43 protein-coding genes and 6 tRNA genes (1 of these 49 only partly in view) are annotated in these 43,713 nt (G+C 66.1%); 15 read left to right on the top strand and 34 right to left on the bottom strand.

Features of this window, described 5'->3' with window-relative positions; translation table 11 throughout:
- Window positions 1-158 precede the first annotated feature (158 nt).
- The 6 genes from ruvX to E3T55_RS19490 all read right to left on the bottom strand — a co-directional run bounded on the left by ruvX (window position 159) and on the right by E3T55_RS19490 (window position 6,407).
- On the bottom strand, window positions 159-629 hold the full coding sequence (gene ruvX, locus E3T55_RS19515) for a Holliday junction resolvase RuvX (RefSeq protein WP_134521219.1): 471 nt from the start codon (window positions 627-629) through the stop codon (window positions 159-161).
- A 44-nt stretch (window positions 630-673) separates the two neighbouring features.
- Entirely contained in the window at window positions 674-3,328 is a 2,655-nt protein-coding gene (gene alaS, locus E3T55_RS19510; protein WP_134521196.1) for an alanine--tRNA ligase, read from the bottom strand.
- 126 nt (window positions 3,329-3,454) lie between these two features.
- Window positions 3,455-3,658: a hypothetical protein gene (locus E3T55_RS19505; protein ID WP_134521194.1), complete on the bottom strand. Its 204-nt coding sequence runs from the start codon at window positions 3,656-3,658 to the stop codon at window positions 3,455-3,457.
- 44 nt (window positions 3,659-3,702) lie between these two features.
- Window positions 3,703-4,098 carry a DUF948 domain-containing protein gene (locus E3T55_RS19500; protein WP_134521192.1) on the bottom strand — a complete coding sequence of 132 codons (396 nt, stop codon included), beginning with the start codon at window positions 4,096-4,098 and terminating at the stop codon, window positions 3,703-3,705.
- Window positions 4,099-4,226: 128 nt separating this feature from the next.
- On the bottom strand, window positions 4,227-4,856 hold the full coding sequence (gene rpsD, locus E3T55_RS19495) for a 30S ribosomal protein S4 (protein ID WP_134521190.1): 630 nt from the start codon (window positions 4,854-4,856) through the stop codon (window positions 4,227-4,229).
- Window positions 4,857-5,063: 207 nt separating this feature from the next.
- Window positions 5,064-6,407 (bottom strand): replication-associated recombination protein A, encoded by a 1,344-nt coding sequence (locus tag E3T55_RS19490; protein ID WP_134521188.1) that lies wholly within the window; start codon window positions 6,405-6,407, stop codon window positions 5,064-5,066.
- A 92-nt stretch (window positions 6,408-6,499) separates the two neighbouring features.
- Between E3T55_RS19490 and E3T55_RS19485 the strand changes: the two genes are divergently transcribed.
- From E3T55_RS19485 to E3T55_RS19475, 3 genes are all read left to right on the top strand, one after another.
- On the top strand, window positions 6,500-7,282 hold the full coding sequence (locus tag E3T55_RS19485) for a peptidylprolyl isomerase (protein WP_134521186.1): 783 nt from the start codon (window positions 6,500-6,502) through the stop codon (window positions 7,280-7,282).
- Between the two features lie 122 nt (window positions 7,283-7,404).
- The gene (locus E3T55_RS19480; RefSeq protein ID WP_134521185.1) at window positions 7,405-8,637 is read left to right on the top strand and encodes a DUF349 domain-containing protein; all 1,233 of its coding nucleotides are present in this window, start codon (window positions 7,405-7,407) and stop codon (window positions 8,635-8,637) included.
- Between the two features lie 110 nt (window positions 8,638-8,747).
- Window positions 8,748-9,407: a hypothetical protein gene (locus tag E3T55_RS19475; protein ID WP_134521183.1), complete on the top strand. Its 660-nt coding sequence runs from the start codon at window positions 8,748-8,750 to the stop codon at window positions 9,405-9,407.
- On the opposite strand, the gene E3T55_RS19470 is transcribed toward E3T55_RS19475, so the two are convergent.
- From E3T55_RS19470 to E3T55_RS19370, 20 genes are all read right to left on the bottom strand, one after another.
- On the bottom strand, window positions 9,404-11,659 hold the full coding sequence (locus tag E3T55_RS19470) for a RelA/SpoT family protein (RefSeq protein WP_134521181.1): 2,256 nt from the start codon (window positions 11,657-11,659) through the stop codon (window positions 9,404-9,406). The genes E3T55_RS19475 and E3T55_RS19470 overlap by 4 nt on opposite strands.
- Before the next feature lie 125 nt (window positions 11,660-11,784).
- Window positions 11,785-12,810, bottom strand: coding sequence for a protein translocase subunit SecF (secF, locus tag E3T55_RS19465; protein ID WP_134521179.1), 1,026 nt, complete (start codon window positions 12,808-12,810; stop codon window positions 11,785-11,787).
- Window positions 12,810-14,540, bottom strand: coding sequence for a protein translocase subunit SecD (gene secD, locus E3T55_RS19460; protein WP_134521177.1), 1,731 nt, complete (start codon window positions 14,538-14,540; stop codon window positions 12,810-12,812). The genes secF and secD overlap by 1 nt, the downstream gene beginning before the upstream one ends.
- Window positions 14,541-14,672: 132 nt before the next feature.
- Window positions 14,673-15,065 carry a preprotein translocase subunit YajC gene (yajC, locus tag E3T55_RS19455; protein WP_134521176.1) on the bottom strand — a complete coding sequence of 131 codons (393 nt, stop codon included), beginning with the start codon at window positions 15,063-15,065 and terminating at the stop codon, window positions 14,673-14,675.
- A gap of 81 nt (window positions 15,066-15,146) precedes the next feature.
- Window positions 15,147-16,208, bottom strand: coding sequence for a Holliday junction branch migration DNA helicase RuvB (gene ruvB / locus E3T55_RS19450; RefSeq protein ID WP_134521175.1), 1,062 nt, complete (start codon window positions 16,206-16,208; stop codon window positions 15,147-15,149).
- Complete coding sequence (gene ruvA, locus E3T55_RS19445; RefSeq protein ID WP_134521174.1) at window positions 16,205-16,849, bottom strand: Holliday junction branch migration protein RuvA; 645 nt, start codon at window positions 16,847-16,849, stop codon at window positions 16,205-16,207. Before ruvA ends, ruvB begins: the two co-directional genes overlap by 4 nt.
- Window positions 16,846-17,505 carry a crossover junction endodeoxyribonuclease RuvC gene (gene ruvC, locus E3T55_RS19440; protein ID WP_134521173.1) on the bottom strand — a complete coding sequence of 220 codons (660 nt, stop codon included), beginning with the start codon at window positions 17,503-17,505 and terminating at the stop codon, window positions 16,846-16,848. Before ruvC ends, ruvA begins: the two co-directional genes overlap by 4 nt.
- A 5-nt stretch (window positions 17,506-17,510) precedes the next feature.
- Window positions 17,511-18,275 carry a YebC/PmpR family DNA-binding transcriptional regulator gene (locus E3T55_RS19435; protein ID WP_134521172.1) on the bottom strand — a complete coding sequence of 255 codons (765 nt, stop codon included), beginning with the start codon at window positions 18,273-18,275 and terminating at the stop codon, window positions 17,511-17,513.
- 168 nt (window positions 18,276-18,443) lie between these two features.
- Complete coding sequence (locus E3T55_RS19430; RefSeq protein WP_134521171.1) at window positions 18,444-18,986, bottom strand: DUF1697 domain-containing protein; 543 nt, start codon at window positions 18,984-18,986, stop codon at window positions 18,444-18,446.
- 62 nt (window positions 18,987-19,048) lie between these two features.
- Window positions 19,049-19,720: a pyridoxal 5'-phosphate synthase glutaminase subunit PdxT gene (gene pdxT, locus E3T55_RS19425; RefSeq protein ID WP_134521170.1), complete on the bottom strand. Its 672-nt coding sequence runs from the start codon at window positions 19,718-19,720 to the stop codon at window positions 19,049-19,051.
- An 11-nt stretch (window positions 19,721-19,731) separates the two neighbouring features.
- Window positions 19,732-20,634 carry a pyridoxal 5'-phosphate synthase lyase subunit PdxS gene (gene pdxS / locus E3T55_RS19420; RefSeq protein WP_134521169.1) on the bottom strand — a complete coding sequence of 301 codons (903 nt, stop codon included), beginning with the start codon at window positions 20,632-20,634 and terminating at the stop codon, window positions 19,732-19,734.
- A gap of 121 nt (window positions 20,635-20,755) precedes the next feature.
- Window positions 20,756-21,319, bottom strand: a complete 564-nt coding sequence (locus E3T55_RS19415) for an HIT family protein (protein WP_134521217.1) — start codon at window positions 21,317-21,319, stop codon at window positions 20,756-20,758.
- Window positions 21,320-21,343: 24 nt separating this feature from the next.
- Window positions 21,344-23,356: a threonine--tRNA ligase gene (gene thrS, locus E3T55_RS19410; protein WP_241993165.1), complete on the bottom strand. Its 2,013-nt coding sequence runs from the start codon at window positions 23,354-23,356 to the stop codon at window positions 21,344-21,346.
- Between the two features lie 178 nt (window positions 23,357-23,534).
- Window positions 23,535-23,735: a DUF1918 domain-containing protein gene (locus tag E3T55_RS19405; protein WP_134521167.1), complete on the bottom strand. Its 201-nt coding sequence runs from the start codon at window positions 23,733-23,735 to the stop codon at window positions 23,535-23,537.
- Window positions 23,736-23,815: 80 nt separating this feature from the next.
- Window positions 23,816-25,369: an HNH endonuclease signature motif containing protein gene (locus E3T55_RS19400; RefSeq protein WP_166791850.1), complete on the bottom strand. Its 1,554-nt coding sequence runs from the start codon at window positions 25,367-25,369 to the stop codon at window positions 23,816-23,818.
- 284 nt (window positions 25,370-25,653) lie between these two features.
- A tRNA-Val gene (locus tag E3T55_RS19390) sits at window positions 25,654-25,725 on the bottom strand.
- 55 nt (window positions 25,726-25,780) lie between these two features.
- A tRNA-Gly gene (locus tag E3T55_RS19385) sits at window positions 25,781-25,852 on the bottom strand.
- Between the two features lie 164 nt (window positions 25,853-26,016).
- Window positions 26,017-26,091: transfer RNA gene (locus tag E3T55_RS19380), tRNA-Val, on the bottom strand.
- Between the two features lie 34 nt (window positions 26,092-26,125).
- Window positions 26,126-26,199, bottom strand: a tRNA-Cys gene (locus E3T55_RS19375).
- 79 nt (window positions 26,200-26,278) lie between these two features.
- Window positions 26,279-26,350: transfer RNA gene (locus E3T55_RS19370), tRNA-Gly, on the bottom strand.
- A 178-nt stretch (window positions 26,351-26,528) separates the two neighbouring features.
- Here E3T55_RS19370 and E3T55_RS19365 point away from each other — a divergent pair.
- The 6 genes from E3T55_RS19365 (at window position 26,529) to E3T55_RS19340 (ending at window position 30,199) form a co-directional block, all read left to right on the top strand.
- A tRNA-Val gene (locus tag E3T55_RS19365) sits at window positions 26,529-26,604 on the top strand.
- Between the two features lie 110 nt (window positions 26,605-26,714).
- Complete coding sequence (locus E3T55_RS19360) at window positions 26,715-27,407, top strand: TetR/AcrR family transcriptional regulator (protein ID WP_198418612.1); 693 nt, start codon at window positions 26,715-26,717, stop codon at window positions 27,405-27,407.
- Complete coding sequence (locus E3T55_RS19355) at window positions 27,404-28,405, top strand: ABC transporter ATP-binding protein (RefSeq protein WP_134521164.1); 1,002 nt, start codon at window positions 27,404-27,406, stop codon at window positions 28,403-28,405. The genes E3T55_RS19360 and E3T55_RS19355 overlap by 4 nt, the downstream gene beginning before the upstream one ends.
- Window positions 28,402-29,232 carry an ABC transporter permease subunit gene (locus E3T55_RS19350; protein WP_241993163.1) on the top strand — a complete coding sequence of 277 codons (831 nt, stop codon included), beginning with the start codon at window positions 28,402-28,404 and terminating at the stop codon, window positions 29,230-29,232. Before E3T55_RS19355 ends, E3T55_RS19350 begins: the two co-directional genes overlap by 4 nt.
- 80 nt (window positions 29,233-29,312) lie before the next feature.
- On the top strand, window positions 29,313-29,759 hold the full coding sequence (locus tag E3T55_RS19345) for a hypothetical protein (RefSeq protein WP_134521163.1): 447 nt from the start codon (window positions 29,313-29,315) through the stop codon (window positions 29,757-29,759).
- Window positions 29,760-30,031: 272 nt separating this feature from the next.
- Complete coding sequence (locus E3T55_RS19340) at window positions 30,032-30,199, top strand: VOC family protein (protein WP_166791849.1); 168 nt, start codon at window positions 30,032-30,034, stop codon at window positions 30,197-30,199.
- Window positions 30,200-30,447: 248 nt separating this feature from the next.
- On the opposite strand, the gene E3T55_RS19335 is transcribed toward E3T55_RS19340, so the two are convergent.
- Together E3T55_RS19335 and E3T55_RS19330 are read right to left on the bottom strand one after the other, a co-directional pair.
- Window positions 30,448-32,172 carry a DUF5671 domain-containing protein gene (locus E3T55_RS19335; protein ID WP_241993162.1) on the bottom strand — a complete coding sequence of 575 codons (1,725 nt, stop codon included), beginning with the start codon at window positions 32,170-32,172 and terminating at the stop codon, window positions 30,448-30,450.
- A 14-nt stretch (window positions 32,173-32,186) separates the two neighbouring features.
- The gene (locus E3T55_RS19330; RefSeq protein WP_134521162.1) at window positions 32,187-32,645 is read right to left on the bottom strand and encodes an LpqB family beta-propeller domain-containing protein; all 459 of its coding nucleotides are present in this window, start codon (window positions 32,643-32,645) and stop codon (window positions 32,187-32,189) included.
- A 75-nt stretch (window positions 32,646-32,720) separates the two neighbouring features.
- On the opposite strand from E3T55_RS19330, the gene E3T55_RS19325 reads away from it, so the two are divergent.
- From E3T55_RS19325 to E3T55_RS19305, 5 genes are all read left to right on the top strand, one after another.
- Window positions 32,721-33,077: a putative quinol monooxygenase gene (locus E3T55_RS19325; protein WP_241993161.1), complete on the top strand. Its 357-nt coding sequence runs from the start codon at window positions 32,721-32,723 to the stop codon at window positions 33,075-33,077.
- 108 nt (window positions 33,078-33,185) lie between these two features.
- Window positions 33,186-34,559, top strand: a complete 1,374-nt coding sequence (locus E3T55_RS19320; RefSeq protein WP_134521161.1) for a DUF8189 domain-containing protein — start codon at window positions 33,186-33,188, stop codon at window positions 34,557-34,559.
- 60 nt (window positions 34,560-34,619) lie between these two features.
- Window positions 34,620-35,072, top strand: a complete 453-nt coding sequence (locus E3T55_RS19315) for a hypothetical protein (protein ID WP_134521160.1) — start codon at window positions 34,620-34,622, stop codon at window positions 35,070-35,072.
- Window positions 35,073-35,127: 55 nt separating this feature from the next.
- Window positions 35,128-35,853, top strand: a complete 726-nt coding sequence (locus E3T55_RS19310; protein ID WP_134521159.1) for a M50 family metallopeptidase — start codon at window positions 35,128-35,130, stop codon at window positions 35,851-35,853.
- Window positions 35,854-35,878: 25 nt separating this feature from the next.
- Complete coding sequence (locus E3T55_RS19305; RefSeq protein WP_166791848.1) at window positions 35,879-37,120, top strand: low temperature requirement protein A; 1,242 nt, start codon at window positions 35,879-35,881, stop codon at window positions 37,118-37,120.
- 81 nt (window positions 37,121-37,201) lie between these two features.
- Here E3T55_RS19305 and E3T55_RS19300 read toward each other — a convergent pair whose 3' ends face one another.
- Both E3T55_RS19300 and E3T55_RS19295 read right to left on the bottom strand, forming a co-directional pair.
- Entirely contained in the window at window positions 37,202-37,822 is a 621-nt protein-coding gene (locus tag E3T55_RS19300; protein ID WP_134521210.1) for a hypothetical protein, read from the bottom strand.
- A gap of 87 nt (window positions 37,823-37,909) precedes the next feature.
- Window positions 37,910-38,674 carry a YqjF family protein gene (locus tag E3T55_RS19295; RefSeq protein ID WP_134521157.1) on the bottom strand — a complete coding sequence of 255 codons (765 nt, stop codon included), beginning with the start codon at window positions 38,672-38,674 and terminating at the stop codon, window positions 37,910-37,912.
- A 182-nt stretch (window positions 38,675-38,856) separates the two neighbouring features.
- On the opposite strand from E3T55_RS19295, the gene E3T55_RS19290 reads away from it, so the two are divergent.
- Window positions 38,857-39,618 (top strand): GntR family transcriptional regulator, encoded by a 762-nt coding sequence (locus E3T55_RS19290; RefSeq protein ID WP_134521208.1) that lies wholly within the window; start codon window positions 38,857-38,859, stop codon window positions 39,616-39,618.
- Window positions 39,619-39,690: 72 nt separating this feature from the next.
- Here the strand turns inward: E3T55_RS19290 and E3T55_RS19285 are convergent, their stop codons facing one another.
- The 4 genes from E3T55_RS19285 to E3T55_RS19270 form a co-directional block, all read right to left on the bottom strand.
- Entirely contained in the window at window positions 39,691-41,136 is a 1,446-nt protein-coding gene (locus E3T55_RS19285) for a sugar porter family MFS transporter (protein ID WP_134521156.1), read from the bottom strand.
- A gap of 215 nt (window positions 41,137-41,351) precedes the next feature.
- Complete coding sequence (locus E3T55_RS19280; protein WP_134521155.1) at window positions 41,352-42,122, bottom strand: ATP-binding cassette domain-containing protein; 771 nt, start codon at window positions 42,120-42,122, stop codon at window positions 41,352-41,354.
- Window positions 42,119-43,228, bottom strand: coding sequence for an ABC transporter permease (locus E3T55_RS19275; protein ID WP_134521154.1), 1,110 nt, complete (start codon window positions 43,226-43,228; stop codon window positions 42,119-42,121). Before E3T55_RS19275 ends, E3T55_RS19280 begins: the two co-directional genes overlap by 4 nt.
- 130 nt (window positions 43,229-43,358) lie before the next feature.
- Window positions 43,359-43,713, bottom strand: partial view of a substrate-binding domain-containing protein gene (locus E3T55_RS19270; RefSeq protein WP_166791847.1) — the end only. The gene runs 698 nt beyond the window's last position; 355 of the gene's 1,053 nt are visible here — the last part of the coding sequence; its start codon lies off the right edge, out of view; it ends in the stop codon at window positions 43,359-43,361.

Here is a 43,713-nt window from a genome sequence, read left to right as displayed (position 1 = left end):
GGCCGGCGCGCTCTCGGCCGGCGTGCCCTCGGCCGGCGTGCCCTCGGCCGGTACAGCGGCGCGCACGGCGGCCGCCTGTGAGGCGGCTTCGGCGGCGGCTTCGGCGGCGGCGCGCAGACTTCGACGAGACGGCAGCGGCTGGTCGGGGTCAGGCACGTCTACGGCCTCTCGGTCGGGTGCACGAGCGAGCCGGCCGGCTTACCCGTGGCACGCTCGGAGTCGAGCGCGTGTTGCAAAATTATAGTTGCGGCCACCTGATCGACCACTGGACGCTGGGTTCGCGTCGACCGACCCGAGGTTCGCAGCGCCGCCTGAGCCGACACCGTCGAGAGGCGTTCATCGACCAGGCGCACCGGCACCGCCAGCGTGAGCGCGAGAGTCTCGGCGAAGTGCACCGCGTCATCCGTCGACGCCGTCCGGTTGCCCGAGAGGGCGAGCGGCAGTCCCACGATGACCTCCATGGCGTTCAGCTCCGTGACGATCGCGCCGAGGCGGGCGAGATCGGCGGTTCCGACCTTGTCGCGGGCGACCGTCTCGACCGGAGTTGCGAGCAGGGCGTGATTGTCGCTGCGGGCAACTCCGATGCGTACCGTGCCGACGTCGACCCCCACCCGCACGCCGCTGCGCAGAACGTCGGGGGCCTCGCCGGGGGAAGCCGTCTCGCAACCCACGCCTAGCGGCTGACGGCCGCGATAACGGACTGCAGGGCCGTGGGGATGGCGGTCAGATCGGTGCCGCCGCCCTGCGCGAGGTCGTCCTTGCCGCCGCCGCCGCCGCCGAGGATGCCCGACAACTGCTTCGCCAGCGCTCCGGCGCGGTGACCTGCGGCACGGGCCGCAGCGTTCGTCGCCACGATCACGACGGGCTTGTCGGCGACGGTTGCGGCCAGTGCGACGATGGACGGGTCGCTGCCAAGACGTTCTCTCGTCGCGGTGACGAGCATACGCACGTCGTCGGCGCTCGCGAGCACGCCCAGGTCGACGGCGACGACGCTCACGTCACCGGCGCGCTGCACGGTCGCGAGCAGCGCGGGAACCCGGTCGGTCAGGGCGCGGGCCTCAAAGGCCGCGATCTTCTTCTCGGCGGCCTTGAGGCTCGCGAGCAGGTCACCGATGCGCTCGGGCAGCTGCTCCCGCGGAGTCTTCAGATTTGCGGTCAGCTGCGACACGATTGCCCGCTCGACCGCGAGGTCACGGAAGGCTTCGAGACCGACCAGAGATTCGACACGACGGTTCGCGGAACCGACCGACGCCTCACTGACGAGGTTGATCATGCCGATCTCGGCGCTGGAGGCGACGTGGGTTCCGGCGCAGAGCTCGCGCGACCACGGGCCGCCAATGTCGACGACCCGTACGACGTCGCCGTACTTCTCGCCGAACAGGGCCATCGCCCCGAGAGACTTCGCCTCGGCGAGCGGCAGTTCCCGCGTGGTGACCTGCAGGTTGTCGCGGATCGCGTTGTTGGAGATCTCTTCGATCTCGCTGCGCGTGGCCGGCGACAGGGCCTGGTTCCACGAGAAGTCGAGACGAAAGAATCCGGCCTTGTTGTACGAACCGGACTGATGCGCGTTCGGTCCGAGAACCTGGCGCAGGGCCGCGTGCAGAATGTGCGTTCCGGAGTGCGCTTGGCGGGCACCGCGACGCCAGTCGGGGTCGACGACGCTCGTCGCTCGTTCTCCCACCCCGACCTCACCGCTGCGTACCTGAACCTTGTGGCTGATGAGGCCCTTGACGGGCTTCTGCACGTCGAGCACCTCGAGTTCGTAGCCGGCGCCGACGATCAGTCCGGCATCCGCTTCCTGACCGCCGGACTCGGCGTACAGCGACGTTTCCGCGAGAATGACCTCGGCGATGTCGCCGGCCACGGCACGATTCACCGAGCTGCCGTCGACGATGAGGCCGAGGATGACCGATTCGGAGTCGAGCTGCTCGTACCCGGTGAAGACCGTTTCGCCGGCGGCGCGGAAGGCTGCGTAGACCGACAGGTCGGCCAGCAGCGTCTTTTTGGATTTCGCGTCGGCCTTGGCCATGGCGCGCTGCTTGCTCATCAGGGTGTCGAAGGCCTCGCGGTTCACGCTGAGGCCGGCCTCTTCGGCCATTTCGAGGGTGATCTCGATCGGAAACCCGTAGGTGTCGTGCAGCAGGAACGCGGTTTTACCGGGCAGCTCGGTCTTCTGATCATTCTTGGTCTTCGCGACGGCGAGGTCGAGCACGCTGCTTCCGCTGGCGAGGGTGCGCAGAAACGTCTCTTCCTCGGCGTAGGCGGCCTGGCTGATGCGTCCGTAGTCGGCGGCGACCTCGGGGTAGGACGAGGCCATTGCATCGCGGCTGGCCGGCAACAGCTCAGGCAGGGTGGCCACGTCGACGCCGAGCAGGCGCATGGCGCGCACCGAGCGGCGCAGCAGTCGGCGCAAAATGTAGCCGCGGCCCTCGTTTGACGGCATGACGCCGTCGCTCATCAGCATGAGGGAGGAACGCACGTGGTCGGCGACGATGCGCATCCGCACGTCGTCATCGTGGTTGGCGCCGTAGCGACGGCCGGACAGAGCGGATGCCCGGTCAAGCACCGGCCGCACCTGGTCGATTTCGTACATGTTCTCGACGCCCTGCTTGAGAAAGGCGACCCGCTCGAGGCCCATGCCGGTGTCAATGTTCTTGCTCGGCAGGTCACCGAGAATCTTGAAGTCGCTCTTTCCGGTGCTTTCGCCGCGCAGGTACTGCATGAAGACGAGGTTCCAGATTTCGACGTAACGGTCGTCGTCGGTGGCCGGGCCGCCGTCGGCGCCGTAGGCGGGGCCGCGGTCGAAGAAGATCTCCGAGCACGGGCCGGCCGGGCCTGGCTGGCCGGTCGACCAGTAGTTCGATTCCATGCCGAGGCGCTGGATGCGGTTCTCCGGCACGCCGATGGCACGCCAGTAGCGAAAGGCTTCGTCGTCGTCGAGGTAGATGGTGACCCAGAGGTCACTCTCGCGGAAGCCGTAGCCGCCCAGATTCTCGGGGGTCGTGAGCAGCTCCCAGGCGAAGCCGATGGCCTCCTGCTTGAAGTAGTCGCCGAAGCTGAAGTTGCCGTTCATCTGGAAGAACGTGCCGTGACGCGGGGTCTTGCCGACCTCTTCGATGTCATTGGTGCGAATGCACTTCTGCACGCTCGTGGCGCGCTTGTACGGTGCCGGAACCAGCCCGGTCAGGTACGGAACGAACGGGACCATTCCGGCGACCGTGAACAGCAGGGTGGGGTCATCGCTGACGAGCGAGGCCGAGGGGACGACGGTGTGGCCGCGGCCTTCGAAAAAGTCGAGCCAACGCCCGCGAATATCAGCAGTCTGCATGGGGTCCGTCTATTCGGTGGTGCATGAAAGGTGCATAAAACAGTAGAGCCCGGCCGGGGCCGGCCGGCCGTGAGTGCGTGCGTGCGTGCGTGCGATCGTCGGCGTGGGACGCCTCGTGAAGACCGGTTAGCGTTCGGGCGCGTCTTCGGCGATCGCGTCGCGCAGCTCGGCCTCGCGCTGGCGGTAGCCATCGGAGATGGCCTCACCGAATTCCCGGGCCTTGACGTCGAGGTCGTTGAAGAACTGCTTGCCCTGCTTGGTCTGATTGACCTCGTGGGCCACGACAAATCCCACGGCAACGCCAACAACCAGCCAGACGAACTTCTTCATTTAAATGCTCCCAGAGGTAATTGGTACACGACCAGCGTATAGGTCTAGCGCCGACGACGCCGGGTGGCGCGCTCCGCCGCGGGTGCAGCGGCCGGCACTACGGTGCGGAATGCGGCGCGAACACCGGCCGAGAAACCGGCGAGTTTAATCAGTGGTCCGCCCACGGTGGCGGCGAACAGGGCGACCAGCGCTGACACGTTACCGGTGACATCCGCTAGATTGCTCGTGATCGTGTCAACCCGGGCGATTTGCGCGTTGGTCTGCTTGAGCGTTGTCGTGGACTCGGCAATGAGCGGCGTGACGTTGTCGCTTAGGTCACGAATCGCGTGCGTCGTTTCGTCGAAGACGCGGCCTAGTTTGACCAGCGGTATGGCGAGAACGGCGACGAGCACGGCGAACACTCCGGCCGCGATGAGTCCGGCAATATCTCCACCTGACATGAAAACCACTCTCTCGACGTTGGAACTTTCGACTTGGGGAACTAAAAAGGCGGACCACCCGGAGGTGATCCGCCTTTCAGCGTAACTCTTATCTATCGAGCTGCACGGTGTTAGCGAGCTGCACGGTGTTATCGAGCGGCGTAGTACTCCACGACGAGCTGAACTTCACACGTCACGGGGATCTCGATGCGCTTCGGGGCGCGCACGAGGCGGGCCTGAAGCTTGTCGAGCTCAACCTCGAGGTACGGGGGAAGCTTCGGCAGCAGGTCCACGTGTCCGCCGGCGGCGGCAACCTGGAACGGCTCCATGCCCTCGCTGCGAGCCTTCACGTGAATGAGCTGGCCCGGCTTGAGACGGTAGGACGGGCGGTCGACGAGCTCTCCGTCAACGAGGATGTGGCGGTGGGTCACCATCTGGCGAGCCTGCGCGGTGGTGCGGGCGATCGCGGAGCGAACGAGGAGGGCATCGAGACGGGTCTCGAGGATCTCAACGAGGTTCTCACCGGTCAGTCCCTGACGACGACGAGCCTGCTCGAAGGCAATCTTGAGCTGGGCTTCGCGGATGCCGTACTGGGCGCGTAAGCGCTGCTTCTCGCGAAGACGAACGGCATAGTCCGAGTCGGTCTTGCGCTTGGTGCGACCGTGCTCGCCCGGTGCATAGGGGCGCTTTTCGAGGAAGCGAGCTGCCTTCGGGGTCAGGGCGATGCCCAGAGCACGAGACAGACGAGTTTTACTGCGGGTACGTGACTTAGTAGACACGGTTTCCTTTCACTGGGACTCAAACAGGGATACCAGGGCGCGTGCCGCGCGGTGCACAGGTGTGCAGGCACGGGAGTGCGTCATGGGAGATCAGAGGATTGGGTGCCACGGGACGCCCGGCTACAGGGCTTTTCCCCTCCAAGCTGGTGACGGACGCAGCCGCATGCCGAGACCAGTTGTAGGCGAGGACCAGACTAACACACCGGCTCACTCACGCCCGCGAACAATGCGCATGATCTTGGCGAGCCGCGCCGACACCTCACGCTCGTAGCCGTGCTCGGTCGGCACGTAGTACCGCACCGACTTGATCTCATCCGGCGAGTATTGCTGCGTCACCACGCCAATCGGGTCGTTGTGCGGGTACTGGTAGCCCTTGCCGTGGCCCAGCCGCTTCGCTCCGGGGTAGTGGGCGTCGCGCAGGTGTTTGGGCACCCGTCCGGCCTTGCCCGCCCTGACATCGGCGATGGCGGCATCGAGCGCCATATAGGCGGCGTTGGACTTCGGCGCCGTCGCGAGGTGCACGACCGCCTGTGCCATCGGGATGCGCCCCTCCGGCATGCCGATCATCTGTACGGCATCGGCGGCGGCCATCGCAATCACCAGGGACTGCGGATCGGCCATGCCGATATCCTCCGACGCGAGCACGATGATGCGCCGGCAGATGAAGCGCGGGTCCTCACCGGCCTCAATCATGCGGGCCAGGTAGTGCAGGGCTGCATCGACGTCGGAGCCGCGTACCGATTTGATGAAGGCACTGATGACGTCGTAGTGCTCGTCGCCGTTGCGGTCGTAGCGCAGCAGCGCGCGGTCGACCGCGAGGGCGACGATCTCGGTCGTGATGAGGGGCTTGCTCGTGTCCCCCGGCGCGATGGTCGTCGCAGCCGAGACGGATGCTGCCTCGAGCGCCGTCAGCGCCCGCCGGGCATCCCCCGACGCCAGTCGGATGATCGCCGACCGTGCCTCAGGGTCGAGGTCGAACTTGTCGTCGAGGCCGCGGGCATCGGTGACCGCGCGGTCGACGACCACGCCGAGGTCGTCGTCGCTCAGCGTCTCGAGGGTGAGCAGCAACGAGCGGGAGAGCAGCGGTGAAATCACCGAGAAGGAGGGGTTTTCCGTGGTCGCGGCCACAAGAATGATGACGCCGTTCTCGACGCCGGGCAGCAGGGCATCCTGTTGCGCCTTCGAGAAGCGGTGGATCTCGTCGAGAAACAGCACCGTCGACAGGCCGTAGAGATCGCGGCTGGTGCGTGCCTCTTCCATCACCTGTCGCACGTCGCGCACTCCGGCCGACACGGCCGAGAGCTCGACGAAACGGCGGCCGGAGCTGTGCGCGATCGCCTGCGCGAGGGTGGTCTTACCCGTGCCGGGCGGACCCCAGAGAATCACCGAGACCGAGCCGCGCTCCCCCGTTTTGTCGCTCGCGAGGCTGACCAGGGGCGACCCGGGAGTCAGCAGGTGCCGCTGGCCGGCGACCTCATCGAGGGTGGTGGGGCGCATCCGCACGGCGAGGGGGGTCGCGCCCGTGCGCAGACCCGGTTGAGCATCCGACATTCCTCCAGCGTAGACACTGCCACCCGATAAGTTTGTGCGTAGAGTTCTACGAGGTCGTGCGACCCGGCTCGGGCGCCCCAGGAGGATATAACGTGGCACAGAATTACAAGCCGGAGCGTGAAGCGCGCGAAGAACGTGGGCGGGTTCGCGGCTATCAGGCTCGTCGAGCCGTGCACGACAACCAGCTCTCGCGCCGCAAGCGCGACAACATTCTGGCTGGGGCCGGTCTCGTGGTCGTGCTCACCTTGCTCGTCGGCGCCCAGGTCTTCTACTTCTCTGGCGGCCCCGGCACGCCCGCGGCCACCGACTCAGCGACGGATGCCCCCAGCACGGATCCAGCCGAGGCCCGCACCCTGCCCTCCGTCGACGTTGCCGAAAATCGCACATGGACGGGCGCACTGAACCTCAACGACATTCCGCTGGGGATCGAGCTCGACGGCGCTCTGGCCCCGCAGGCGGTCGCGTCGACGATCGCCCTCGCGCAGGACGGTTTCTACGACGGCATCGACTGCCACCGCCTCACGACCGATGGCTTCTTCGTGCTGCAGTGCGGTGACCCCGAGGGCGACGCAACCGGCCCCGGCTACAACTACGGGCCGATTGAGAACGCCCCGGCCGACGACGTGTACCCGGCGGGCACTATCGCAATGGCGCGGGTCGGCAACGACGCGGAAAGCATCGGCAGCCAGTTCTTTCTCGTCTACGACGACACCACCATCCCCTCCGACAGTGCCGGGGGCTATACGGTGGTGGGACGTGTCACGAGCGGACTGGACGAGCTGAAGGCCGGCATCACGGATGCCGGCACCGACGACGGTTCCACCGACGGCGCCCCGGCGGTTGCGACCACCATCACCGCATTTTCCCTCCAGTAGTTTTTTCGTACCATTAGGCGATCAGTTCAGTAATCCGGTAATCCGCGCGCAGGCTTGCAATAGGCTTGAGCGGGTATTAGCCCTCTCAGGGGCACACAAACGAGAACAGCAAGGTGAGGCTCTTGACTACGACAGATCAGCAACCATGGGGTCGCGTAGACGAAACCGGCACGGTATTCGTGCGCGAGGCGTCAGGCGAACGCGCCGTTGGACAGTACCCGGATGCAACTCCGGAAGAAGCACTGGCCTACTTCGAGCGTAAATACAATGAGCTCAACGGTCAGGTCACCCTGCTCGAGCAGCGCGCGAAGGGTGGTGCCCCCGCCGCCGACGTGGCGAAAGCGGTCGCCAATCTCAGCGCGACGGTCGCCACGGCCAACGCCGTCGGCAACCTCGCCGCACTCGTCACCCGCCTCGGAGCCCTCGGCGGTGCCGTCAGCGAACTCACCGAGCAGCAGGGCCTCGAGGCGAAGGCCGCAGCATCCGCTGCCGTGGCCGAACGCGCCGCGATCGTGGAAGAGGCCGAGCGCCTCGCCGCAGAAGACCCCGCCAAGACGCAGTGGAAGCAGACCAGCGCCGCTCTCGACGCCCTGTTCGCCAAGTGGCAGGCACACCAGCACGACGCGCCGCGTATTCCCAAGGGTGAGGCCAACGACCTGTGGAAGCGATTCCGGGCCGCACGCACGATCATCGAGCAGAACCGCAAGGCCTTCTTCGCCGAGCTCGACAGCGCCCACAAGGATGTGCGCACCCGCAAGCAGCACCTCATCGAGCAGGCCGAGGCCCTCGCGGCCAAGGGTGCCGACGGCATTCCCGTCTACCGCAACCTGCTCGAAGAGTGGAAGCTCGCAGGCCGCAGCGGCAAGAAGCAGGACGACGCCATGTGGGCCAAGTTCAAGGCTGCCGGTGACGTACTGTACTCGGCCAAGTCCGAGGTCGACGCCGTCGACGACGAAGAGTACGCGGGCAACCTCGTCCTGAAGCTCGAACTGCTGACCGAGGCCGAAACGCTTCTGACGGCTACCGACCGCGTCGCGGCCCGCGACACTCTCAGCGGCATCCAGCGCAAGTGGGACGCCATCGGCAAGGTTCCGCGCGACCAGGTCAAGACCGTCGACGAGCGGCTGCGCAAGGTCGAAGCGGCCGTGCGCAAGCTCGACGACGACCACTGGATTCGCAACAACCCCGAGACGAAGGCCCGCACCGAGGGCCTCGCCGGCCAGCTGTACGACGCCATCGAGAAGCTCGAGGCGGAACTGGCCGTGGCCCAGGCCGGAAACGACCCGGCCGCCATCACGGAGGCCACAGAAGCACTCGCGGCTCGCAAGGCGTGGCTCAAGGCCATCGGCCTGTAGCGCGGCGTTTTTCAGAACCGCGACTTCTCCACACGAGGCCATTCCCGGCAACTGTCCACAGTTTGCCGGGGATGGCCTCTGTCGTTCGCGCACCGTGCCAAGGTGTTCGCATGAATTCCGACCCGCCCGTGCGTCTTCGCTCCGTTCCGCCGCCGCCGCCGCCGCCGCACGATCTTGCCCTCGCCGAGCTCTGCAGCGCCCGGCTTGACGGGGAGATCTACCTGGTCGGCGACGTGTGGTATCCGATCGACGAGATTGACAGCCCCGCGAGCCGTGCGCGCACCATCAGCAGACTGGTACCGGTCGCGGTCGTGGCCGAACGCTCAAGCGCCGCGTGGATTTTCGGGCTCGCACCTGAGCCGTGCTGCCACGAGTTGCACCTCGACAGCGGTGCCCGCAAACGCGTGCCCCTCTCGCTGCGCGTGCGGGTGCGCGAGGTGCGCGACCCGCTCGCGGAGACCCTCACCATCGGCGGAGTCTGCGTCACGACGCCCCTGCGCACCGCCGTCGACCTCGCGCTCTGCCGCACCAACCCCGCCGGGGATTGCGAAGAAGCCCGGCTGGTCGACCTCTTGGCGGCGCTGTTGCGTTACGGTGGCTACCGCACCGTGCGCGAGGCGCTGCACGGATGCGTTCCCGCTCTCTCCCCGTCCGGCCAGCGGGCGGCCGCTCGGTTCAGAGCAGTGCAGGATCTGTTCGACGATGAGACGCTGCCCGGTCGACGCAGGCCCAGCTCGGCCGTCGCAGATATTACCGAGGAGTGCACCTAGCCGTCGCTGACGCGGTACACGTCGTAGACGGTATCGATGCGCCGCACGGCGTTCAGGATGCGATCGAGGTGCGTCGCATCCCCCATCTCGAAGACGAATCGGCTCAGAGCCAGTCGATCACTCGACGTGTTGACGGTGGCGGACAGAATGTTCACGTGGTGCTCCGATAAGACGCGGGTCACGTCGGAGAGCAAACCGGAGCGGTCGAGCGCCTCGATCTGGATGTGCACGAGGAAGAGACTCTTCGAGGTTGGCGCCCACTCGACGTCGATCATGCGCTCGGGTTCCTTGAGCAGCGACGCCACGTTATGGCACGATGCCTGGTGCACCGAGACGCCCGAACCGCGCGTGATGAAGCCGACGATCTTGTCCCCGGGTACCGGCGTGCAGCAGCGAGCGAGCTTCACGAGAATATCCGGCGCGCCGCGCACGAGTACCCCGGAATCACTGTGCCGCAGGGTCTGGGTATGGCCGCGCGGAGCGACGGGCAGGTCGGTGCTGTCGCCTTCCTCGATGCTTTGCAGCGAGGCGACGACCTTTTCGAGCACCGACTGCGTCGACACGTGGCCCTCGCCGACAGCGGCGTAGAGCGCGGAGACGTCCTCGTACCGCAGCAGCGCCGCCACCTCGGCAAAGGAATCCTGATTCATGAGCTTCTGCAGCGGCAGGTTCTGCTTGCGCATGGCGCGGGCGATGGCATCCCGGCCCTGCTCGATTGCCTCGTCGCGGCGTTCCTTCGTGAACCACTGACGAATCTTGTTGCGCGCCCGCGGGCTGCGCACGAAATTGAGCCAGTCCTTGCTGGGGCCGGAGTCCGGGTTCTTCGAGGTGAAGACCTCGACGACATCTCCGGTGGTGAGCGTGCTCTCGAGCGGCACGAGCCGGCCGTTGACCTTCGACCCCATGGTGCGGTGCCCCACCTCGGTGTGCACCGCGTAGGCGAAGTCGACCGGTGTCGCCCCGGTCGGAAGCCCGATGACGCGCCCCTTCGGGGTGAAGACGTAGACCTCTTTGGCGCCGATCTCATAGCGCAGCGAGTCGAGGAACTCACCAGGGTCGGCGGTTTCGGCCTGCCAGTCACTGATGTGGGCGAGCCAGGCCATGTCGGTGTCGCTCTGCGGCCCCGGTCCGCCGGCACTCTTGCCGTTGACGGCCTCTTTGTACTTCCAGTGTGCGGCTACACCAAACTCGGCGCGCTGGTGCATTTCCTGGGTGCGAATCTGAATCTCGACGGGTCGCCCCTTGGGGCCCATCACGGTCGTGTGAAGGGACTGGTACAGGTTGAACTTGGGGGTGGCGATGTAGTCCTTGAACCGGCCGGGCAGCGGTGTCCAGCGGGCATGAATGGACCCGAGCACGGCGTAGCAGTCCCGCACCGAATTGACGAGCACCCGAATGCCCACGAGGTCGTAGATCTCGTCGAACTCGCGGCCGCGTACGACCATTTTCTGGTAGATGGAGTAGTACTGCTTGGGTCGGCCGGCGACCTTGCCCCGAATGCGTGAGGACTTCAGGTCTTCATTGATGGTGTCGATGATGTTCTGCACGAACTCTTCGCGCTGCGGGGTGCGCTGCTTGACGAGGCTCTCGATCTCGGCGTAGAGCTTGGGGTACAGCACAGCGAAGGAGAGGTCTTCGAGTTCCCACTTGATGGTCTGAATACCAAGGCGGTGTGCAAGCGGCGCGTAGATCTCCAGCGTCTCTGTGGCTTTGCGTACGGCGGATTCGTTGGGAACGAAGCCCCAGGTGCGGGCGTTGTGCAGCCGGTCGGCGAGCTTGATGATGAGTACGCGGATGTCCTTGGACATCGCGACGATCATCTTGCGCACGGTTTCGGCCTGCGTCGAATCGCCGTACTTCACCTTGTCGAGCTTGGTCACGCCGTCAACGAGCATCGCGATCTCGTCACCGAAATCGGCCCGCAACTGGTCGAGGGTGTAGTCGGTGTCTTCGACGGTGTCGTGCAACAGCGCCGCCGACACGGTCTTGGTGCCGATACCGAGGTCCGCGAGAATCTGAGCCACGGCGACCGGATGCGTGATGTAGGGCTCACCGCTGCGGCGCATCTGGCCCTCGTGGGCGCGCTCGGCGACGCTGTAGGCCCGCTCGATGATCGACAGGTCAACCTTGGGGTGGTGCAGCCGCACCGTCTTGATGAGGGTGTCGACGGCGCCGGCCGGCTGAGCACGAGAAAAAATGCGGGGCACGAGGCGGCGCAGAGAAGCGGATGATGGTGTCGTCGTGTCGGTCATCGCTTCACCTCATTTCTCGTGGCGTGTGCTTTTGACCAATTATGCCTGTTTCTCGCACGCGGCCGGTACAGCACCCAATCGGCACCGCACCTGATCGGCACCGCACCTGATTGGAACAGCGCGGCTCAGGCCGTGACGTTGGCCGCCTTCTCGGACTTGGCGGTGACGGCCTCCGCCTGCGTGCGAGCCGCAATGGCACGCTTGTCGCGGCGCTGGATCTCGGGCTCGGCCGTGCGCAGCTGCGAGTACAGCGGTGCGGCGATGAAAATCGTCGAGTACGTACCGACGAGGATTCCGATCAACAGCGCAAGCGAGATGTCGCGCAGGGTTCCGGCGCCGAGCACGAAGGCACCGATGACCAGAATCGAGGCCACCGGCAGGGCGGCGACGACCGAGGTATTGATCGAGCGCACGAGGGTCTGGTTGACCGCAAGGTTGACCGACTCCGCGAAGGTGCGCCGCGATTCCGACCCATCTTCGCCGGTGTTCTCCCGGATCTTGTCGAACACCACAACGGTGTCGTAGAGCGAGTAGCCGAGAATCGTCAGAAAACCGATCACGGCCGCCGGGGTGATTTCGAACCCGGTGATGCCGTAGAAGCCGGCGGTGATCACGAGGTCGTGCAGCAGCGCGACCATGGCCGCGGCGCTCATCTTCCAGGTGCGGAAGTACACGGCCATGACGACGCCGGCGAGCACGAGAAAGACGACCAGGGCGCGCAGCGCCTGACCGGTGATGTCTGCGCCCCACGACGGACCGATGAAGGAGGCGGCGACTTCGGCTTCCGGCACCTCGTAGGCCGCGGCGAGGGCGTTGCGCACGGCACGCGTGTCATCACTCGTCAGCTGGTCGGTCTGCACCCGAATCTCGCTGTCACCGACGGCGGAGATCTTCGGTACCGTCTCGGGAACGACGCTGGCGACGGCCTCGGCCGCGGTGTCCTGGGACGGGTCGGCGATCTCGGTGACGACGAACTCGCTGCCACCGGTGAATTCAATGCCGAAGACGAAGCCGCCCCTGGCGAACGGGCCGAGGGACGCGATCAGGATCAGGCCGGCGGCGATCAGGTACCAGAGCTTGCGTCGACCGACGATGTTGATCGAGCGCTTGCCCGTGTAGAGGTCATTTCCGAACTGCGAGAAGCTGGCCATCAGGAATCCTTCCCGTCGTTCGATCGATCTGTGCTGGTCTTGGTGGACGTGCCGCTGCCGACGAGGTCGGCGGCCTTGCGCTCGGCGATGGTCTGCCGTTTGGCGGCCTCGCGGCTCGACGATGCAGCCTTGACCGGGGAGACGGATGCCGACGGAACGAATTTCGCTCGTCCCCGGTACACCGCCCCGAGGGCACGCGGGTCGAGTCCGCTGAGCGTGTGGCCCTCACGGAAGAAGCGGGTCTTGGCCACAAGCTGCAGCATCGGGTGGGTGAAGAGACTCACCACGAGCAGGTCGACGACGGTCGTCAGGCCCAGGGTGAGCGCGAAGCCGCGCACGTTGCCGACGGCGAGCACGAACAGCACAGCCGCGGCGAGAAAGTTGACGACGTCGGAGGCGATGATGGTACGCAGCGCCCGCTTCCAGCCCGCTTCCACGGCACTCTCGAGGCCGCGTCCGTCACGCAGCTCGTCTCGAACGCGTTCGAAGTAGACGATGAAGGAGTCGGCGGTGATACCGATGGCGACGATCAGACCGGCGACACCGGCAAGCGAGAGCCGGTAGCCCTCCCGCCAGGACAGCAGGGTGATGAGAAAGTACGTGATGACCCCGGCCACGATGAGCGAGGCAACGGTGACGAGGCCGAGCAGGCGGTACTGCGCGAGGGAATACAGCACGACGAGCACGAGGCCGATGAGGCCGGCGATGAGGCCGTTGCGCAGCTGGGTGTCGCCGAGCGTGGCCGAGATGGTGTCCTGGCTCTGCACGGTGAAGCTGATCGGCAGGGCGCCGAACTTGAGCTGGTCGGCGAGGGTCTTCGAGGATTCCTGGGTGAAGTTTCCGCTGATCTGGGGCTTGTTGGTGACGCCCTGCACGACCGGAGCCGTGATGACCTGACCGTCGAGCACGACCGCGAACTGGTTCTGCGGGGACTCGAGTGCGATCAGCCGGCTGGAGATGGCCTGAAAGTCTTCGCCGCCCTGGCCGTTGAACTCGATGTTGACGAGCCATTCGCCGGTGCTGGCGCCGCTCTGGGTGGTTCCGGTGCCGTTGGTGGCGTCGGCGATGGTCTCGCCGCTGACCTCGACCGGCCCGAGGATGTATTTGGCGGAGCCATCGGCCTCGCAGGTGATGAGCGGATCGGCTGCCGGGGCGACGTTACTGGTGTCGATGGCGCTGCAGTCGAAGGCTTCGAACTGGGCGGCGAGAGCCGGCGTGATGTAGTTCAGGTCGCTCGCGTCGGTCGGTTCGACCTCGGGGGTGGTCGACAGGTTCGGGTCGACGCTGGTCGGTGCGGGCGTCGAAACGCCGTCTTCACCGACCGTCGCGCTCGACGGTGCCGACGCGACGAGAACGGGCCGAAACTCGAGCTTGGCGGAGGACTCGATGCGGTTGATCGTCTCGTCGTCGGGGGTACCGGGGATCGAGACGACGATGTTCTGGCCGCCCTGAGTGTTGATCTCCGCTTCGGAGACGCCCGAGGAGTTCACCCGCTGCCGGATGATCGACACGGCCTGGCTGAGCTGTTCGCTCGACACCGTCTGGCCTTCCTCGATCAGGGGCTCGAGGATGATCTGCGTGCCGCCCTCCAGGTCGAGGGCCAGCTTGGGTGTCCACGATCCTTCACCGGTCATCACGCCGACGGCGTTGAATCCGATGAGGGCGACGATGATGACACCGAGCCAGGTCAGGGAACGCCAGGCTTTTCTGCCCGGGGACGACTTAGCCACCTATGAACTCAGCTTTCTATTCGGTGCATGCCGGCCCATTCACACAGGCCAGGGTCCGCGCCAAACGGCGCAGACCCGCTGTTCTACTGCTGCGTATCTACTGCTGCGTATCTACTGCTGCGTGCCTACTGCTTACGCGTCGCTCTTGCCGGGCTTGTCGTCGTCGCCCTTGCGCTGACCGAACTCGGGATCGGTTCCGAAGTCAGCCGGTTCGGGCACAACGAGCGTCTCGGCGCCGTCGACGTCGTCGTCATCGGTCGCAACGATCGGGTCCACGACGCGAGCGATCGTCTGGCGGTGAATCTCGACGATCGTGCCGGGTGCGATCTGCAAGGCAACCTTGTTGGCTTCCTCGTCGATCGACACGATCGTACCGTAGAGGCCGAAGTTGGTCATGACGTCAGCGCCGGGAACCATGGTGGCCTGCAGGGCCTCCTGGTCCTTCTTACGCTTGCGTCCGTTGCGGAACATGAAGAAAACCAGCATCGCCAGCACGGCGAGCATGACAAGTGTCAATCCATCCATAAAGCTAAAAAACCTTCCAATTGCGGCGCTGCTTCACAATCGCTGCGCCGAAGCCTGTGTCTCGGTACGAACCAGCTTGAATTATAGGTCATCAAGGGGCAGACCACCCTGAGAGGTGAGACCCCCCGATGAGCTGAGTCCAAAGTGCCGCCACGCTGCGGGGGTTGCGACCCGACCGCGCGGGGTACGCGTGAGGAAGCCTATCCGCACGAGGAAGGGTTCGACGACCGCTTCGATCGTTTCCGACTCCTCACCGACCGACACCGCAAGGGTGTTGAGTCCGACCGGACCGCCCCCGAACCGCGTCAGAACGATGCGCATAACCTCGCGGTCGAGCCGATCGAGGCCGATCTCATCGACGTCGTAGAGCTCCAGGGCGGCGTGAACGGCCGTCAGATCGGCGTCGCCGCCGTGCACGAGCGCGTAGTCGCGCACACGCCGCAGCAGTCGGTTGGCGATGCGCGGTGTGCCGCGACAGCGCCCGGCAATTTCGGCAAGGGCGCGCTGGCCGATGGGCAGCCCGATCAGGGCGGCGGCACGTTTCAGCACCAGCTCGAGTTCGTTCTCGGCGTAAAATTCGAGGTTGGCGGTGAAGCCGAAACGGTCCCGCAAGGGGTTCGGCAGCATCCCGGAGCGTGTCGTGGCGCCCACGAGGGTGAACGGTGCCAGATCGAGTGGAACGGATGTCGCCCCGGCCCCTTTGCCGACCATGATGTCGATCCGAAAGTCCTCCATGGCGAGGTATAGCATCTCTTCCGCCGAGCGGGCCATACGGTGGATCTCGTCGATGAAGAGCACCTCACCGGGAACGAGTGAGGACAGCACCGCCGCGAGGTCACCGGCATGCTGGATGGCCGGCCCGCTCGCCATGCGCAGGGGCCGGTCGCCCTCGTAGGCGATGATCATGGCCAGGGTGGTCTTGCCGAGCCCGGGCGGGCCGGCGAGCAAAATGTGGTCTGGGGTGCGATTCTGCATCGTCGCCGCGGTCAGCAGCAGCTGCAGCTGCCCACGCACCTTCTGCTGGCCGACGAACTCGGTGAGGCTGCGGGGGCGCAGGGCGCCCTCGAAGGCGAGCTCACCCTCGCTCTCAAGGCTCGGGTTGGTGACTTCGTCTCCGGCCGTGGGTGCCGCCGGTTCGGTCATTCGGCACGTCCCGGTGTCGTCAGGTGCGGACTCGAGACATGCTGCGCCGGTCCGAGGCGGCCGAGCGCGAGCCGCAGGATCGCGGCTACGGATGCTGTCTCGCCCTCCCCCAGGTCGGCGAGCGTCGCATCAACGGTCTCGGACGCCACCCGTTCGGTCCAGCCAAGCCCAATGAGCGCGGCCTGCACCGTCGCGGCGACGGTGCGCGCCGGTGCGGTGCGGGCGGCCGGTGCGGGCGCTGTCACGACGAGCTTGCCGGCCAGAGACAGAACGATGAGCTTGGCGGTCTTCGGACCGATTCCACTCACCTTGCGAAAGACGGCATCATCATCATCGGCTACGGCCTGGGCGATCTGTTGTGGTACCAGAACCCCCAGTACCCCGAGGGCGGACTTCGGGCCGACACCGGTCACGCCGACCAGCAGCTCGAAGACATGGAGCTCCTCGTGGCTGTGAAAGCCGTAGAGGGTAAGCGAGTCCTCACGCACGATCAGCGTGGTCGCCAGGCGTGCCTCCTCGCCGATGCGGCAGCTGAGGGCCGTCGCCGGGGTCACCTGCACCGACAACCCGATACCGCCGACCTCGACCACGACCATCGAACCAAGGGCGGACAGGACGGGGCCACGTATGGAAGAAATCACCGCTTAAGACTACGCGGAGCCACCGACGGTGCGGTGCCCCGCTCCGTTGATCCGCGCACTGTTGATCCACGCTCAGCCGCGCGCCAGGCCTTTTGAGCGGGGGTCAGGGCGGCGGCCGGGCCGGAAGCCGCGATCGACGCCTTCGTGGGCAGGGTGCCGCCTGCGGCCCCGGTGCGCCAGGCATGGCAGATGGCCAGAGCGAGCGCATCCGCTGAGTCGGCCGGCTTGGGAATCTCGCTCAGACCGAGAATGCGGGCGACCATGGTACCGACCTGTTTCTTGTCGGCGGAGCCGTAGCCGGTGATGGCCGCCTTGACCTCGCTCGGCGTGTGCAGCGTCACGGTGAGGCCGCGCTGGGCGGCGAGCAGCAGGGCGACGCCGCTGATCTGCGCGGTGCCCATCACCGTGCGCACGTTGTGCTGGGCGAAGACACGCTCGATGGCGACAAACTGGGGCCGATGGCGGTCGAGCATGTCCTCGATGCCGCGGCTGAGCAGCAACAGGCGCTCTTCGAGCGGCAGATCGGGTGCACTCGTGAGGGTCGCGACGTCGACGAGGGTCGCCGTACGATTGCCGGCCACGTCGACGACGCCCACTCCGCAGCGGGTGAGGCCCGGGTCAATTCCCAACACCCGGACCGCGCCCAGCCGCACCATACCGCTTACTCTGACTCGGCTTCGAGTTCGGCCTGCACCTCGGGCGTGACGTCATAGTTGCTGTAGATGTTCTGCACGTCGTCGAGGTCTTCGAGGGCGTCGATGAGGCGGAACACCTTGCGGGCGGTTTCGGCGTCGACCTCGACCTTGAGGGACGGAACGAACGCGATGTCGGCGGAGTTGTAGTCGATACCGGCGGCCTGCAGGGCCGAACGCGTTGCGACGAGGTCGGCCGCGTCTGAGAAGACCTCGAAGGTGTCGTCTTCGGTCAGCACCTCTTCGGCGCCGGCGTCGAGTACGGCCATCAAAACGTCATCCTCGGTGAGGCCGTCGTGGTGGCCCACGACGACGACGCCCTTGCGGTGAAAGTTGTACGCGACGCTGCCCGGGTCGGCCATGGTGCCGCCATTACGGGCCATGGTGGTGCGCACTTCGGCCGCCGCGCGGTTCTTGTTATCGGTGAGGCACTCGACCATGATCGCCACGCCATGAGCGGCGTAGCCCTCATACATGATGGTCGTGTAGTCGACCTGTTCGCCCGACAGCCCGGCGCCGCGTTTGACCGCACGGTCGATGTTGTCGTTGGGCACCGAGGTCTTCTTGGCCTTCTGGATGGCGTCGACGAGGGTCGGGTTACCCGACAGGTCGGCGCCGCCCATGCGTGCGGCGACCTCGATGTTCTTGATGAGCTTGGCGAAGGCCTTGGCGCGCCGAGAGTCGGTAACCGCCTTCTGGTGTTTCGTGGTGGCCCATTTGGAATGCCCGGACATAATTCTCCCGTTGTGTGCTCGCTGGTACTGATGTGAACCCTGCACTGATGTGAACCCCGTACTGAGGTAAACCCCATACTGAGGTGAACAGTGCCTGTTACGGCTGTCGTTCTCGTCGTTGAAGTCTAGCCCGGGCACGTCCGCGAGCGGCTGACCCAGACCCGCGCGTCACTCCAGCAGGGTGTGCAGGGTATGCAGGTTGCGGGTCGTGGTGGTGGCGCGATACTTCACTTTGCCGCTCTTCTTACTGAAGGCACTCTTGACTCCCACGGCCTTCTTGACCTCCCAGTACAGAACACCGTGGCCGAGCTCGACGCGTTCGTCGGCGGCGTCGAGTTCTCTGGCGTGTCCGGCCAGTTCCGACAGGTGCCCCGGTTCGGAGGAGAACATGACGTACGGGTGCCAGGCCGCGTGCTTCTCGTCGAAGGGGTAGGCGCGCACGACCCGATCGAGGGTCTCGTGGTCAATCAGCACGATCCAGGCCTCATACTCGAAACGCGCCGTGAGCGCCGCCTCGATGCGGGCCTTGAGTGCCGCGAGTTCCTCGTGGTTGGCGAGCGGCTTGTCGATGCTGAAGATCACGTTGCCGCTCGCGAGAACGGTCTTCACGTCGGTGTAACCGAGTCCCGTGAAGGTGTCGGCGAGGTCCGTCATGGTGATCGTGATGCCGTTGACGTTGATGCCGCGAAGCAGGGCGATATAGCGTGTCATCGTTGACTCTTTCCATAACCGCTCGGCGCCGTCCGTTCACTGAAGAACGAACCGGCCGTGCGTTAGCGACGCAAGGCGGCGGCAGCCACCCTGCGTAAAAAGTACTCGTGAAACCGATAGTCCCCGGTGATTTCGGGGTGAAACGAGGTGCCGAGCAGGTTGCCCTGCTCGACGGCGACGCAGCGGCCGTCGGCGAGGCGGGCGAGGGCCGTTGCGGCCGGGCCCACCCTCTCGACGACCGGGGCACGAATGAAGGCGGCGTGCATCGGGGCGCCGCTGAGCACCGCAACCTGCAGGTCGGTCTCAAAGCTCGCCGCCTGCGAACCGAAGGCATTACGACGCACGATAATGTCGAGGCCGCCAATGCTCTGCTGCCCGGCGATGCCGTCGAGCACGGTGTCGGCGAGCATGATCAGGCCGGCGCAGGTGCCGTAGACGGGCAGGCCGTCCTGAACCGCCGCCCGCAGCGGTTCGAACAGGCCGAACATGCGCGCCAGCTTGTCCATGACGCTGGATTCACCGCCCGGAATCACAAGCCCGCCCACGCGGGCGAGCTCCTCGGGGCGACGCACCAGAACGACCTCAGCGCCCAGGGCGCGCAGAACGTCGGCATGTTCACGAAAGTCGCCCTGCAGGGCAAGCACCCCGATCGGGGCGTCACCCTGCCTGGCTGATTCGGTCACAGCACCCGGCACGGCGGGTGCGGGCAGATCGACGAGTACGCTGTCAGGCATCGAGGCGGGTGTTACCAGCCGCGGGTGGCGAGGCGGTGCGGGGCGGGGATGTCGGTGACGTTGATGCCGACCATCGCTTCGCCGAGGCCGCGCGAGACATCCGCGATGATCTTGGCGTCATCGAAGAAGGTGACGGCCTTGACGATCGCCGCGGCACGCTGCTCCGGGTTGCCCGACTTGAAGATGCCGGATCCGACGAAGACTCCGTCGGCGCCGAGCTGCATCATCATCGCGGCGTCGGCCGGGGTGGCCACTCCCCCGGCGGTGAAGAGCACGACGGGCAGCTTGCCGGTCGCCGCGATCTCGGCGACGAGTTCGTACGGCGCCTGCAGCTCCTTCGCGGCGACGTAGAGTTCGTCCTTGCCGAGCGAGGACAGACGGGCGATCTCACCCTTGATGGTACGGATGTGCTTGGTCGCCTCTGAGACGTCGCCGGTGCCGGCCTCACCTTTGGAACGGATCATGGCCGCGCCCTCGGTGATGCGGCGCAGCGCCTCACCCAGGTTGGTCGCGCCGCAGACGAACGGAATGGTGAAGTTCCACTTGTCGATGTGGTTCACGTAGTCGGCGGGGCTCAGCACCTCTGACTCGTCGATGTAGTCCACCTCGAGGGCCTGCAGAATCTGCGCCTCGACGAAGTGACCAATGCGGGCCTTCGCCATGACCGGAATGTTGACCTCGGCGCGGATGCTGTCAATCAGGTCGGGGTCGCTCATTCGCGCAACGCCGCCCTGCGAACGGATGTCGGCCGGCACACGCTCGAGGGCCATGACGGCGACGGCGCCGGCGTCTTCGGCAATGCGGGCCTGCGCTGCGGTGACGACGTCCATGATGACGCCGCCCTTGAGCATTTCGGCGAGTCCGCGCTTGACGCGGCTCGAGCCGACCTGTTCGGGGGAAGTGGTTTCAGTCATGCTGTGATCCTATTCCTTGCTTTGTACTGACACGGGAGCTCGGTGGGCGCGCCCGGAGTTCTGGGTTGAGCTGGCTGGGGCGAGCTGGCTGGGTTGAGCTGGCTGGGGCGAGCTGGCTGGGCTAACGCGCCGGCCAGCCGTTGGCGATGTTGCGGCGTACATCCCCGAGCAACTGCGGAATGGCCTTGGTGCCGGCGATGATGGGAAAGAAGTTCGAGTCGAGGGCCCAGCGCGGCACGATGTGCTGGTGCAGGTGCTCGGCAATTCCCGCGCCGGCGATGCGGCCCTGGTTCATGCCGATGTTGAAACCATCGCAGTGCGAGACCTCGGTCAGCACGCGCATCGCGATCTGCGTGAGCTCGCCGATTTCGGCGATCTCCTCGGGAGTGGCCTGATCGTACGTGGCGACGTGGCGGTACGGGCAGACCAGGACATGGCCGCTGTTGTACGGGAACAGGTTGAGCAGCACGTAGGCGTGCTCGCCGCGGGCCACGATCAGCGCCTTCTCGTCGGTCATCGAGGGGGCGATGCAGAACGGACAGTCGTCGGCGTGCGGCTGTTGGCCGTCTTGGATGTAGACCATGCGGTGCGGGGTCCACAGGCGCTGGAAGGCGTCGGGAACGCCCGCGAACTCGCTCGAGCCTTCGACGACGAGCCCCTCGGCGTCGAGGCCCGATCCACGCAGCCGGTCTTCGGGGTGGGCGGCCACCTAGCGCGCGTCCTGAGTGACGGGAGCAGGCGCATCCGTCGCCTCGATGAGGGCGGCCGGCGAGGTCACCACCTGCGCTCGGGTCTCGATGGCCTCGACGATGCGACGGATGGCCTCGTCAACCGGCACGCCGTTGTCCTGCGTGCCATCGCGAAAGCGGAAGCTGACCGCGTTGTTGGCCTGGTCCTCTTCGCCGACAATGAGCTGGAAGGGCACCTTGGCTTTGGTGTGGGTGCGGATCTTCTTCTGCATGCGGTCGTCGGAGTGGTCGACCTCGGCGCGCACGCCGACCTTCTTGAGGCGCATGATGATGTCGTCGAGAAATGGGCCGTACTGCTCAGACACGGGGATGCCGACGACCTGCACGGGCGAGAGCCAGACCGGGAAGGCCCCGGCGTAGTGCTCGGTGAGCACCGCGAAGAAGCGCTCGACCGAGCCGAACAGCGCGCGGTGAATCATGACCGGGCGCTGGCGGGTGCCGTCGTTGGCGGTGTACTCGAGTTCGAAGCGCTCCGGCAGGTTGAAGTCCAGCTGGATGGTGGACATCTGCCAGGTGCGGCCGAGGGCGTCGCGGGCCTGAACGGAGATCTTGGGGCCGTAGAACGCGGCGCCGCCCGGGTCGGCGACCAGCTCGAGGCCGGAGGCGGTCGCGACCTCTGAGAGGGTCTGGGTGGCTTCCTCCCAGGCCTCGTCGCTGCCGACGAACTTCTTCGGGTCTTTTGTGGAGAGCTCGAGGTAGTAGTCGTTGAGACCGTAGTCGGCGAGCAGGTCGAGCACGAAGTTGAGGGTGCTCGTGAGCTCCTCTTTCATGCCCTCCTTGGTCGTGTAGATGTGAGCGTCGTCCTGGGTCATGCCGCGCACGCGGGTGAGGCCGTGCACCACACCGGACTTCTCATAGCGGTAGACCGAGCCGAACTCGAACAGGCGCAGCGGCAGCTCGCGGTAGCTGCGGCCGCGGGACTTGAAGATGAGGTTGTGGAACGGGCAATTCATGGGCTTGAGGTAGTAGTCGACGCCCTGGCGGGTCACGTGACCGGAGTCGTCACGCTCTTCGTCGAGGTGCATCGGCGGAAACATGCCGTCGGCGTACCAGTCGAGGTGTCCGGAGGTCTCGAAGAGGGTCGACTTGGTGATGTGGGGGGTGTAGACGAAGTCGTAGCCGGCTTCGGTGTGGCGCTGGCGGGAGTAGTTTTCCATCTCCTGACGGATGATGCCGCCCTTGGGGTGGAAGACCGGCAGGCCGGAGCCGATTTCTTCGGGAAAGCTGAACAGGTCGAGTTCGGCGCCGAGCTTGCGGTGGTCGCGCTTGGCGGCCTCCTCCTGCCGGGCCTGGTAGGCGCGCAGGGCGTCTTTCGTGGGCCAGGCGGTGCCGTAGATGCGCTGCAGCTGCGGGTTCTTCTCGGAGCCGCGCCAGTAGGCGGCGGCCAGCCGGGTCAGCGAGAAGCCGTTGCCGATCATGCGGGTATTGGGCAGGTGTGGGCCGCGGCAGAGGTCCTTCCAGACCGTCTCCCCCGTCTTTGGGTCGACGTTGTCGTAGATGGTGAGTTCGGCGCCGCCGACCTCGACCGATTCTTCCTCGGCGGTCGCGCTGTTGTTCGCGTCGATCGCCTCGGTCTGGTCGCCGCCCTCTCCGGGTCCGCCCTTGATACCGATCAGTTCGAGCTTGTAGGGTTCGGCGGCCAGCTCAGCGCGAGCCTCGTCGTGGGTGACGACACGGCGCACGAAACGCTGGCCCTGACGGATGATTCGATCCATCGCCTTTTCGAGCGACTTGATGTCCTCGGGAGTGAACGGGTCGGCCACGTCGAAGTCGTAGTAGAAGCCGTCGGTGACGAACGGGCCGATGCCGAGGCGCGCGGCCGGGTTCACGGTCTGCACGGCCTGGGCCAGCACGTGGGTCGCCGAGTGGCGCAGAATGTTCAATCCGTCGGGCGAATCAATAGTGACCGGCTCCACGACATCCGTTGTCTCGACGGTAGCCGCGAGATCTTTCAGCTCGCCGTTGACGCGCATGGCGACAACAGACCGGTCGGTGAAAAGCGCAAAGCCGTCAGCCACGTGTATAACTCCCTGTTTATTGCGGACTCTCCAACTTTAGCGGCGTGGGAGAGTCGCAACTGCAGGAACGGCTGTGCTACCCGGACTCCTCAGTGCTACCCGGACTCCTCAGTGCTACCCGGACTCCTCAGGCCTACACGGACTCCTCAGCGGAGACATGCTCGATGATGAAGTCCGACCCCGGGTAGACGACGCTGCGGTGACCGTCGTGAAAGCGCACCTCGTAGGGCGGGCCTCCGTCTTCGCCGCGTACGTCCAGAATCTCGCCGTGCCGGTCGGGATTGCCGACCGACTTGCCGCGAATCACTATTCGATCTCCCTGTGTGGCGCGCATGATTTCCTCTCGGGTGCAGAACTCTCGGCAGTCTGTCGACCGCCAAACTACGCCGGGCAGCGGATGCCGCACAAGGGCTTCTAGAAGGGGATGATTTCGTCGGTGGGGATCGGGAGGGCCCAGAGCTCGTCGAGACTGAGTGGCCGGGGTTCGAGCGCCTGCAGGTCGGCCTTGATCTGCGCCTTGGTCTTCGGCCGGATGGGCACCGGGATCGGTGGGTTCATGCGGGCGTCGGGGAAGGTGGGGTAGTGCCGACCGGCGGGGCTGATCCAGTGCAATGCGCCCTTGGAGTCCTGGCTGACTTCCCAGCCTGTTTCGTGCTTGAGCCGATGGCTGTGGCGGCACAACAGGGCGAGATTATTGAGGTTGGTTTCACCGCCGAAAGACCAGTCGTGGGTATGGTCGACATCGTCGTGGGTGGCCGGCTGGGTGCAGCCGAAGAACCGGCAGGTTTGATCGCGAATCTCGACCGCCTTGCGCAGACCGGCCGGTACCTTGTAGCGGTCGCGACCGACGGAGAGCACGACTCCGGTCTCGGGGTGCACGAGCAGGCGGGTGAATCCGGTGGCCGTGCCGGCAAGGCGGCGAGCAGTTTCGGGGTCGATGGGCACGGTGCCGTCGAGGATGCCGGGCTCGTCACTGTGGCCCATCAGGGTCATGACCGGCACGGTGACGTGAACGGTGGCGCGCACCCCGTTGCCAAGGCCGGCGGCGGTGACACCCTCGATGAGCAGGTCGGCGGCGATGTCGGCCCGCAACTGTGCCCGGGTGCGGCCGTCGTCGGCAGAACGAAGCTCCTTTGCCATGCGGGTCAGGCGGTGGAAGATGGCGTGGGCGTCATCGGTGGGCAGGAGCAGGTCGAGAAAGCTCATGCCGTCAAAGGTGTCCTTGAGCCGCACATACCGTTCGGCGACGGCTTTCGTGTGACGTTTGGTGATGGATTCCGGATTCAGGCGTTCCCGTACCCGCACGGCCCGACGCCGCAGCTGCTCAATCGAGAGCCACTCGGCGTCTTTCAGCACGCGCTCCTCGAACTCGCCGAGCAGTGCGTCCGGCAGCACTGCGGACTGGTCGACGGCGACCTGCGCGTGTTCGTAGCTGATGTCGCCGCTGCGCAAGCGGCCAAGCGTCGCGGGCAGATAGTGAACGAGTCGTTCACTCTCGTAGAGCAACGCCCGGGTTTGGTCGTGTGTCTGGCGCAGCAGGGCGCTGACTTCGGAGACCAGGGATTCTTCGGCCACTCGCTGCGGTGTCCACCGCGGGATCTCCCGGCCCGCGGCATCCCGGGCCGGCTCTGTGCCCGGCTCGAGCACGGGGCGGCCGGGGAGCTGCAGGCCGCGCATGTGGATTTGCACTGCGTCGAGTGCCACGGCTCGATCGGCGGCGTCGGCCGCCATGCGCCGGTGCGCCCCCTCGACAACGTCGAGCAGGAGGTTGCACTTCTCCATCCCCGGTACCCAGGCCCGACGGGCTTCCTCGGCGGGATCCGCTGGCGGTTCTCCCGGCAACGGATCGGTCAGGACCGCAGCAGCCAGCGCCGGATCAGCCAGCGCCGGATCAGCCAGCGCCGGATCAGCCAGCGCCGGATCGACCAGTGCCGGGTCGACGAGTGCCGGGTCGACGAGCGCGTGCATCGTTAGTGTGTTCTGGTGATCCCCTGCTGCATCGGGCGGGTGATCGGGGGGAGGCACCGGAGCATCCGGTGCCTCATCTGGCATTTCCCGTGAAATAGTCATAGCACTATTTTCTCATACCGCGCCCCAAAACTCGAGCATAATTCAGGAATGAGCACAAAAAAATCATAGGTGTGTACTAGCAATCCCCTAACAGGCTCGAGCATCGGGCGAGTTTGCACAGCCCGGCAGGGGCACACGAAAGTGGTACAAAAAAACCCCCGCATTACCGGGGGTTTTTGTTGTGGGCGATACTGGGATCGAACCAGCGACCTCTTCCGTGTCAGGGAAGCGCGCTACCGCTGCGCCAATCGCCCAATTGGGCTTTTCTACAATGCTGCAAACTCAGCCAGGGCTGGTTTTCAACATTCGAGCGGATGACGAGATTCGAACTCGCGACCCTCACCTTGGCAAGGTGATGCGCTACCACTGCGCCACATCCGCATGTTTTGTCCGCATCGCTGCGCACTTAGAAGACTCTAGCTGATTTTTCGGACCTCCGTGAACACACGGCGATTTCGACCAGCCCGCGCGGGCCATGCGGCCCCGAATAAACAGCTCATCAGGGGTTAAAAACAAAATGACCCCCGAGTGATCGGGGGCCAGGATGGTGGGCGATACTGGGATCGAACCAGTGACCTCTTCCGTGTCAGGGAAGCGCGCTACCGCTGCGCCAATCGCCCATGCCTCATCGTGCCGCTTGTGTGTCCAGCGAAATGGAGGTGGATACGGGATTCGAACCCGTGTATACGGCTTTGCAGGCCGCTGCCTCGCCTCTCGGCCAATCCACCGCGTGGGTACAGTGCAGAAAAATGTATGAACTGCATAAACAAAGTGGAACCGGCCTCGCGGCCGATTCCATTTTATTCGAGCGGATGACGAGATTCGAACTCGCGACCCTCACCTTGGCAAGGTGATGCGCTACCACTGCGCCACATCCGCACTGCCCGCATCTCTGCGTGCTTTGAAGACTCTAGCCGATGGATACCCGAATAAACAAAACCGAGTCAACACGGCGTGTTGGCCCCGCCTCGGTGCACGAGGTGCCGCTGATCTGGGCTAGTATCAGTAACCGCGGTTGAATTCAGTTCGAAGTCAGCTGCGGCAGAAATGTACTCTTGGGCGATTGGCGCAGCTGGTAGCGCGCTTCCTTCACACGGAAGAGGTCGTGGGTTCAAGTCCCGCATCGCCCACCACAGTTTGAGGCAATACTGACACCCCCGGCTCGCCGGGGGTTTTTTGTATTCCCGGGCAGCGGGAACGGCCGGCCTTGCGCACGACTGAACAGACGTTTAGCATGTTGAACGTGCGTACAACGAAAGTATCTGCCCCGGCCGACCTGACCGCTCAGGCCCGCATTCGGGACGCCGCCATCGGGCATTTCGCGACCGACGGCTTCGACAAGGCGAATTTGCGGGCCATTGCCGCCACGGCCGGAGTCAGCGCCGCGCTCGTTCTGCACCACTTCGGCAGCAAAGACGGGCTGCGCGGGGCCTGCGACGACTACGTGCTCGGCGACCTGATGCGCACCGCCCACGACGAGACCAGCCCCGAAGGGCTGCAGGACGTCATGAGGCGTTACCTGAGCAATGCCGCCGACTACCAGTCGCACCTCGACTACATCGGCCGGGCCATCAAGGAGGACTCCCCCACCGCCCGCCGGTTTGTGGACACCATCGTCGATGAATCGGAAGCCATCGTCATCGCCGGCATTGCGGACGGCAGCATGCGCCCCTGCTCCGACCCCCGAGCCCTCGCGGTGTTCATCGCCATGTCCAGCCTGGCCATGATGACCCTCGGCCCGGTCGTTGCGCGCTCGCTCGGCTTCGACGCGATGGGACCGGCTGTCTTACAACGGATGGCACTGCCCTCGCTCGAGCTGTATACCCACGGCCTCTACACCGACGACTCCTTTCTCGTAGCGACGCGGCAGGCTCTCGCCGCCGTGCAGACCTCCGATTCACCACCGGACATCAGCCGAAAGGAACAACCCTCATGAGCCATGTCGGAACCGCAGAAGCACCGCAGGGGCGAGGAGTGGCATCCGTCGCAGACCCGGACGCGGCGATTGAGGCCGTCGATCTCGTGAAGAAGTTCGGCACCAGCCTCGCCCTGGCCGGGGTGAGTTTCTCGGTGCCCCGTGGCAGCGTGTTCGGTGTGATCGGCCCCAACGGTGCCGGCAAGACCACCACAATGCGCGCGCTGCTCGACATCATTCGGGTGACATCGGGGCGGGCGACCGTGCTCGGCACCGACTCCCGCAATGCCGGCCCCGAACTGCGCCGGCGCATTGGCTATCTGCCGGGGGAACTGATCCTGGAGGGCCGCACGAGCGGGCGCCGATTGCTGAAGCACTACGTCGATATCTCCGGGCCGGTGCCGCGCGGCAAGATCGACGAGCTCGCAGAGCGATTCGGGCTCGACCTCGATCGCCCGGTGCGCAAACTCTCCAAGGGGAACAAGCAGAAGCTCGGCATTGTGCAGGCCTTCATGCACCAGCCAGAACTCCTCGTGCTCGACGAGCCCACGAGCGGGCTCGACCCGCTCATGCAGCAGGAGTTTCTCGGCCTCGTCAGCGAGGCTCGCGAGGCCGGGCAGACCGTGTTTCTCTCGTCGCACGTGATCAGCGAAATTCAACAGGCCGCGGATGTGGTCGCCATTCTGCGCGGCGGCAAGATCGTGACCATCGCGAGCGTGGAGGAGTTGCGGCAGTCCGCCATCCGTCACCTGCGCATGATGGTGACCGGCGTGAGCCCGGCCGAGCTGCGGGCCCTGCTCGCTCCGCTCGATGGAGTCGGAAATCTTGAGTGCACCCGCAACTCGGCCGGGACGACCGAAGCCACGGCAACCCTCGGCGGTGAGATTCGCCCCTTCATCCAGGCGATCTCGACCCTTGCGCTCACCGATCTCGTGCTGGAAGAACCCGATCTGGAAGAGTCCGTGCTGCGGCTGTATACCGTCCCGAACGCTGCCGGCCCGAATGGGGATGTTTCATGACTACCGTCGACCCGACCGCGACCATGCGCCGGGCGCCATTCCCGATCTTCGGCAAGGTCTTCACCGACAGTTGGCGTTCCCTGATCGGCTGGGGTCTGGGCCTCGCCGCCGCATCCGCTCTCTATCTGCCGCTGTTTCCGAGTATGAGCGGCGACGCGGCCATGCAGGACCTGATCAACAGCCTGCCGCCGGAGCTGACCCGCACCATCAATTACGACCAGATCGGCACCGGCGCCGGCTACGCGCAGGCCACCCTGTTCGGCCTGATCGGCTTTCTGCTCATGAGCATCGCGGCGATCAGCTGGGGCGCCTCGGCGCTCGGTGGCGATGAGGAATCCGGGCAGCTCGAGCTCACCCTGGCCCACGGCGTGACGCGGGTCGAGGTAGCCGTGCAACGCTTCCTGGCGATGGCGGTCAAGATTCTCACACTGGCCGGCCTCACGTTTGTGCTGGTCTGGGCGCTTAACGGGCCCTCGGAGCTTGACATCGAGCCGCAGAACCTGTTCGGCACGAGTGTGCTCTTCGGCGGACTGATTCTATTCACCGGAAGCGTCGCGATTCTCTGCGGCGCTCTCACCGGGCGACGGGTCTGGGCAATCGCCGGCGGCGCGGCGGTCGCCGTGATCGGTTATGTCTTCAACGCGATCGGCAATCAGAGCCCCGATCTCGAGTGGCTGCACGCCCTGTCTCCATACAGTTGGGCGTTCGGCGCGAACCCGATGACGAGCGGCGCCGACTGGGGCATGGTCGCCGTCTTCTACGGTCTGTCTCTGCTGCTCGGCGCGGTCACCGCCCTCGTGCTGCGCCAGCGCGACATCGGAGTCTGAGCCCGGCCGACCGCTACGCTCACCTCATGGACACTGAGCTATTCATGGACACCGAGCTATGCATGAACACTGAGCTATGCATGAACACTGAGCTATTCACAGACCCCCCGCGAGCTGCACCCGACCGAGCGGGCAAGCGGATGCTGGCGGTCTGCGCGATTCCCTTCCTCGCGGTGGCGCTGCTCGCCGGGTGCAGCGTCTCCCCCTTCAACGTGCTGACTGATGACCAGCGCACTGAGCTGCGCGACGGCTCGAGCGACTACCAGCAGCAGGTGCTCAGCGACCTCGTCGTCGACGAAGCCGAATACCGCCTGTCGGTCGACGATTGGTACGAGTGTGTCGTCTCGGCCGGCGCCGACCCATCCGAAATCGCGCAGACAGGCAATTCCCTCAGCTTCGACTATTCCATCGAGCGGGCCACAGAATCCCAGGTCAACGCTATTGGGCGGGTGGCCGACGCGTGCCTGTTGGAGTATCACGACGCGATCGGCCGGGTCTGGGTCTCCCAGGGGACAGACCTGAGCTGAACCCGTCGAATTGGAGTGCACGGCATCCGCTGCAGCCCATGTGCCAGTCCACTGTGAGATAGCCGGTCCTGCCCCCGACGCGTTGCGACGCTGCGACGCTGCGACGCCGAACTGTTCGACTGGGCGGATCCGGCTGGAGCCCCGTCGCCGCGGAGATCTCCGCCGTTGACAACTCCTCCTTCATCGAAGCGGGTTCCGTCGCGGGCAGCGGCATCCCCGGCGGAATCGGCGGCCGGCCGGGGTACCCGGCGCGGGCGATCGTCTACGTCTGAGTGCCCAACGTAGAGCAGGCACTGATCACGGCCGAACGCCTCGGCGGCACGCGGGTACTCGGCCCCACGCGCGGCGCGGCAGGCGGCATCGTGGTCGGTCACTTCACCGATCCGGCCGGCAATCTCGTCGGTGTCGCCGGTGTCGCCGATGTCGCCGGCCCCGTCTGAGAGCGGCCGAGGAGCGTCCGTGGCGGGCACCGGACACTCAACCGAACGGCTGCGTCCGTGGCGCACGACCCGCGCAGCGGCGCACCTCCCGCGCAGCGGCGTACCTCCCGCGCAGCCGGTGCTGAAACGGAGTCCCGAGACGAACATCGTGCGCTGCGCGGGTACTGCGCCGCTACGCGGGTGGCGCACCTCCCGCGCAACGGCGCACCTACCGCGCAGCGGCACACGGCCCGGCCGGCGCGGTCGGGTCAGTCGGCGAGCGGGATGACCTCGATGCGCTGTGCCGGGCCGCAGATCACGAGCACCCGGTTGCCCATCACCCCGACCAGCGCCTGAACTAGATCGGGTGCGGCAATGGATGCCTCCCCCGGCCCCGCGACGCGCCACACCGTGACCTGCGCGCCGGTCGCGTCACGCACCGCCGCGACCAGCTCGGCTTCCGGGGCACCGTCACCGGTGGCCGCCCCGATGACGAGCGTGACGCGGGCGATCGTACGGGCGCGGGCAGGGGCATCCGTCGCGAGAACGGCACGGTCGCTGCGCCAGACGCCGAAGTGATAGCCGGCGACGAGGGTCGCCGCTACGAGCACGCCCAGCGGCGCACGCACGCGATCGAGCAGACTGCCTCTGACGACGGGATCGAGCACGAACTCGAACACCTGAAAGCCGATGATGAGCAGCGTGATGATCGCGGCCACGGCGCTCAGACCGAACACGGTGATCAGGTAGACGCGTCGCCCCGCGAAGGCCCGCTCGCGCGGGGCTGCCGGCTCGGTGGGGCGCCAGGTGAACCACCACACCGGCCCACCGATGATCAGCGAGCTCAGGCCGCCGAGCAGCAGCGGGCGAAGATCGCCGCCGACCAACGGCTGCCCGAAGGTGGCCAGGAGAGAATTGACGACAATTCCGATGCCGGATGCGGCGGCCGCCAGACCCGCCGCGCTCGTGACCAAGCGGCCGGCCTGCCGCGTCGCAGGTGTTCGCCGTTCGGCGATGGCCCGGTGGTACACCCAGACGAGCAGGCCGACCAGCGCCGCGGCGAGCGCAGCGGCAGCCGGGTCGAGCAGTTCGGCGAGAGGCTCGACGCGATCGAAGACGAGTCGCAGCAGCAGATACAGCAGTACCCCGAAGCCACCGAGAGCCAGCAGGCTCGCGCCGAGCACTCCGACGAGCACGAGGGCGACGGCCGCGAAGGTGGTGGTGACCCGGCGAGCGCCGAGGCGTGACCAGTACCACCACCAGATAGCGGCGCCCCCCACTGCCCAGACGAGCGCCTTCAGAGTAATGGTCCACCACGGATCACCGACCAAGGTTTGGGCGGACTCCCGCAGGGCAACGTCAAACAGGCCCGAGAGCAGCGTCACCGCGTTGGCCGTGGCGACCACGAGCCCATAGGCGGCGCCGACCACGAGGGACACCGTGATCAGCCGCAGGGGGCTCTTCTCGGGGTGGCGGGCCATGCGCGCGTGCCAGACCCAGACCGCGGCCCAGACCAGCCCGGTGCCGAGTTCGCGGGGCCGCCACTCCCCCTCGACGAGCGACGCGACGGTCGCCAGCAGGGCCGTCGCCGAGGTGATCAGGGCGACAGTCGTCATTCCCGCGAGGTAGAGGCCCCACGTGAGGGCCGCGCGCTCGGCGGCGTCACCGGCCCGCCGCCACACGGCCCACCACAGCACGGCGGCGAGTGGCCCACCGATGAGGGTGAAGGCCAGCGACTGGGCGAGACCGGATGTCCCGTCCCCGGCGAGCGCGTCGACACCGCCCGGAAGGTTGCCGGGAATGGCCTCGAAGAGACGGCCAAGAAGCCCGCCGAGACCGACGGCGCCGATCGTGACGAGCACGAAGAGCAGCACGAAGACGATGAGTCGGCGCACGGTCTGTTGAGCGGAGCCGGGGGCTGGCGGGCTCCCGGCGGTCGCGGCCGGCCCGAAGGGAGTGGGCGGCGGTGCGGGTGGCCCCGCGGGCGGCACCATGCTGGCAGCATTCATCAGTTGCGCGCCGCGTTGGTGCAGACCGCGAGTTCCCAGGGGCTGCCATCGATCAGCCACTCGCCGTCGACGGTCACAAGGTCGAAGGTGCGCTCGCTCTCGAACTCCGAGGAGCCGAACGGGCCATTGCCCTCGTACGTCGTCACGATCGACACCCGCACATCGGCCGAGCTGTCGCGCTCGGTCGTTGACACGAGCACGACCCGCAGGTTGTCGGCCTGCAGATCGGTGAACCGTTCGCAGTCCTCCCGCACCTCGGGGGCGAGATATTCCATCGCCGCCGTCTCGTCGCCGGCGATGACGGCCGCGGAATACCGCTGCACGACGCCCTCCGGCGTGGCGGGGTCGAGGGCCTCCGGCTCCCCCCGGGAGAACACGACCACGAGCGACACAACGACGAGCACGGCGATCACCCCCAGAACGATCAGCAGGGTGCGGTCGGGGCGTGGGGGTTTCATAGTGCTCATCTTGGTGGACCACCCCGCTCCGCGGCTACGCCCCGCGCGGGGTTGCCTGCACCCGGGCACCCGAATATGCTCGCGACACGCTCGCGCGGCTGCCCGGGCGAACGGATGCTGCGCGAGGAGACCCTCATGACCGTGAAATTCGCCCTGCTGGCCCTGCTCGAAGCGAAGCCCGGACGGGAACAGGCCGTCTGGGACTTTCTGCAGGGCGGTCGCGACATTGTGCTCGGCGAGCCCGCGACCGTGACCTGGCATGCCTTTCGGGTCACGGACGCCACCTTCGGCATCTTTGACACCTTCGAGACCGAGGAGGGCCGACAAGCCCACCTCACCGGTGCCATCCCGGCGGCACTGGGTGAATTCGGGCCGACCCTGCTCGCGAAGGATCCCGACATCCGTCTGCTCGAGATCATCGCCGAGAAGTAGCCGGACACGGCAGCGAGTAACGCGCCAGTAACGCGTGCGGGAGCACTGTGGTCGGGTCACCGCAGACGGTGGCGCGCGCCGACCGCGCGCCGAACCTAAGGAGCCTTGATGACCTGGAACAGTTGGTTCAGCCATGGAGCACCGACGGCCGGTTTCACCGGCGGCCCGTCGATCGTGTCTCGCAATAACGCTGTGTGCAACATCTACGTGCGCGGCGGCGACAACGCGCTCTGGCAGAAGGCCTTCTTCAACGGGGCCTGGCACCCGTGGGGCCGCCACAACGACGGCGCCGTGCTCGCGAGCGAACCCGCCCTCGGATCAATGGGCCCGAACCACGAGCACATCTTCGTGCGCGGCACCGACGGCGCCGTCTGGTCCAAGGCCTGGAACGGCGCCGGCGGATGGTCCGGCTGGTTCAGCCACGCGGCCCCCGTCGCCGGCCTGACCGGGGGCCCCGCCATCGTGTCCCGCAACAACACCGTCTGCAACATCTACGTGCGCGGCGGCGACAACGCGCTCTGGCAACGGGCGTTTTTCAATGGCTCCTGGCACCCGTGGGGCCGCCACAACGACGGCGCCGTGCTCGCGAGCGAACCCGCCCTCGGATCAATGGGTGCCAACCACGAGCACGTCTTCGTGCGCGGCACCGACGGCGCCGTCTGGTCCAAGGCCTGGAACGGCGCCGGCGGATGGTCCGGCTGGTTCAGCCACGGCGCCCCCGCCGGCGGAATGATCGGCGGGCCGACCATCGTGAGCCGAAACAGCGGGGTCTGCAACATCTACGTGCGCGGCACCGACAATGCCCTCTGGCAGAAGGCCTACTTCGACGGATCGTGGCACGCCTGGGGCCGCCACGACGATGGTGCCGTGCTCGCGAGCGAGCCCGCACTGGGCTCGATGGGCCCGAGCCACGAGCACGTCTTCGTGCGCGGCACCGACAGCGCCGTGTGGTCAAAGGCGTGGAGCCTGGTGCCGACCGTGATTCTGCACCTCAAGGTGCTCACCAACCCGACCTCGTTCACGGTCGACCAGATGGTGGCGTCGATGCGCGATGTGTACGCGAGCCGGGGCATCAACGTGGCCGTGGGGTCGCGGGAGACGCTCGACCTTCCTCTGCTGACCGACGTTGATGTCAGCACCTGCATCATGGGCACCACGACGGCCGAGCAGAACCAGCTCTTCGCCAACCGCAACGGCGTCGGGGCCAACCACGTCGTGGCCTACTTCGTTCGGTCAACCAATCCGCCGGGCAACGGATGCGCCGCCCACCCGGCCGGACGCCCCGGCTGCGTGGTCTCCTCGACCTCGAGCAGCTGGACCCTCGGCCACGAGATCGGCCACGTGCTGGGGCTGCCGCACGTTTCTCCGTCGGACCGGCTGATGATGGGCAACGGCACCTGGAATATCACCAATCCCCCGCCGGACCTCATCGACACCGAACGCGCCACGATGGACACGAGTCCTCTCACCGTCAATATCTGACAGCGTCAGTACCTGACAGCATCAACAACTGATTTCGCACTCACCCTTCTGGAGGATTTCATGCCCGTAACCATGCGCGACGTGCGTGCCGTGCTCGACCCCGACGAGGTCGACTATTCCGCCGGGGCCCGCCTCGGCCCCGAAGCCTTCGACTATCTGCTCGCACTCGTTCGCGACACCGACCCGGGGCTCGCGGCGAAGGCCGCCTACCTGGCCGGCGTGATTCGGGGCGAACGCTCCGAAGAGGTGGTCGCGGCCGCGGCGGCGAGCGAGGACGCCCTCGTGCGAGTGGCCGCGGCATCCGCTGCGGCCCTGCTGGCCCCGGCCTCGGCCAGCCGGGTGCTGAACGACCTCGTTGTCGACCAGGACTCCGGCGTGCAGAAACTGGCGCTGCGGTCGGTGCCGGCCGATCCATCGCCCGAGCTGCGCAGCCGGGTGCGCGAGGTGTCGGCCGGCGCGGCCGAACCCGGGCTGCGGGCGATGGCCGACAACGTCCTGCGCGGGCTGCATTAGCGGGCGGCCAGACCCGTCGACCGGCTCCGGATGCAGCACCGCCTAGGCTCGGGGCATGGATCTTCTGCTCGACATCTGGGCGCTTCTGAGCGCCCGCACCGAGCCGCTCCCCGTCGCCACCGTCTGGCTGACGATCGCGGCCGCGGCCCTGCTCGTGCTCGTGCCGTTCACTTGGCGCGTGACCCGGCACGTGGTCACGATCGTGCACGAGGGCGGCCATGGACTCGTCGCGGCGCTCTGCGGACGACAGCTCAGCGGCATCCGGCTGCACTCGGACACCTCGGGACTCACCGTCAGCCGAGGCCGCCCGTCCGGGCCGGGAATGATCTTCACCCTGCTCGCCGGGTACACCGCCCCGGCCCTGCTCGGCCTCGGTGCCGCCTGGCTGCTCGGCCTCGGCCATGCTGTGGGTCTGCTCTGGATACTGCTCGCCGCGCTCGCCCTGCTGCTCGTGCAGATCCGCAACTGGTTCGGGCTGTGGTCGGTACTCGTGACCGGGGCCGTAGTGTTCTGCGTGACCTGGTTCGGCTCGAGCGCGGTGCAGAGCGTCTTCGCCCTGCTCGTGACGGCGTTCCTGCTGCTCGGTGCGGTGCGCACCGTCGCCGAACTGCAGGTGACCCGTTCTCGGCGCCGCAGTTCGGGCTCGGATGCCGACCAGCTCGCCCGACTGACCCACATTCCGGGTCTGTTCTGGGTCGTCGTGTTTTTTGCCGTGAGCCTGGCCTGTGCTGCGCTCGGCGCTCAGTTGCTCGGCCTCTACTGCGTGGTGCGCTGCGCATAGCCCCCGGCCGGGGCACAATGAGGGCGTGACTACCCACGGCGCGCCCCGACCGTTTGACGCCGGTTACGGCATCCGACGCAATCTGCTGCGATCGGATGCCTCGGAGCGGGCCGATCGCGTCACCTACATCGAGCTGTTCTTCGACCTGATCTTTGTCTTCGCCCTGACGCAGCTCTCGCGCTACCTGTACGAGAACCAGTCCTGGGTTGGGGCGCTCGAATCCGCCGTGCTCGTGCTCGCCCTGTGGTGGGTCTGGGTGTACACGACCTGGGTGACCAACTGGCTCGACCCCGCACAGCTCACCGTGCGCGGCGTCGTCATCGGTCTGGCCCTCGTCGGGCTCGTCGTGAGCACGTCGATCTACGAGTCTTTCGGCGACCGCGGAATCGTCTTCGCGGTCGCCTACGTCGTGCTGCAACTCGGCCGTACGGCATTCATGCTCATGGCCGTCGCTCGGCATGACCGAGAGCTGCACCGCACGTTCGTGCGGATCCTGGTCTGGCTCGTCGTGGCCGGGGCGCTCTGGATCGTCGGAGCCCTGCTGCCGCTCGAGTATCGCCTGCCGCTCTGGCTTGCCGCCCTCGCACTTGAGTACGTCTCGGCGAGTCTCGGATTTCGGGTGCCGGGCCTCGGCCGCTCCGGCGTCGAAAGCTGGGATCTGTCGGGACCGCACATCGCCGAGCGCAGCGCGCTCTTCGTGATCATCGCGCTCGGCGAGTCGTTCCTCGTCACCGGATTCGCCTTCGTGGCTCAGGAATCGTCACTGTTCGGGGTACTGGGGCTGCTGCTCGCGTTCCTGAGCGGGCTGTCGATGTGGTGGCTGTACTTCGACCACAGCGAACGAGCCGGCGCGAAGGCTCTGGAACGTTCCGCCGAACCGGGCCGCATCGCGCGCGTCGCCTATACCTACGTACACGCGGTGATCATCGCGGGTATTGTGCTGTGCTCCGTCGCCGACAAGGAGATTCTGGAGCATCCGGCCGACGCGATGACCCTCTCGACGGCCGTCATCGTCGCGGGTGGCCCCTTTCTCTACATCGTGGGCATGTTCCTGTTTCGGTTGCGGGTGACCGGCGAGGTGCTCAGGTCCTACCTCGTGGGCCTGGCACTGTTGGCCCTCGTCTTCACCATCGCTGTGCTCGGTGAACCGACCGTGATCTCCCCGCTCGGCCTCGGTGCCCTCAGCGTGGGCTCACTCGTGATCGTCGCCGCCTGGGAGACCGTGGTGCGGGTGCGCCGCGGCACGACGGATGCCGACGCCGGCTAACAGGAGCCGCGAAAGCGGGTGAATCGTCGGCAGGACCTTCTCAAACCGACGATTCACCCGCTTTCGCGAGAAGGCGCGGGGCTAGAAGTCGAAGCCTCCGCCGAAATCGCCGCCACCGAAATCGCCGCCGCCTCCTCCGAAGTCACCACCCGCGTCACCGCCCGCGTCACCACCGGTGTCAGAACCGGCGTCGCTGCCGGCGTCACCCTCGGCGGCGGCATCCGTTTGACCGGCGTCCATCGGCAGAAAGGCGCTCACGAGCGCCGAGCCGATCACGAACCCGGCAATGGTACCGAGCATGGAGCCGCCGATCATGCCGGCCATGCCCATTCCGCGCTGGCCGCCCTGGCCGCCTTGGTCGCCGCCAAAGGACCGAGTCAGCGTGCCGGGCTCTCGCAACTCTGCCCGGGTGGCCGCCTTCGCGAGGGAGGCGGGCTGCGCGTCTGCCGGGCGCTCACTCGGCTCGACGGTCTCGGTCAGCTGACGAAAGAGCAGGTCGCGCTGCTCGTCCGTGAGTTTGCTGAAGGCCTCGGTGTGCACCTGCTCGATGGTTTCGGGTGGGGCCGTGCGCAGCAGGTACTGGTAGCGCTCAACGGCGATCTCGTCCTCGCTGCGCTGGGGCGCCCGCTGCGCCGACTCGCGGCGAGAGGGGGTGTCGGGTGACTGTTCTTTGCGGCCGAGAATGAAATCGAGAAAGCCCATCATGTTCTCCTGTGTGCTCGTGGTGGGAAATCAGTCCATTAACGATCCCAGCCCATTCTGAATGAACGCTGGGCTTTTCCTGTTCCGTCAGGCGCCGCCGGAGGTGCCGAACCAGGTCGTGACCCCGGGTGAGTACAGCACCGAATCCGGCTGCCGGTCCACCAGCCCGTCAAACCCCGCGACCGCCAGCAGGGTGTCATCGAGGTGCACCAGCTCGGCGGTGAACAGCTGCCACGGCTCGTGGTGGTTACGCAGATGCACCAGACGTCCGCGGATGCTCGTGAACAACGCCCAGCGGGCCGTCAGAAAATCGGCGAGCGGGTCCCCGACGACGGGGACCGTGCTGGACCTCACCATGATCGTGGTGTGTGCCGCCGCGGCACCGTGGCGCACCGAGGTATAACTCAGGAGCGGCGCATACAGCTCGGGTGAGCTCGGCTGTTGCGGGTAGGCGAGGCGCGTGCGCGACCACATATAGGGCAGACGAAACAGCGCGCGGGCCGCCAGCACCGCGGCGAGTCGGCTCGCCTCGAGCGAAACAAAGACGACGCCGCGGCGCCCCTGGGCGTCGACGGCATAGAGGCGCACGTTGACCTCGACGAAATTGCCGAAGTACGGAACCGGCGGGCTGCCGAAGACCGTCGCCCGGTCAAGCACGAACGGAATCAGGCCGACCCAGCTCGAGCCGTCGAAGACGTCGGGACGCAGCCCCGCCGGCAGCAGTGGCGCGACGTCTGCCGCGTCGACGCGCCAATGGATAAAGACCAGATTAGACCAGCGCTGGCTGGCCGAGGCCCGGCCCGCCAGGGCGGGCGCGATGGCGCTAATGGGCCGGGCAGCGGCATCCGTCATATTTCTCCGGAATCGGGTGGAGCGTGGTGAGTATGCCCAGAATACTCCGGCCGAATACTGCGGCCGAATACTGCGGCCGAATACTCGGCCGGCCTTTCCTGGCCGTGACCAAGTTGAGATGATAATGTCATAACAACTTGCCATAGAGTGGCCGGTGTAAGGGAAGGGCGTGCGAGATGGCGATGGACAAGCAGGAGACGATTCTGCCTAATGGCCTGTTCATGGATCTCGAACGGTCCGGCCCGATCCCACTGTACTTTCAGGTTTCCCAGCGCATCGAGAAGGCGATTCTGAGCGGCGAACTGCCCGCCGGCAGCCGCCTGGAAAACGAGGTGGCCCTGGGCGAGCGCCTGGGCCTCAGCCGCCCGACCGTGCGCCGCGCCATTCAGGAAATCGTCGACAAGGGACTGCTGGTGCGCCGACGCGGCATCGGCACCCAGGTCGTGCACGGCCAGGTCACCCGCAAGGTCGAGCTGACGAGTCTCTACGACGACCTCACCAACACCCAGAAGGTGCCCTCCACGACCCTGCTCGTGCTCGAGACGGTCGCCGCCGATGCGTCGATCGGCGAAAAACTCGCCGTGGCCGAGGGCAGCCCCACCCTGCACCTGCGCCGGGTGCGCCTCGCCGACGACGTGCCGGTGGCCGTGATGGAGAACTGGCTGCCCGAGGAATTCATCGGCATCGAGCCCGACGACCTCGTGCAGCACGGTCTCTACCAGGTGCTGCGGTCCCGCGGGGTGACGATGCGCGTGGCCCGCCAGCGCATCGGCGCCCGCAAGTCGACGGCCGAGGAGTCAGCGCTTCTCGACATCGATAAGAACTCCGCCCTGCTCACGATGGACCGCACCGCGTTCGACAACTCGGGCCGGGCCGTGGAGTTCGGCCACCACTGCTACCGGCCCGACCTCTACTCCTTCGAAGTCACCCTCGTCGAGAAGTAGCGCCCGGGTACGACACAGCCGCCGGGCACATCGGGCCCGGCGGCTGTGTCGTACCCGGTGCGTCTCGGTCGGCTATACGCGCGAGTACTTGCGGCGGAACTGCTCCTCGAGGTCTTCGAGGGTGCGGCCACGGGTCTCGGGCGCCGCCGTGATCATGAACAGAACGCCCAGGGCACAGACGGCCGCGAACAGCAGGAAGGTTCCGAAGCCCATCGCGGCGATGAGCGACGGGAATGCGAGCGAAATCAGCGCGTTGGTGAGCCACAGCACCAGTACCGTCAGCCCGATCATGCGACCGCGCATCTTGAGCGGGAAGATCTCGGCGATCATCAGCCAGACGACCGGCCCGATCGTCGCCTGAACGATGCCGATGAAGAGCAGGATGCCCGTCAGCAGCAGCCACGGGCGTGCCGGGTTGTCTTCAGGCAGCCACAGGCCGACCGAACCCACGAACAGGTGACCGACGGTGGTGCCGACGAAACCGACGATGAGCAGCGTTCGGCGATTGATCTTGTTGATGAAGGTCAGGGCCAGGCTCATCGCGCCGACGGCCATGACGCCGTTGAAGACGTTGAACGTGATCGCGGTCTCCCCGAAACCGGCCTCTTCGAGCACCTGGGTGCCGTAATACATCATGGAGTTGATGCCGGTCAGCTGCTGGTAGGCGGCCAGTCCGATGCCGACGAAGAGCAGGTGACGAATCCACGGTGTGCGGAAGATCTCCGCGTACGTGCCCGCCTTTTCCTGCTGGCCGATGGTGGCGAGGGCACGCACCTCGTCCATTTCGGCCTCCGCACGTTCGACCGAGCGGATGGTGCGCAACACGGCGAGCGCCTCATGGTCGCGCCCCTGAGCGATGAGCCAGCGCGGGCTTTCGGGCATCCGCAGCATGCCGAAGAAGAGAAAGACGGCCGGCACCACGGCAACGGCGAGCATGTAGCGCCAGGCGTTCTCGTCTTCGCCGAACACGTTGGCGATGATCGCGTTGATCAGGAAGGCGAGAAACTGTCCGGTCACGATCATGAGTTCGTTGCGGGAGACCAGGCCGCCGCGCTTTTCGAACGGTGCGACCTCGGCCAGGTAGACCGGCACCGTGACGGATGCCCCGCCGACGGCGAGCCCCAGAAGAAAACGGAAGGCCAGCAGGGTAGCATAGTCCGGGGCGATGACGCAGCCGCCGGCGCCGACGAAGAAGAGCACGGCGAGCAGGATGATGTTCTTGCGGCGACCCATCGAGTCCGACAGCCGCCCGCCCAGGAACGCTCCGACGGCTGCACCGATCAGCAGGGTGAAGGTAATGAGCCCTTCCTGCACGGCGTTCAGGCCGTCGGGGGCGAGTGCCCCCGGAGCGATCATGAGGGACAGCGCGCCGTTCAAGACGCCGGTGTCATAGCCGAACAGCAGACCGCCGAATGTCGCCACCACGGCGACGAGGCCTATTCGCTTGTTGTAGGCACCGTTCCCCAAGGGGGGAAGGGTGATGTTGACCGTACTCGTAATGGGTGAACCGTTGGACACGGGGGCCTTTCAGATTTCGCACACGACACTGTGCTCTCGGTGATCTGACCACCGAACGGGATCAGATCACAGAAACGGGAAATGTTAGGACAAACTTGTGTAAAGACAAACTATCAAACTATTTCCGTGTCGCGAGCCACTCACGCCGAGCAGGCTGACAGACCAACAGGGGCGACCCGGGTCAAAGACCCGAGTCGCCCCTTGTGACCAGCTGCTTAGAACTTGCCTTCTCGGAACCGTTGCAGGCCGACGGCTCCCTCGACGACCGCGGCGGTGAGCTCCTCGACGCTCGTGTCTTCGCGGCGGGAGTCCATGATCTTCTTGCCGTGGTTCATCACGATGTGACGATCACAGACCTGATACGCGTGGTGCAGGTTGTGGGTGACGAGAACCGAGCTGACGCCCTCGCCCTTCAACTGCGTGAGGTAGCCCAGCAGCGCCTCGGTGGCCCGCACGGCGAGGGCCGAGGTCGGCTCGTCGAGAATGAGCAGACTGCGCTTGAAGTGCACGGCCCGGGCGATGGCGACCGCCTGGGCCTGACCGCCAGAGAGCGAGCTCACGAGCTGCTTGGGGCTCTTGATGCCCTCGATGGTGACGACGCTGTCGAGCACCTCGGCGGCGACGGCATCCATTTCTTTCATCTTCATGAAACCCAGCCGGTTCGTGACCTCGCGGCCCATGAAGATGTTGCGGGTGATCGTCATCTGGGGCACCAGTGCGGAGTCCTGGAAGATGGTTTCCACGCCCAGCCGCTCGGTGACCTCGCGGTTCATCTTGTCGATCTTCTGACCGTCCCAGAAGAAGTCCCCGGCGGTCGAATCGACCACGCCCGACATAATCTTGACCAGCGTGGACTTTCCCGCGCCGTTGTCGCCGAGAAGTCCGACGACCTCGCCCTGACCGATTTCAAACGAGACGTCTTTCAGCACGGTGTTGGGGCCGTACTTCTTGGAGACACCCTCGATGCGAAGAAGTGCGTTACTCATCGCGCTTTCCCTTCCATGAGCTTGTTGAAGATTGCCGCGATGACGATGGTGACACCGACGAACAGGGTGATGTAGAAGCCGGGCGCCTTGGCCAGCAACAGGCCGTTGCGGATGAGCTCGATGAGGGCGGCTCCGACGATGATGCCGATCACGCTGCCGCGTCCGCCGGTGAGCGAGGTTCCACCCACCACGGCCGCAGCGATGGCGAAGAGCGTGAAGTCCTCCGTGGCCGTACCTCCGGGCTGAATCGAGGAGGTGCGCACGGCAATCAGGATGGAAGCGAAGCCGACGAGCCCGCCGAAGATGGCGAAGGACATGAGCTTCACCTTCTTGGTGTTGATCGAGATGGCCTCGGCGGCAGCCGGGTTTCCGCCGACGGCGAAGATGTGGTTGCCGAGGCGGTGACGGTGAACGAAGAACCAGGCGACAACGCCGATGATGAGCAACCAGACCAGCTGAGAGCGGAAGGAACCGAAGTTGTGCGCGAACAGGAACTCCATGGTGCCTTCGCGTGAGGTGGTCAGTGCGGCGGGAGAGGTGCCGTTGATGAAGATGCCGGCGCCCATCCAGAAGAAGCTCATGCCCAGGGTCGCGATAAAGGACGGGATCTTGGTGTAGACGACGATCAGGCCGTTGATCAGGGCAACCACGACACCCGTGCCGACGCCGGCGGCGATTCCGAGCCACAGTCCGGCGGCCTCTGAGGTCTGGATGAAGATGATGGCGCTGAGGGTGATGTTCGCTCCGAGGGAGAGGTCGAACTCTCCGGCAATCATCAGGATGCCGGCGGCGAGGCCCAGAATGGCCAGCACCGGCACGCTCTGCGAGATGACGCCCGACAGGTTGTTCGGATTCAGGAACGCGAAGCCGGTGGGCGAGATGAGGCTGGCGATGACGTAGCCGGCCAGCAGAACGACGAGAACGATGCTGATTTCGAGGGCGCCCCTGCCCCGGATGAACTGGAGGTTGTAGGCCAGGCGGCCGAGGTAGGTGTCGGGTTCGCCTCCGGTCTTGCGTCGCACGGTGACGGCTTCCGTCGGCAACGGGACTTCGAGAATCGGGGTCTGTTTCCTGGGGGATGAATTTCCGGGGGTTTTGTCTGACATGGTTTCTTTCCTTTGAGCACGTCACGGTGCCGGGAAGTATCGGGGTGGAGGAGAGCTGGGGCGGGGCCGGTCGAACCTGGTTCGACCGGCCCCTGCGGCAAATGGAGCTGCGGGGACTGCCGGAGGGCGGCTACCAGCGCACGCCCTGGAGGTCATCGGCTTCGATGTTCTCGACCGTGTCTTCGGTGATCAGGCCGAGGCCACCGGAGTTGATGTTGGCCGGTGAGAAGCCGAAGTCGAGCGCGAGCACGCCCTGCATGGTGGACTGGAAGCCCTGGATGTAGCCCTGCTGGTCGGCGGTGGCGAGGATGACGCCATCCTTGAGGCCCTGAACGATCTGGGGCGCGGTGTCGAACCCGATGATGGCGACGTCGGAGAGTCCGGCGGCCTCGAGAGCGGCGGGCAGGTTGCGGTGCGGGGTACCACCGACGGGAACGACGGCCTTCACGTCGGGGTTGGCCACCAACCACGAGGTCAGAGCATCG

This window comes from Cryobacterium frigoriphilum (genome assembly GCF_004403305.1).
In the GTDB taxonomy this organism is placed as follows: domain Bacteria; phylum Actinomycetota; class Actinomycetes; order Actinomycetales; family Microbacteriaceae; genus Cryobacterium; species Cryobacterium frigoriphilum.
This window is presented reverse-complemented; position numbering and strand designations above follow the sequence as displayed.

Coding starts and splice junctions, on each gene's coding strand:
- alaS (WP_134521196.1), bottom strand. CDS start 3,328: ATGCAGACTGCTGATATTCGCGGGCGTTGGCTCGACTTTTTCGAAGGC.
- E3T55_RS19505 (WP_134521194.1), bottom strand. CDS start 3,658: ATGAAGAAGTTCGTCTGGCTGGTTGTTGGCGTTGCCGTGGGATTTGTC.
- E3T55_RS19500 (WP_134521192.1), bottom strand. CDS start 4,098: ATGTCAGGTGGAGATATTGCCGGACTCATCGCGGCCGGAGTGTTCGCC.
- E3T55_RS19490 (WP_134521188.1), bottom strand. CDS start 6,407: ATGTCGGATGCTCAACCGGGTCTGCGCACGGGCGCGACCCCCCTCGCC.
- E3T55_RS19475 (WP_134521183.1), top strand. CDS start 8,748: ATGAATTCCGACCCGCCCGTGCGTCTTCGCTCCGTTCCGCCGCCGCCG.
- E3T55_RS19470 (WP_134521181.1), bottom strand. CDS start 11,659: ATGACCGACACGACGACACCATCATCCGCTTCTCTGCGCCGCCTCGTG.
- secF (WP_134521179.1), bottom strand. CDS start 12,810: ATGGCCAGCTTCTCGCAGTTCGGAAATGACCTCTACACGGGCAAGCGC.
- yajC (WP_134521176.1), bottom strand. CDS start 15,065: ATGGATGGATTGACACTTGTCATGCTCGCCGTGCTGGCGATGCTGGTT.
- ruvB (WP_134521175.1), bottom strand. CDS start 16,208: ATGACCGAACCGGCGGCACCCACGGCCGGAGACGAAGTCACCAACCCG.
- ruvC (WP_134521173.1), bottom strand. CDS start 17,505: ATGGTGCGGCTGGGCGCGGTCCGGGTGTTGGGAATTGACCCGGGCCTC.
- E3T55_RS19435 (WP_134521172.1), bottom strand. CDS start 18,275: ATGTCCGGGCATTCCAAATGGGCCACCACGAAACACCAGAAGGCGGTT.
- E3T55_RS19430 (WP_134521171.1), bottom strand. CDS start 18,986: ATGACACGCTATATCGCCCTGCTTCGCGGCATCAACGTCAACGGCATC.
- pdxT (WP_134521170.1), bottom strand. CDS start 19,720: ATGCCTGACAGCGTACTCGTCGATCTGCCCGCACCCGCCGTGCCGGGT.
- pdxS (WP_134521169.1), bottom strand. CDS start 20,634: ATGACTGAAACCACTTCCCCCGAACAGGTCGGCTCGAGCCGCGTCAAG.
- thrS (WP_241993165.1), bottom strand. CDS start 23,356: ATGCGCGTCAACGGCGAGCTGAAAGATCTCGCGGCTACCGTCGAGACA.
- E3T55_RS19405 (WP_134521167.1), bottom strand. CDS start 23,735: ATGCGCGCCACACAGGGAGATCGAATAGTGATTCGCGGCAAGTCGGTC.
- E3T55_RS19400 (WP_166791850.1), bottom strand. CDS start 25,369: ATGCACGCGCTCGTCGACCCGGCACTCGTCGACCCGGCACTGGTCGAT.
- E3T55_RS19355 (WP_134521164.1), top strand. CDS start 27,404: ATGAGCCATGTCGGAACCGCAGAAGCACCGCAGGGGCGAGGAGTGGCA.
- E3T55_RS19350 (WP_241993163.1), top strand. CDS start 28,402: ATGACTACCGTCGACCCGACCGCGACCATGCGCCGGGCGCCATTCCCG.
- E3T55_RS19345 (WP_134521163.1), top strand. CDS start 29,313: ATGAACACTGAGCTATTCACAGACCCCCCGCGAGCTGCACCCGACCGA.
- E3T55_RS19335 (WP_241993162.1), bottom strand. CDS start 32,172: ATGGTGCCGCCCGCGGGGCCACCCGCACCGCCGCCCACTCCCTTCGGG.
- E3T55_RS19330 (WP_134521162.1), bottom strand. CDS start 32,645: ATGAAACCCCCACGCCCCGACCGCACCCTGCTGATCGTTCTGGGGGTG.
- E3T55_RS19325 (WP_241993161.1), top strand. CDS start 32,721: ATGCTCGCGACACGCTCGCGCGGCTGCCCGGGCGAACGGATGCTGCGC.
- E3T55_RS19320 (WP_134521161.1), top strand. CDS start 33,186: ATGACCTGGAACAGTTGGTTCAGCCATGGAGCACCGACGGCCGGTTTC.
- E3T55_RS19315 (WP_134521160.1), top strand. CDS start 34,620: ATGCCCGTAACCATGCGCGACGTGCGTGCCGTGCTCGACCCCGACGAG.
- E3T55_RS19310 (WP_134521159.1), top strand. CDS start 35,128: ATGGATCTTCTGCTCGACATCTGGGCGCTTCTGAGCGCCCGCACCGAG.
- E3T55_RS19300 (WP_134521210.1), bottom strand. CDS start 37,822: ATGGGCTTTCTCGATTTCATTCTCGGCCGCAAAGAACAGTCACCCGAC.
- E3T55_RS19295 (WP_134521157.1), bottom strand. CDS start 38,674: ATGACGGATGCCGCTGCCCGGCCCATTAGCGCCATCGCGCCCGCCCTG.
- E3T55_RS19290 (WP_134521208.1), top strand. CDS start 38,857: ATGGACAAGCAGGAGACGATTCTGCCTAATGGCCTGTTCATGGATCTC.
- E3T55_RS19280 (WP_134521155.1), bottom strand. CDS start 42,122: ATGAGTAACGCACTTCTTCGCATCGAGGGTGTCTCCAAGAAGTACGGC.
- E3T55_RS19275 (WP_134521154.1), bottom strand. CDS start 43,228: ATGTCAGACAAAACCCCCGGAAATTCATCCCCCAGGAAACAGACCCCG.